The sequence below is a fragment of the Pseudomonas sp. Sample_10 genome (assembly GCF_004321495.1).
Taxonomy (GTDB): domain Bacteria; phylum Pseudomonadota; class Gammaproteobacteria; order Pseudomonadales; family Pseudomonadaceae; genus Aquipseudomonas.
Genome location: NZ_RCOE01000150.1, coordinates 1 through 56,517 on the forward strand (window position 1 = coordinate 1; position 56,517 = coordinate 56,517).

Consider the following 56,517-nt stretch of genomic DNA (forward strand, 5'->3'; position numbering starts at 1 on the left):
CAAGATGGGCACCGACGAGATGGCCGTGGTCGATGGCGAAGGTCGTGTGCACGGCATGCAGAGCCTGCGCGTGGTCGATGCCTCGATCATGCCGATCATCACCACCGGCAACCTCAACGCGCCGACGATCATGATGGCCGAGAAAATCGCCGACAAGATCCGTGGCCGCAAGCCGTTGCCACGCAGCACTGCCACTTACTACGTGGCGGGTGATGCACCGGTGAAGGGCAAGCCGATGCGTGAAGTTACCCAGACCGCTTAAGACGCTCCACCGCACCCTGATCGTTCCCACGCTCTGCGTGGGAACGCAGCCCGGGACGCTCGGCGTCCCAAAGCGTGACGCGGAGCGTCACAAGAGGCGTTTCCACGCAGAGCGTGGGAACGATCATCAATCTGCTCCCTCCTTGATCCCACCCCCCGCACAGGCCTACTCTAGCGCCACGCAATCGCTTCACTCCTCCCCCCTCGCAACACCGCTTCGCCGTCACTCCATACCAAGGAGGTTCCCGAATGTTCGATTTCCAACCCCAGCTCATGCAGCGTTTTGCTGCGTTGCGCACGGGCGCTGAATTCTTTTCCCTGCGTTACGTGCGCGAGTCCGGCCAGTACCTGTCGGTACGCAAGAACGTCGCCGAGCCACCGAGCCTGAGCCGTGACGAAGGGGCGATGCTGACTGCCCGGGTCAATGGCGTCGAAGCCTACGCCGCGACCAATGACCTATCGCAACAAGGCCTGCAAGCCGCGCTCGAACGCGCCGAACAGCAGGCTCGCCGGCTCAAGCCTCATGCCTTGCTGGACCTGCGCGAACAAGGCGTTTCCAGCGACCGAGCCGATTACTTTTCACCGAACCTCGACCAGCCCTTCCCGTCCCTGAGTGACTGCTACGCATTGCTCAGCGCCGAATCCGCTTCCGTGCCCAAGGACGATCGCCTGGTGAACTGGCAGGTGAGCATCGGCATCACCAATGTCGAGCAGATTTACCTCAACAGTGCCGGCGCCGAACTGCGTCAGGCCCAGCGCTTCGTCTACCCCGGTCTTGATGTCACCGCCTACGACGGCAACGACAGCCAGACCCGAACGCTCGGCCGGGAAAACTTCGGCCAACAGGGCGGCTTTGATGTCATCAGCCGCTGCGGACTGATTGGCGCGGGGGTAAAAGTTGCCGATCAAGCCTTGCAGTTGCTGCTGGCGCCGAACACACCGCAAGGTCCGCGCGACCTGCTGCTGATGCCCGACCAGATGATGTTGCAGATCCACGAATCCATCGGCCACCCGCTGGAACTGGACCGTATTCTCGGCGACGAACGCAATTACGCCGGCACCAGTTTCGTCAAGGCTGAAGACTTCGGTCACCTGCAGTACGGCTCGAAGTTACTCAACGTGACCTTCGACCCGGACATCCCCGAGCAGCTCGCCAGCTACGGCCATGACGACGACGGCACGCCGGCCAGCAAACAATTCCTGATCCGCGAAGGCCGGTTGCTGCGCCCATTGGGCGGCGCGCTGTCGCAATTTCGCGCCGGCATGGACGGCGTCGCCAACAGCCGCGCCTGCGGCTGGAACCGTCCGCCGATCGATCGCATGGCCAACCTCAACATCGAACCGGGCGATCAGCCGCTGGAGCAACTGATCGGCGGCATCGAGCACGGCATTCTGATGAGCACCAACCGCTCATGGTCCATCGACGATGCGCGCAACAAATTCCAGTTCGGCTGCGAATGGGGCCAATTGATTGAAAACGGCGAACTCAAAGGCGTGGTGAAGAATCCCAATTACCGGGCGATCTCCGCGCAGTTCTGGAAGAGCCTCAGCGCCGTCGGCGATGCCAACACTGTCAAGGTCCTCGGCACGCCGAATTGCGGCAAGGGTGAACCGAATCAGGTGATCCGCGTCGGTCACGCTTCGCCGGCCTGCGTATTCAGCAACGTTGATGTATTTGGGGGGGACGCCTGATGAGCACTGCGAAATCTCAGGTCGAATCATTCAAGGCCCTGGTCGCCGGATTGCGCGCAGCCCTGCGCGAACCGGAACAGTTCACCCTCAGCTACGCCGCCGAGTCATCGGCCTTTGTGCGTTTCAACCACGCCAAGGTGCGGCAGGCCGGGCAAGTGCAGCAGGCGAGCATCGGTTTGAAGCTGATCAACGATGGCCGTCACGCCGACCTGCAAATCACCCTGGCGGACGATCCGGCAGTCGACCTTCAGCGTCTGACCGAAGGCCTGCAACAGCTGCGTGAAACCTTACCGCTGCTGCCCAAGGATCCGTACCTGCTGCTCAACTACAACGGCTGGCAAAGCAAGAACGTGCAGGAACAACCGTTGCCGGACACCGAGCAGGTGGTCGCCGAAATCACCCAAGCCGCTGAAGGCCTGGATCTGGTCGGTTTCTATGCCGCCGGGCCGATCAGCCGAGGCTTTGCCAGTTCCGCTGGCGCGTTCGGCTGGCATCAGGCCAACAGCTTCAACTTCGATTTCAGCCTGTTCCATGAAAACGGCCAGGCAGTGAAGGCCAGCTATGCCGGGCATCACTGGAGCAGCGAAGGTTTTGCCAAGCGTTTTCAGCTGGCTCGCGAACAACTTGAGTTTCTCGGGCGACCGCTGCGCACATTGGCGCCCGGTCAGTACCGCGCTTATCTCGCCCCCGCCGCGCTGGAAGAAATCATGGGCATGCTGTGCTGGGGCGGTTTTTCCGCGCAGTCGATTGCCAGCAAAAGCAGCCCATTGCAGAAGCTCTATGGCGGCGATCAACACTTCAGCCCGCTGGTCTCGCTGGAGGAAAAGGTCAGCGGTTCGCTGAGCCCGGCGTTCTCGGATGAAGGTTATCCGCGCAGCGATCTCAAATTGATCGTCGAGGGCCAGGCCGGCGCACAACTGGTCGGTTCACGCAGCGCCGCCGAATACGGCTTGACCGCCAACGGCGCCAGCGGCGGCGAATCGCCGAGTGCGTTGGATTTGAAGGCCGGTGATTTACCCGAAGCAGACGTACTCAAGCAGCTCGGTACCGGTTTGTACATCAGCAACCTGTGGTATCTGAACTTCTCGGATCAACCGGCGGCACGCCTGACCGGCATGACCCGCTTCGCGACCTTCTGGGTGGAGAACGGCGAGATACAGGCGCCGGTCAGCACCATGCGTTTCGATGACAGCGCTTTCAGCCTGCTCGGTTCGCAGCTGGAAACGCTGACCCGGGAGCGCGAGTTGCTGTTGTCGGCCAGTACCTACAGCCAGCGCGCGACGGCCTCGGCGTTGTTGCCGGGGGCGCTTGTCAGCCGGTTGACCTTGACCCTCTGAACCTGCTCGTTCCCACGCTCTGCGTGGGAATGCAGCCCGGGACGCTCCGCGTCCCAAAGCGTTACGCAGAGCGTCACAAGAGGCATTCCCACGCGGAGCGTGGGAACGATCATTACCGACAACCAGAGGTCCCATGCCCAACCGCCCGCCTCTCGATCCTGTCACCGCCCGCTGGGTGCCTTGGGTCGTCGCCATCGCGTTTTTCATGCAGTCCCTCGACGGGACGATCCTCAACACCGCCCTGCCAGCCATGGCCCGGGACCTGGCGGAAGATCCGCTGCGCATGCAAGGCGTGATCATTGCCTACATGCTCACCGTCGCATTGCTCATCCCCGCCTCGGGCTGGATCGCCGACCGCTTCGGCACCCGGAAAATCTTCTTCAGCGCGATTCTGCTGTTCAGCCTCGGCTCGCTGCTCTGCGCATTGTCGACCAGCCTGACCCAGTTGATCGGCGCCCGGATCATCCAGGGCCTGGGCGGCGCTCTGATGCTGCCGGTCGGGCGGCTGGTGGTGCTGCGCGCTTACCCGCGTTCGGAACTGGTGCGGATCATGGGCTTCATCACCATTCCCGGCCTGCTCGGCCCGCTGATCGGCCCGACCATGGGCGGCTGGATGGTGCAGTTTTTGACCTGGCACTGGATCTTCCTGATCAACCTGCCGGTGGGCTTGGTTGGTTGCTACGCCGTGTGGAAATTCATCCCTGACCTGCGCGGCTCCGAGCGTACGCGCTTCGATAGCCTGGGGTTCTTGCTGTTCGGTGCGGCGATGATCCTGATCACCATCGCCATGGAAGGCCTGGGCGAACTGCACCTGCCGCACCTGCGGGTGATGTTGCTGTTGTTCGCCGGCATGGCGTGCCTGGCGGCGTATTGGCTGCGCGCCGGGCATATCGAGAATCCACTGTTTGCGCCATCGCTGTTCAAGACCCGGACCTTCGCCGTCGGTATCCTCGGCAACCTGTTCGCTCGCCTGGGTAGTGGCGCGCTGCCGTTCCTGGTGCCTTTGCTGCTGCAAGTGGCGTTGGGGTATTCGCCGTCCCAGGCCGGGATGAGCATGCTGCCGCTGGCAGCGGCGGCAATGATCGCCAAGTGGGTGGCGCGGCCGCTGATTGAACGTCTGGGCTACCGCATCGTGCTGACCGGCAACACCCTGGCACTGGGCATCATGTTGGCGAGCATGGGCCTGGTCAGCGAACAGACGCCGTATTGGCTGCTGCTGTGCCTGCTGGCGATCCTTGGCGCGATCAACTCTTTGCAGTTCACGGCGATGAACACCGTGACGTTGATCGACCTCGACGACGCCAGCGCCAGCAGCGGCAACAGTCTGCTATCGGTGGTCGCGCAATTGTCCCTGAGCCTGGGCGTGGCCTGTGCCGGTGCGTTGCTCGGCGGGTTTAGCGCGCAAATCGGAAAAGATGGCGTGGACACGGTTCTGGGCGCGTTCCAGCTCACATTCGTGACGGTGGGAATCATGGCCATGCTGGCGGCTACGATCTTCTCCCAACTCTCGAGAGAAGACGGACGGCGAGTCAAACGTCCGGAAGAACACATCGAGCCTTAGGGCTAAAGGCCATCGGACTGGTACACTGCGCGACATTTTGTTTTGCAGGCCAGTCCCGTGACCACCATCGCCACCGAATTTAATACTTTGCCGCTGTCCGCCGCCATGCTGGCTAACCTCGACTCCCTCGGTTATGCCCAGATGACGCCGATCCAGGCGCAAAGCTTGCCGGTGATCCTCAAGGGAATGGACCTGATCGCCCAGGCCAAGACCGGCAGCGGCAAAACCGCAGCCTTTGGTATCGGCCTGCTGAACCCGATCAATCCGCGCTACTTCGGCTGCCAGGCACTGATCCTGTGCCCGACCCGCGAGCTGGCCGACCAGGTCGCCAAGGAAATCCGTCGCCTGGCCCGTGCCGAAGACAACATCAAGGTCCTGACCTTGTGCGGCGGCGTATCCCTCGGCCCGCAGATCGCTTCGCTGGAACACGGCGCGCACATCATCGTCGGCACGCCGGGGCGCATCCAGCAGCACCTGCGCAAGGGTTCGCTGGTCCTGCACGGCCTGAACACGCTGATTCTCGACGAAGCCGACCGCATGCTCGACATGGGTTTCTACGACTCCATCGAAGAAATCATCATGCAGGCCCCGGAGCGCCGCCAGACCCTGCTGTTCTCCGCCACGTACCCGGTGGGCATCAAGCAGCTGGCCTCGAAGTTCATGCGCAACCCGCAGCAAGTGAAAGCCGAGGCGTTCCACGACGACACGCAGATCGAGCAGCGCTTCTACGAAATCTCTCCGGAAGAGCGCATGAGCGCCGTGACCAAGGTCCTCGGCCACTTCCGCCCGGCGTCCTGCGTCGCTTTCTGCTTCACCAAACAGCAGGTGCAGGAAACCGTCGACCACCTGACTGCCAAAGGCATTTCCGCGGTCGGCCTGCACGGCGACCTGGAACAGCGTGACCGCGATCAGGTGCTGGCCATGTTCGCCAACCGCAGCACCTCGGTACTGGTGGCCACCGATGTCGCGGCCCGCGGCCTTGATATCGATTCCCTGGACATGGTGATCAACGTCGAGCTGGCCCGCGATTCGGAAATCCACATCCACCGCGTCGGCCGTACCGGTCGTGCCGGTGAGAAAGGCATCGCGATCAGCCTGGTGGCGCCGTCCGAAGCCCAGCGTGCGCAGGCGATCGAACAGTTGCAGAAATCGCCGCTGACCTGGGATCAGGTGGACAACCTGACCAATCAGGGCGGCGGTCCGTTGCTGCCGCAGATGAGCACCCTGTGCATCGGTGCTGGCCGCAAAGACAAGGTTCGGCCAGGCGACATTCTCGGCGCACTGACCGGTGATGCCGGCATCCCGGGCGCGCAGGTCGGCAAGATCGCGATTTTTGACTTCCAGGCTTACGTGGCCGTGGAACGCGGGATCGCCAAGCAGGCCTTGCAGCGCTTGAACGACGGCAAGATCAAAGGCCGCTCGCTGCGCGTGCGTATCCTGTGACCCTGATCATTCCCACGCTCCGCGTGGGAATGCATCCCGTGACGCTGCGCGTCACATGACGGCGGACGCAGAGCGTCCATGGCGGCATTCCCACGCAGAGCGTGGGAATGCTCGAGAACAGTTGAGGACACCGTTTTGCGCTCTACCGAAGTCGTGATCATTGGCGCTGGCGCCGCAGGGTTGATGTGTGCGCTGACCGCCGCCGGGCGCGGGCGCAAGGTGTTGTTGCTTGACCATGCCAACAAGGCCGGCAAGAAAATCCTGATGTCGGGCGGTGGCCGCTGCAATTTCACCAACATGTACACCGAGCCGAGCAATTTCCTGTCGCAGAACGCGCATTTCTGCAAATCGGCGCTCGCCCGCTATACCCAATGGGATTTCATCGGCATGGTTGCCAAGCACGGCGTGCCGTATCACGAGAAAAAACTCGGTCAGTTGTTCTGCGACAACAAGTCCAGCGACATCCTGCAGATGCTGCTCGACGAGTGCGATCAGGTTGGTGTCAGCCTGCACCTGGACACGTCGATCCAGAGCATCGAGAAACTCGAGAAGGGCTATTTGCTCGACACCACCCTCGGTCAGGTGACCTGCGAATCGCTGGTGATCGCCACGGGCGGCCTGTCGATCCCAACCCTGGGCGCCACCGGTTTCGGCTACCAGGTGGCCAGGCAATTCGGCCACGAACTGCTGCCCACCCGCGCCGGCCTGGTCCCGTTCACCATCACCGATCAACTCAAGGAATTGTGCAGCGAACTGTCCGGTACCTCGGTGGATTGCCTGGTGAGCTGCAACGACCAAAGCTTTCGCGAGAACATTCTGTTCACTCACCGCGGCCTCAGTGGTCCGGCGATTTTGCAGATTTCTTCGTTCTGGGAATCCGGCGATACGGTCGAGATCAACCTGATGCCCGACCATGACGCAGCGCACTGGTTGCAACAGCAACAGGCCGAACGTCCCAACAGCGAGCTGAAAACCCTGCTCGGGGAAATCTTCACCAAGAAGATGGCCAACCTGTTGGCGGACAACTGGTTCGTCTCCAAACCGATGAAGCAGTACACCCACGCAGAAATCGCCGCCATCGCCGAAAAACTGGCGAGCTGGAAAGTCGTACCTGCCGGCACCGAAGGCTATCGCACCGCCGAAGTGACGCTCGGTGGCGTGAATACCAACGAAGTGTCGTCCAAGACCATGGAATCGCTGAAAAGCCCGGGCCTGTATTTCATTGGCGAAGTGCTGGACGTGACCGGGCATCTGGGCGGCTTCAACTTCCAGTGGGCGTGGGCTTCCGGCTACGCGGCCGCACAGTACGCCTGACGACCGTCTTTCAAATGTGAAGCACCATCCCTGTGGGAGCTGGCTTGCCAGCGATGAGGCCAGTACATCCGACATCTTTATTGACTGTCAGTCCGCTATCGCTGGCAAGCCAGCTCCCACAGGGTTCCTTGTTGACTTTAAAGAATGCGCTCGGCGGAGGATCTCAAAGGAACAAATTTTGCTGCCCAATGTGATCGGCGCCATTGCGTCGGCGTCATTAGTGGCTCAATTTAGCGTCATTGCCTCGGAAGGCCTTCGCACTTCATGTCATCGACTTCATTCCGTCAGTCTCTGCGTCGCCTTTGGGCGCTGGATAAATTCAGTTACAGCGTGCGGGTGTTCATCGCCCTGACCGGTACCATGGCGCTGTGTTGGTATCAGGATGAAATGGGGCTGCTGATCCCGTTGTTCCTCGGGATTATCGCCAGCGCCCTGGCTGAAACCGATGACAGTTGGCAGGGCCGTCTCAACGCCTTGGCGGTGACGCTGGTATGTTTCGCCGTTGCCGCGCTGTCCGTCGAACTGCTCTTCCCCTACCCCTACCTCTTCATCATCGCCTTTGCGCTCGCCGCGTTCTGCCTGACCATGCTCGGCGCGCTGGGCGAACGCTATGGCGCGATTGCCTCGGCGACGCTGATCCTGTCGGTTTACACCATGATCGGCGTGGATCAGCGCGGTGGCGCGGTCACCGATTTCTGGCACGAGCCACTGCTGTTGGTGGCCGGTGCGGCCTGGTACGGCGTGCTGTCGGTGTTGTGGCAGGCGTTGTTTTCCAACCAGCCAGTACAGCAGAGCCTGGCACGGTTGTTCCGCGAACTGGGCTTCTACCTGAAGCTGAAATCCTCGCTGTTCGAGCCGATCCGGCAGATGGACGTGGAAGCCCGTCGCCTGGAACTGGCGCAACAGAACGGTCGCGTGGTCGCCGCACTCAACGCCGCCAAGGAAATCATCCTGCACCGGGTCGGCAACGGTCGGCCGGGCTCGAAAGTCAGCCGTTACCTGAAGCTGTACTTCCTCGCCCAGGACATCCACGAACGCGCCAGTTCTTCGCACTACCCTTACAACGCCCTGGCCGATGCGTTTTTCCACAGTGACGTGCTGTTTCGCTGTCAGCGCCTGCTGCGCCAGCAAGGCAAGGCCTGCCGGGCTTTGGCCGAATCGATCCAGATGCGTCAGCCGTTCACCTATGACGCCAGTTTCGCCGAAGCGCTGAGCGACCTGCACGCCTCTCTCGAACATTTGCGCATCCAGAGCAACCCGGCGTGGCGCGGGTTGCTGCGCTCATTGCGGGCGTTGGCGGCGAACCTTGGCACCCTCGATCGTTTGTTGAGCGACGCCAGTAACCCCGACGCGCTGGCGGACGCCACGGACAGCAGCCTGCTCGACCGCTCGCCGCGCAACTTGAAGGATGTGTGGGTTCGATTGCGCACGCAGCTGACGCCGACTTCGCTGCTGTTCCGCCATGCCCTGCGCTTGCCCCTGGCCTTGAGCATCGGCTACGCGATGGTGCATTTGATCCATCCGTCCCAGGGCTACTGGATCATCCTGACGACCCTGTTTGTTTGCCAGCCTAACTACGGCGCCACCCGCCGCAAGCTCGGCCAACGGATCATTGGTACCGCCATCGGCCTGACCCTGGCCTGGGCGCTGTTCGACCTGTTCCCGAACCCGCTGATCCAGTCCTGCTTCGCCATCGCCGCCGGGATCGTGTTCTTTACCAACCGCACCACCCGCTACACCCTGGCGACAGCGGCGATCACCTTGATGATCCTGTTCTGCTTCAACCAAGTGGGCGACGGCTACGGACTGTTCCTGCCACGACTGTTCGATACCTTGCTGGGCAGTCTGATCGCCGGGCTGGCGGTGTTCCTGTTCCTGCCGGACTGGCAGGGTCGACGCTTGAACAAAGTGCTGGCCAACACCCTGACCTGCAACAGCATTTACCTGCGCCAGATCATGCAGCAATACGCCGCCGGCAAAAGCGACGACCTGGCTTATCGCCTGGCCCGGCGCAACGCGCACAACGCAGACGCAGCGCTGTCGACCACCCTGGCCAACATGCTGATGGAGCCTGGGCATTTTCGTAAGGAAGCGGATGTGGGTTTCCGTTTTCTGGTGTTGTCGCACACCTTGCTCAGTTATCTGTCTGGTCTGGGTGCGCACCGTGAAACCCAGTTACCGGCGGATGTGCGCGAACAACTGATCGAAGGCGCCGGTGTGAAACTGGCTGCCAGCATCGACGAAATCGCCCAGGGCCTGGCGAGCAAATCCGCCATTGCGATTCAGAGCGACGAGGAAGAGGCGCTGGCCAATGAACTCGAACAGATGCCCGATGAAATCGATGAAGGCCAACGGCTGGTGCAGACGCAACTGGCATTGATCTGCCGGCAACTGGGGCCGCTGCGTACGTTGGCGGCGCATTTGATCAAGGATACGAGCGAAGACTGAGATTTGCGGTGGCTAGTCGGGCCTCATCGCTGGCAAGCCAGCTCCCACAGGGAATTGAGTCAGGCACTGATCTGTGTAAACCATCAAACACTGTGGGAGCTGGCTTGCCAGCGATGAGGCCGTCAGCCCCACCTACATCCCGTGCTGCCTGAGCAATCGCTCGTAACTCCCGTCCGCCTTCATCGCCGCAATCGCCCGATCGAAGCCTGCGACGATCTGTTCATTGCGTGGATTCTTCAGGCTGACCAGGATGTGCAGGCCATTCTCGCTCAGTGGCTTGGGCAGAAACTCCACGGCGTTGCGCACTTTGACGGGCTCACGAGCCAAGTAGTACCGCGCGACGTATTCGTCTTCCAGGGTCAGCTTGACCCTGTCGGCGGCAACCATTCGCACGGCCATCGCGAAACTGTGCACCGGGATCTTTTGCAGGGACTGGTCTTCGTCGAACGCTGGTGAATAGGCATAACCTCGCACCACGGCTATCGGATAGCTGTGCAGTTGCTGCAAATTGCTGTATTCGATGGGCGCATCTTTGCGCTTGAGAAAACGGATGCGATTGACCAGATACTCACCGGAAAACTTGCCCAGTTTCGTCCGCTCATCGGTGTACCAGGCATTGACCAGCACATCGTATCGGCCCTCGCTCACGCCCAGCAATGCGCGCGCCCAAGGCACCTGCTCGAATTCACTGGCATAACCAGCCCGCGCCAGTGCGGTGCTGACAATGTCGGTGGCCAACCCGCCGTTGACCAATGTTGCGTCGGTAAACGGCGGCCACGCATCAGCCACCAGCCGCAGCTTCTCTGCTGCCGCACTTTGCGTCAGCAACAGCAATCCGATCAAAGCAAAGGCTCGATGCAATCGCGGCATGCTAGAAAATCCTTAGCGGGCGGCTACCCGACGTGTTTTCAGCCAAAACCCAAGACCCGGTACCCGCACCAACAGGCACTAAAACGGTAGCTCATTCAAGCCACTGCGCATCGCTTGATCCCAGATTACACAAAGAAGACAACCCCGCGAAAAATGAATGATGGCATTTTGGTCTTTGTCACAGATTTCTCTGCCATAAAGACATCCATCGTCTGGACGCTTAGTATCGGGGGAGACGTTTTCAGGGAATCAGAACATGACAATCGATTGGGTCTGCAAACACCATAGCGATCTGGGCAAAGAACAGCTGTACGCCATTTTGCAGTTGCGCAGCGAAGTGTTCGTCGTTGAACAGAAGTGCATTTATCAGGACATCGATGGCCAGGATCTGGAAGGTGATACCTGCCATGTGATGGCGTGGGACGGGGATCGACTGGTGGCGTACCTGCGCTTGCTCGATCCTGAACTACAGGGCGGCGACGTGGTGATCGGACGCGTGATCATCGCGCCCCAGGCTCGCGGCACCGGGCTCGGCCATGAGCTGATGGCTCAGGCATTGAAACAGACGCAAAAACGCTGGCCGGATATGCCGGTGTATCTCTCGGCGCAGGCGCATTTGCAGGGTTATTACGGGCGGTACGGATTTGTGGTGGCAGGAGAGGAGTATGTCGAGGATGGCATTCCACATATCGGCATGCGTCGCTCCTGAGAGCCCTATCGCTGGCAAGCCAGCTCCCACAGTGATTGCCGGTGCATCGCAAATTTGCAGTCCGCCTCGGAACCTGTGCGAGCGGGTTTGCCCGCGATAGCGTCAGCACTGCAGCGAAAATCTCAGGGATACTCCAATACGTTTTTTATCTGCCGCAAATTTCGCTCGATCCACCCCCGATCAATCGCGCCCCAATCGCGAATCCGGTAACGGCCGGCATGATTGCGTGCGCCTTCTTCCTGCTCGAATTCGCAAACGATATCCAGGTCCGCCAGCGCTGCGATGGTGTCCTGCGCGGTGCGTCGGGGCATACCGGTGATATCGGTCAGCGCCGGAACACTGGTGGCCAGGCCGCTGTCGATCAGGTACGCCACGTACAAGCGGCGGTAAAAGCTGCTCTTGGTCTTGCTAACGTCCGTCACGCTTGCTCCTTTTTGTAGATCTTTCATTGCATGTCGCGCCACGTCAGGTACACCCGCACATCGAACTCCACCTGGTGATACCCCGGTAGCATGTGTTCGCACAGCTTGTAGAACGCCTTGTTGTGATCGGACTCTTTGAAGTGCGCCAACTCGTGAACCACGATCATTTTCAGAAACTCCGAAGGCGCTTCCTTGAATAGCGAGGCGATGCGGATTTCCTTCTTCGCCTTGAGCTTGCCGCCTTGCACCCGGGAGATCGTAGTGTGCAGTCCGAGGGCACGATGCGTCAGGTCCAGCCGATTGTCGAACAACACCTTGTCGATGGCCGGAGCGTTGCGCAGGTATTGCTGCTTGAGATCCAGTGCGTAGGTGTAAAGCGCCTTGTCGCTCTGCACACCGTGCGTGTCCGGATAACGTTTGCTCAGGTACTCGCCCAGGCGACCGTCGGCGATCAGTTGGCGCACCTGGTCCTGCAAGGAAGCGGGATACGCCTGGAGGTATTTCAAAGCAGTCATCGCAACGGCAACACAGATCGTGAACAGGTCGCCAGTGTAGCGAATTCAAATGAGCAACGCGCTCCAGTCGAACGGTTGCGCAAAGTGGCCAGTGTCTTCTGCCATCATCGGACGCGCCACCAGAAAGCCCTGCACATACTCGCAGCCATTGGCTTGCAGCCATTGGAACTGGGCAACGGTTTCAACCCCCTCGGCGATCACCAGCATGCCGTACTGTTTGCACAAGCCGATCACGTTGCGCACCAGCACCGCGTCCCGCGCCGACCCGGGCAGGCGAGCGATCAGATGGCGATCAAGCTTGAGCGTGTCCAGTTCCAGGTCACGTAAGTGGGCCATCGAACAAGGGCCAGAACCGAAATCATCCAGCGCCACCCTGACCCCCAGATTACGCAGCAAGCGTAGCTGTTTGCGGGTTTCCTCCGGGTTGTGCGTCAGGGCTTCTTCCGTCACTTCGACTTCCAGCTGGCGCGGCTGCAAGCCGTGCCGCTCCAACACCTGACGCAACTCAGTCACCAGGTTGGGCATGGCAAACTGCGTTCTGCTCAAACTGATACCCAGTATCAGATCTTCGGCAAACAAGATTTCCCAGGCTTTGCGCTGTTCGGCGCCGCGTTGGTAAATCCAGCTGCCCAGGCGGCTGATCAACCGCGCCTCTTCCAGCAATGGCAGAAACAGCCCCGGCGGTACGTCCCCGACACTCGGATGCTGCCAGCGCAAGAGTGCTTCAAAGCCGCGAATGCGCCCGTCGCAGATGGCCACCTGCGGTTGGTAGACCAGGTTGAAATCACGACTCTCGATAGCGTCACGTACGCTTTCTTCAAGCATCAAGCGCGAACGCGCCCGGCCATTCATCTCATGATCGTAAAAACGATACTGCTGACGACCGGCACGCTTGGCCTCGTACATCGCGATGTCCGAGGCTCGCAGCAAACCGTCCAGGTTGGCACCGCAATCGGGAAACGTGGCAATGCCGATGCTCACGCCCAAAGCGATATCCAGACCGTCGATCTGCTGACAGATCGACACGCGCTCAATCAGCTTTTCGGCGATCTTGGCCGCCTGTTCGGGAAACTCCAGATCGAGCAATGCCGTGAATTCATCGCCGCCCATGCGCGCCAGAATGTCAAAGGAGCGCAAGCAGGCCTTCAACTGCTCGGATACCCAGCGCAACACCCGATCACCGGCATCGTGGCCGAGGGAGTCATTGACGCGTTTGAATCCGTCGAGATCGAGGTACATCAGGACCCAGGCACTGTCGGGTCGCTCGCCACGCAACAGGAGGTTTTCCACGGTCTGGTAAAAACCCCGGCGGTTGAGCAATCCCGTTAGCGGATCGGTCACCGCCTGGTATTCCAGTTGCTGGTGCAGGTGGCGCACCACAGACATGTCCAGCACGGTGACCACCATCGCACGCTGCTCGGCAGGCAAGGGTGCGCAGGACAATGCCACTGGCACCTGCTGCCCCGGCGCGGTCCGCAGCAATGCGTCGTGCAGGCGCAATGTTTCACCGCGTTTGAAGCCGGCCAGCAAGTCCGAGTCGGCCCATACAGGAATGTGTGGCTTTTGCAGGAAATCCAGAAACTCCTTGCCTTGCAACTCTTGCACGGTGGCACTGAGCAGACGCGACATTGCCGGGTTGGCGAAGCGGATCAGACCGTCCTCGTTCACCACCAGAATGCCTTCGGCAGCGTTGTCCAGCACCGAGGCATTGAAGGCGCGAGCGACCTCCAGATCGTGGCTCAGGCGCTGCAAGGCGCGGCGATTGCGCTGGTGCTCCAGCAACGCCTGGACCTTGGGCTTGAGAATCTGCGGGTCGAACGGTTTGAACAGGTAATCCACGGCGCCACTGGCATAACCCTTGATTACGGCGTCCTGGGACTGTTCGTTGGCGGTCAGGAAAATGATCGGCGTCAACCGTGTCCGTTGGCTGCCGCGCATCAGGCGCGCGACTTCGAACCCGTCCATGCCCGGCATCTGCACATCGAGCAGCACCAGGTCGACATCATGCTCAAGCAGCAGGCCGAGAGCCTCGAACCCTGAGGCAGCGGTGATGACCTGCCAGTCCTGGCGTTGCAACAACGCGCGCATGCTGATCAGGTTTTCAGGGTAATCGTCGACGATTAAAAGTGTTGAGTTGCCTTCAGCTGGCGGGGGGTGCACGCATTCCATGCTGCTTCTCTATTTTCTGGACGTCAGGCCGGTTTTTTGTGAAAACCGGACAAATACTGTGCCTTCACTCTAGACCGGGATCAACTAAATCAGAAGCTGTCAGTACGCCATCATCTAACTAAAGGGTTAATTCGCCGACTAACGGTCGTGCGTGAAGGCGGCTAAAACCGGGAAAGATGGCGTTTTGACAGGATTTTGACGTCATCCATCTGTCAGTCCACCATTAACAAACATCTCACCTACGATTATAAAGATCGCCCTCCGAGGCGCGTACTAGAGCTTCTGGCACGCCCGTGCAGCTAAATCTGTGGAAGCATTTTTATGATCGACCTCGCAACCTGGAACCTCAGCGTTCCCGTCGGCAGCCCGCCGTACACTGTTGAAACGTCCAAACTGGTAGACGGCTTCAAGGATCAATACTTCCACTCCGACACCGGCACCCTGTTCTTCTGGTCGCCCGTGACCGGCTCCAAAACCGAAAACGCCATCTACCCGCGCACCGAGCTGCGCGAAACCTACAGCAACGGTACGCTGCGCAATTGGTATTACCCGGATGCCGACAACCTGCTGCGTGCCACCCTGACGGTGCACCAGGTGCCGAGCTCCGGCAAAATCGTCATCGGGCAGATTCACGCGTACAAGAGCCAGAGACCAATGGTCAAACTCGAGTACCAGTACAAGACCAGCAGCGAAACCGGCAACCTCGTCATCAAGGTCAGAATGCACCCCGACGACGCCGAGAGTCGCGTCATCACCCTCGCCACCGGCATCAAGCTTGATCGTGAATTCAACTACCTCATCCACCTGAGCCCCGGCGGCGCGCTGGGCGTCAGTGGCGCAGGTTACCAGTGGGACACCAATATCAGCGCCAGCTGGCGCGACAAACCGCTGTACTTCAAGGCCGGGGTTTATGTGCAGGACAACACCGGGTACACCACTGAAGGCGGGAAAGTGACTTTCAGCAAGCTGGATATCGATCACGACCAATAAACAGCAAAAGATTGCAGCCATAAAAAAACCCGCATGTTCATGCGGGTTTTTCTTGCGACTCGAACGCTGAAGGCTTAGTTGACCTTGGCGTTCAACTCACCTTTGAGGTAACGCTGGTACATCGCTTCCAGAGAGATCGGCTTGATCTTCGAAGCGTTGCCCGCGGTGCCGAAGGCTTCGTAGCGAGCGATGCACACGTCGCGCATTGCGGTCACGGTAGCACCGAAGAATTTACGCGGGTCGAACTCGCTCGGGTTGGTGGCCATCAGGCGACGCATGGCGCCGGTGGATGCCAGACGCAGGTCGGTGTCGATATTGACCTTGCGTACGCCGTGCTTGATGCCTTCGACGATCTCTTCAACCGGTACGCCGTAGGTTTCTTTGATGTCGCCGCCGTACTGGTTGATGATCGCCAGCCACTCTTGCGGAACCGAAGACGAGCCGTGCATCACCAGGTGAGTGTTTGGAATGCGCTTGTGGATCTCTTTGATGCGGTCGATCGCCAATACGTCGCCGGTAGGCGGCTTGGTGAACTTGTAGGCGCCGTGGCTGGTGCCGATGGCGATGGCCAGGGCATCGACCTGGGTACGCTTGACGAAATCAGCGGCTTCTTCCGGGTCGGTCAGCATCTGGCTGTGGTCCAAAACGCCTTCGGCACCGATACCGTCTTCTTCACCCGCCATGCCGGTTTCCAGCGAGCCCAGGCAGCCCAGCTCGCCTTCTACCGATACGCCGCAGGCGTGAGCCATGGCTACGGTTTGCTGGGTAACGCGGACGTTGTAGTCGTAGTCGGTCGGGGTCTTGCCGTCTTCGCCCAGGGAACCGTCCATCATGACCGAGCTGAAGCCCAGCTGAATGGAACGCTGGCAGACGTCAGGGCTGGTGCCGTGGTCCTGGTGCATGCACACCGGGATGTGCGGGAATTCTTCGATGGCCGCCAGGATCAGGTGACGCAGGAACGGCGCGCCGGCGTATTTGCGAGCACCGGCCGAGGCCTGGACGATCACCGGGGAGTCAGTCTTGTCAGCGGCTTCCATGATGGCGCGCATCTGCTCAAGGTTGTTGACGTTGAAGGCTGGAACGCCGTAGCCGAACTCGGCTGCGTGGTCCAGCATCTGGCGCATGCTGATAAGTGCCATTGTGTGTGTCTCTCCCGGTTGAGGGTCGTTAATCGTGCCAGCCTGCCGTAGCGGCGGCGGCTATTCAAGTTATTGCAGATCGGGGGTTGGTCCGGCCTGCCAATTCGGTGTTACCAAAATCTCAAAAACTACAAAGACCCTGTGGCGAGCGAGCTTGCTCGCGCTCGGCTGCGAAGCAGTCGTAATCCGGCTATCTGATCGGGAACGCTTCGCGCTCCAGCGGGAGCAAGCTCCCTCGCCACAAAAGCCCAGCGGGCGGCATTTTCATTGCGCTTTACAGCCACGCCCAATCAAATCATTGGTGGCGACCCAGTAAACCAGGCCTTCCTCACCTTTTATGTGAAACGCCAGCATGTTGTCGCTGTACAGCGAGCCCGAAGCGCCCGGCTCTTGCTTGAGGCGATAGACCTGATCGGCGCCGCCCAGGCGGACATCGACTTGCGTACGACTGTCGTCGGTATAACGCCAGAGCACTTTGGCCTGGCTGTCGCAGGTCCAGGTGGTCCAGTTATCCGCCGGGGCGGACGACTGGAACGGGTTCATGTTGGCGCACCCGGCCAGCAGTGCCAGCGCCGTAATGGCGATAAAACCTTTCATCCGTGTTCCTCGACCGGCAGCGCACGCCACCGGCCCTGAGTAAAGAGTCAGACCCGTCAAGGGCAACCATGTTCCTTGGCGGGGGTCTGTGACTCGTATTTGTCCAGGCCTTCAGGCCCGGAACGCTTGTTGAGCACCGGATTGGTTTCTGCCTGCCAGTCAGCCTGGTAGCAGCCGCTCCGGGGTGCAGACGGCGCAGGCTCCGGAGTTGCCTTGGGGGTGCTCCCACAAGCCACCAGCGAACCCGCGACGATCAACAGCGCTAACGTCCTGACCATAAAAACACTCCCTTGCCTGGCCAAACGGGGCGGCCTCAGGCCTTGGCCCGGGTTTCCAGGACTTCAACGGCTGGCAACACCTTGCCTTCGACGAATTCGAGGAACGCGCCGCCGCCGGTAGAAATGTAGGAGATTTGCTCGGCAACGCCATATTTGTCGATGGCTGCCAGGGTGTCGCCGCCGCCTGCAATGGAGAATGCCGCGCTGTCGGCGATGGCTTGGGCCAGCACTTTGGTGCCGTTACCGAACTGGTCGAATTCGAACACGCCGACCGGGCCGTTCCACAGGATGGTTTTCGACGACTTCAGCAGTTCGGCGAAGTTGGCCGCGGTTTGCGGGCCGATGTCGAGAATCATGTCGTCGGCAGCAACGTCAGCGATCAGCTTGACGGTAGCGGCAGCGCTTTCAGCGAATTCCTTGGCAACCACCACGTCTACCGGCAACGGAACGCTGACTTTGGCGGCGATGGCGCGCGCGGTGTCCAGCAGGTCCGGCTCGTACAGCGATTTGCCAACCGGGTGACCGGCAGCGGCCAGGAAGGTGTTGGCAATGCCGCCGCCGACGATCAGTTGATCGCAGATCTGGCTCAGGCTGTTGAGCACGTCGAGTTTGGTCGAGACCTTGGAGCCGGCAACGATGGCCGCCATCGGTTGGGCCGGGGCGCCAAGGGCCTTGCCCAGTGCGTCCAGTTCAGCGGCCAGCAGCGGGCCGGCAGCGGCGACTTTGGCGAACTTGGCCACGCCGTGGGTCGAACCCTCGGCGCGGTGAGCAGTGCCGAAGGCGTCCATGACAAATACGTCGCACAGTGCGGCGTATTGCCGGGCCAATTCGTCAGCGTTCTTTTTCTCGCCCTTGTTGAAACGTACGTTTTCAAACAGCACGATGTCGCCGGCCTTGACGTCGACGCCACCCAGGTAATCAGCCACCAGCGGCACTTCGCGGCCCAAAGCCTTGCTCAGGTAGTCGGCGACTGGCTTGAGGCTGTTCTCGGCCGAGAACTCGCCTTCGGTCGGACGGCCAAGGTGCGAGCAGACCATCACGGCCGCGCCTTTTTCCAGAGCCAGCTTGATGGTCGGCAGCGAAGCCAGGATTCGCGCATCGCTGGTGACAACACCGTCCTTGACTGGGACGTTGAGGTCTTCGCGAATCAGTACGCGCTTACCTTGCAGATCGAGGTCGGACATCTTCAACACGGTCATGGGTCGCATTCCTGGAGTTTCTGTTTTAGAGAGCAGTTTTTTCGAAGCGGCTGTTTGCAGATAGTGTTCTGCAACGTCCAGCATTCGGTTGGCAAAACCCCATTCGTTGTCGAACCAGGCCAGGATGTTCACCAGCCGGGGGCCGGAAACACGGGTCTGACTGGCATCGACGATCGCCGAATGTGGGTCATGGTTGAAATCACAACTGGCGTGGGGCAACTCGGTGTAAGCCAGAAGGCCTTTGAGCGGGCCGCTGGTGGCAGCCTCGCGCAGGATCCGGTTGACCTCGATGGCGTCCGTGTCGCTTACCGTCTGCATCGTAATGTCGAGGCAAGACACGTTAACCGTCGGCACACGTACGGCTTTGGCCTGAATTCGCCCGGCAAGTTCCGGCAGCAGGCGTTCGATGCCGCGTGCCAGACCAGTGGACACCGGGATCACCGACTGAAACGCCGAACGGGTGCGGCGCAGGTCTTCGTGGTGATAGGCATCGATGACTGGCTGATCGTTCATGGCCGAGTGGATCGTGGTGATCGACACGTACTCCAGACCAAGCGCCTGATCCAGCAGGCGCAACAGCGGCACTCCGCAATTGGTGGTGCAGGACGCGTTGGACACCAGCAGTTCATCGCCGCTCAGGCAATCCTGGTTCACGCCGTAGACGATGGTGGCGTCGACATCGGCCTCGCTGGCCATCGGCTGGGAAAACAGCACCCGTGGCGCACCGGCGTTGAGAAAACGCTGGCCGTCTTCGCGGGTGTGGTACGCGCCGGAGCACTCCAGCACCAGATCGACGCCCAACGACGCCCAATCGATGCCTTCGGGTGTGGCACTGCGCAGGACCTTCACGCAGTCGCCATTGATATGCAGACAATCGCCGTCGACCTTCACCTCACCGGGAAAACGCCCGTGGGTGGAGTCGAAGCGTGTCAGGTATTCGATGCTGGCCATGTCGGCCAGATCGTTGATCGCGACAATTTCAAACCCGGCCTTTTCGCCTCGCTCGAACAACGCACGCAAGACGCAACGACCAATCCGGCCGTAGCCGTTGAGTGCAACTTTGTAGGGACGCGGTTGAGGCATGGGGTTCTCTATTACCGTGGTGAATCCGATAGTGAAGCATCGCCTGAACTATCGCTATCGCGGGCAAGCCCGCTCCCACAGGTTTTTCTGGTGCTCACAAAATCTGTGTTCACTGGAAATTCCTGTGGGAGCTGGCTTGCCAGCGATGGCGTCAGATCAGACGCACATCTTCTGGATCAGTCTTCCAGCAGCTCTTCAGCCTGACCCAGGATGTTTTCCAGGGTGAAGCCGAACTCTTCGAACAAGGCAGGCGCAGGCGCCGACTCGCCGTAGGTGGTCATGCCGATTACGCGACCTTCCAGGCCCACGTACTTGTACCAGTAGTCCGCATGAGCGGCTTCGATGGCGATACGGGCGCTGACCTGCAACGGCAGGACCGATTGCTTGTAGCCGGCATCCTGGGCATCGAACACGCTGGTGCACGGCATGGACACCACACGCACCTTGCGACCTTGCTCGGTCAGCTTGTCGAAAGCCTGAACAGCCAGGCCGACTTCCGAACCGGTGGCGATCAGGATCAGCTCAGGCTCGCCGGCGCAGTCCTTCAAAACATAACCACCACGGCTGATGTCGGCGATCTGCAGCGCGTTGCGGGTTTGGTGCTGCAGGTTCTGACGCGAGAAGATCAGGGCCGAAGGACCGTCCTTGCGTTCCAGTGCGTACTTCCAGCTGACTGCCGATTCAACGGCATCGGCCGGACGCCAGGTATCGAGGTTCGGCGTGCAGCGCAGGCTGGCCAGTTGCTCGATTGGCTGGTGAGTCGGGCCGTCTTCGCCCAGACCGATGGAGTCGTGGGTGTAGACGTGGATCACGCGCTGTTTCATCAAGGCCGACATGCGCACGGCATTGCGGGCGTATTCCATGAACATCAGGAAGGTCGCGCCGTAAGGCACCAGACCGCCGTGCAAGGCAACGCCGTTCATGATCGCGGTCATGCCGAATTCACGCACGCCGTAGTACATGTAGTTGCCGCTGGCGTCTTCGGCGGTGACGCCTTTGCAGCCTTTCCACAGGGTCAGGTTCGAACCGGCCAGGTCAGCCGAACCGCCGAGGAACTCAGGCAGCAGCGGACCGAACGCGTTCAGGGCGTTCTGGCTGGCCTTGCGGCTGGCGATGGTTTCGCCTTTGGCCGCGACTTCGGCGATGTAGGCGTCGGCCTTCTCGGAGAAGTCGGCCGGCAGTTCGCCGCTCAGACGACGCACCAGTTCATTGGCTTCGCTCGGGAATGCGGCGGAGTAGGCAGCGAAACGCTGATCCCAGTCAGCCTCGACCGCGAGGCCGGCTTCCTTGGCATCCCACTCGGCATAAATGTCAGCCGGAATTTCGAACGGACCGTGGTTCCACTTCAGCGCAGCGCGGGTCAGGGCAATTTCCGCGTCACCCAACGGGGCGCCGTGGCAGTCTTCCTTGCCTTGCTTGTTCGGCGAACCGAAGCCGATGGTGGTCTTGCAGCAGATCAGGGTCGGTTGCTCGCTCTTGCGGGCCGTCTCGATCGCGATCTTGATTTCTTCCGGATCATGACCGTCGACGTTGCGGATCACTTGCCAGTTGTAGGACTCGAAGCGCTTCGGCGTGTCATCGGTGAACCAGCCTTCGACTTCACCGTCGATGGAGATGCCGTTGTCATCGTAGAAGGCGATCAGCTTGCCCAGGCCCAGCGTGCCGGCCAGAGAGGCGACTTCGTGGGAAATGCCTTCCATCATGCAGCCATCACCCAGGAACACGTAGGTGTGGTGATCGACGATATTGTGGCCAGGACGGTTGAACTGCGCCGCCAGGACTTTTTCTGCCAGGGCAAAACCCACGGCATTGGCCAGGCCTTGGCCAAGAGGACCGGTAGTGGTTTCAACGCCCGGGGTGTAGCCCAGCTCCGGATGACCCGGGGTGCGGCTGTGCAGCTGACGGAACTGCTTGAGGTCTTCGATCGACAGGTCGTAGCCGGTCAGGTGCAGCAAGGAATAGATCAGCATCGAGCCGTGGCCGTTGGACAGCACGAAGCGGTCACGGTCAGCGAACGATGGGTTGCCTGGGTTGTGCTTGAGGTAGTCGCGCCAAAGCACTTCGGCGATATCTGCCATACCCATCGGGGCACCGGGATGGCCGCTGTTGGCTTTTTGCACGGCATCCATGCTGAGGGCACGAATGGCGTTGGCACGCTCACGACGGCTAGGCATCGCTGTTCTCCTGCGGGTTCTGAAACGAGAGTGATAAAAATGAAACGGAAAAAAGGCGAGCATTTTCCCTCACCCGGACGCCTCGGGGCAATGACAGATAGTCATCTGGGGGCGTTTTTCCAATCGATATCGACGGATTCGGTGGGTGAAACCTTTCCGCCATTCGTTTGTTGACTGACGCTAACGTTAAGAAGTGCCATCTATCGTGCAATATCAAAACTTTTTGATATTGCCCTTGCGGTGCTTCCTGTGCGTGACTAGACTGCCGGCCTTATGAATCTACGCATGCCTTCCATTCGCCACGACGATTGCGATGAACTGGCGGCCCTGTGCAAGGCCGGCGGCGATCCTCTGCGGCTGAATGTTTTACGTGCATTGGCCAACGATTCTTTTGGCGTGCTGGAACTGGCGCAAATCTTCGGCATTGGCCAGTCGGGCATGAGTCACCACCTCAAGGTATTGGCCCAGGCCGACCTGGTGGCAACTCGCCGCGAAGGCAACGCGATCTTCTACCGTCGCGCCCTGCCCCACAGCGACTTGCTGGGCGGCAAATTGCACGCAGCCTTGCTCGAAGAAGTGGATGACTTGAGCTTGCCGGTCGAAGTGCAGGCACGGATCGCCCAGGTCCATGGGCAACGTGCCGCGGCCAGCCAGGATTTTTTCTCGCGGGTCGCGGAGAAATTTCGCGCCCAGCAAGACTTGATCGCCGGCCTGCCGCAATACCGCGATAGCGTGGTGGCGCTGCTCGACAAGCTGGGTTTCAGTGAAGGCAGTACAGCCATCGAAGTCGGCCCGGGCGACGGTTCATTTCTACCGGAGCTGGCGGGGCGCTTCTCTCAGGTCACCGCTGTGGATAACAGCCCGGCGATGCTTGAACTGGCGCGCCAGGTCTGTGAGCGCGAAACGCTGACCAACGTCAGCCTGCAACTGGCCGATGCCTTGAACGGCGTCAGCCTCAAGGCTGATTGCGTTGTATTGAACATGGTGCTGCACCATTTCGCCGCACCGGCCGATGCGCTCAAGCACATGGCCAATCTGCTGCAACCAGGCGGCAGCCTGTTAGTGACCGAGTTATGTAGCCACAACCAGAGTTGGGCCAAGGAGGCCTGCGGTGATCTCTGGCTGGGGTTTGAACAGGATGATCTGGCCCGTTGGGCCACCGCTGCGGGACTCGTTCCCGGGGAAAGCCTGTACATAGGCTTACGTAATGGTTTCCAGATTCAGGTCCGACACTTTCAACGGCCGCCTGGCGACACTCACCATCGGTAAACTCAGGAAAACATCGAGATGAGCGAATACTCCCTTTTCACCTCCGAGTCCGTGTCTGAAGGGCATCCGGACAAAATCGCCGACCAGATTTCTGATGCGGTGCTGGACGCCATCATTGCTGAAGACAAACTCGCCCGCGTGGCTTGCGAGACTCTGGTGAAAACGGGCGTGGCCATCATCGCCGGCGAAGTCACCACCACCGCGTGGGTAGACCTGGAGCAAATCGTTCGTGATGTGATCACCGACATTGGCTACACCAGCTCCGACGTTGGCTTCGATGGCGCGACTTGCGGCGTGATGAACATCATCGGCAAGCAGTCCCCCGACATCAACCAGGGTGTCGACCGTGCCAAGCCTGAAGATCAGGGCGCCGGCGACCAGGGTCTGATGTTCGGTTATGCCAGCAACGAAACCGACGTATTGATGCCGGCGCCGATCACCTTCTCGCACCAACTGGTGCAGCGTCAGGCTGAAGCCCGCAAATCCGGCCTGCTGCCATGGCTGCGTCCGGACGCCAAGTCGCAAGTGACTTGCCGCTACGAAAACGGCAAGGTCGTGGGTATCGACGCCGTTGTTCTGTCGACCCAGCACAACCCGGAAGTCTCGTACAAAGACTTGCGCGAAGGCGTGATGGAGCTGATCGTCAAGCACGTGCTGCCTGCCGAATTGCTGAGCAAGGACACCCAGTTCCACATCAACCCGACCGGCCAGTTCATCATTGGCGGTCCGGTAGGCGACTGCGGCCTGACCGGTCGCAAGATCATCGTCGACAGCTACGGCGGCATGGCTCGTCACGGCGGTGGTGCGTTCTCCGGCAAGGATCCATCGAAGGTTGACCGCTCGGCGGCCTACGCCGGTCGCTACGTGGCCAAGAACATCGTCGCCGCCGGCCTGGCCGAGCGCTGCGAGATCCAGGTTTCCTACGCGATCGGTGTTGCCCAACCGACTTCGATCTCGCTGAATACCTTCGGCACCGGCAAGATCAGCGACGACAAGATCGTCAAACTGGTCCGCGAAGTGTTCGACCTGCGTCCGTACGCCATCACCAAAATGCTCGACTTGCTGCACCCGATGTACCAGGAGACCGCTGCGTACGGCCACTTCGGTCGCACCCCGACCACCAAGACTGTTGGCGAAGACACCTTCACCACATTCACCTGGGAAAAAACCGACCGCGCCGACGACTTGCGTTCCGCTGCCGGCCTGTAAGACTTCCCTGGCTGTACCAAAAGCCCCGCACGGTTCGCCGTGCGGGGCTTTTTATTGCCTTGCGCTTGCGCTGCTTTCGCGGGCAAGCCAACAGAAATACCCGGCAAAACACCTGCCCTTTGTGCCAGTCGATACTGACCTAGCCTTCAAGCATCCCAATGAGCAAGGACGCTCTCGATGCTCCTCAACCTTCGCCTGTTTCTTCCCGGCTTGCTGGCCTGCTGCGTTAACGTCCATGCGTCCCAATGCCCCGACTGGCCAGCCGAACGCGCAACGAACGAAATCAGCGCACTGCAAAAGCAGATCGATACCTGGGATGACAGCTATCATCACGGCGGACAATCGCTGGTCGCCGACGAACTCTATGATCAGTCACTCGCGCGACTGAATGTATGGCGCCAGTGCTTCAACGTGAGCATCACCCCAGATCCACTGCGCACTGCGCGCGGCACTCGGGTGCATCCCGTCGCCCATACCGGCCTGGAGAAATTGCGCGATGCGCAGGCAGTCGACCACTGGCTGCGCGGTCGTACGGACGTCTGGGCTCAGCCCAAAGTTGACGGTGTGGCCGTAACCCTGATTTATCGCCAGGGCTTGCTCGCTCAAGCCATCAGTCGCGGCGATGGGACACAAGGCCAGGACTGGACGGCCTCGGCACGCCAGATCGCTGCGATTCCCCAACAATTGTCCGAGTCGGTGGATCTGCTGGTGCAAGGCGAGCTCTATTGGCACCTGACCGATCACGTACAGTCACGCAACGGCAGCCTCAACGCACGCGCCATGGTCGCCGGTTTGATGGCCCGCAAATCAGTGAGCGTCGCAGAGGCGAGCGCAGTTGGCCTGTTTATCTGGGAATGGCCAGAAGGCCCGGAAAACCTGGCGGATCGCATCACCAAGCTCGCCGGCCTGGGCTTTGCGCAAACCATCCTTTATAGCCAGCCGATCAGCTCGCTCACCGACGCCGGACGCTGGCGCGAGCACTGGTACCGCTCGCCCCTGCCGTTTGCCAGCGACGGGATCGTTTTGCGCCAGGGCAAACGCCCCTCCGCCGAGCGTTGGCAGGCCAAACCGCCCTATTGGAGCGTCGCCTGGAAATACCCTTTCGCCCAGGCTTTGGCCGAGGTACGCAAGGTGAACTTCAACATTGGCCGGACCGGGCGGATCACGCCCGTGCTGGAGCTTTCGCCGGTGATGCTCGATGACCGACAGATCAAGCGAGTCAGCGTGAGCTCTGTGCAACGCTGGCAGGCAATGGACATTCGCCCCGGAGATCAAGTCGCCATCAGCCTTGCCGGCTTGACCATCCCCAGGCTCGACAGCGTGGTGTTACGCAGCAGCGAACGGGCGGAAATCAACGTGCCGCGGGCGCAGGATTTCCATTCATTGAGTTGTTGGCAGCCAACGCCAGGCTGTACTCAGCAGTTTCTTGCCCGCCTGACCTGGCTCAGCAGCAAACAGGGGCTGGGCTTGCCCCACATCGGTCCCGGCACCTGGGAAAAACTTCTCGCCACGGGGCGCCTGAACAGTCTTCTGGATTGGTTGACCCTCGATGTACAAGAGCTTGCTAACATTGATGGTTTCGGCGAGCGCAGCGCTGCTCGTCTGTTGAACAGTTTTCACGCTGCGCGGCAACGTCCTTTCGCCCGCTGGCTGAAAGCCTTGGGCCTACCCCCCACAGGGCAGGCGCATTTGGGCGATTCATGGCAGGCACTGGCACAACGAGACATTGAACAATGGCAGGCCGAACCCGGCATTGGTCCGGGGCGGGCGGCGCAGTTAAGGGCATTTTTCCGCGACCCGCAGGTCCTGGCTCTGAGCGAAATCCTGAGTGAGGCAGGCATTGACGGATTCAAGCCAATGCCGACGTCAGCCGATCCGGGAACCCAATAGTACCGATGGGCTCAAACAAGCCATCGCCGCATCGACAAGACTGCCTTTTCTCCTGGAGTTTTTATGAAATTTCTTCCACCGCTGGCCCTGTTGACCCTGTGCAGCGTAATGGCCGCTCCATTGATCGCTGCCGAAGACGCACCAGGCCTGACCGGTTGCGCTGCCAAGAAGCAAGGCATCATCAACCAGATCGAGCTGGCAAAATCCCACGGCAATGCCGAGCAGCAGGCCGGCCTGGAAACGGCGCTCAGCGAAGTCACCGCCAACTGCACCGACGCTTCGCTGAAAAAGGAACGGGAAAACAAGGTGCTGGAGGCCAAGCACGAAGTCAGCCAGCGTCAGGCCGACCTCGACAAGGCCATGAAAAAAGGCGACCCCGAGAGGATCAACAAGCGTAAAGACAAACTCGCTGAATCCCGCAAGGAATTGCAGGAAGCCGTGGATGAGCTGGATAAATAAAAATTTTCAAGATCAAAGGATCGCAGGCTTCGGCAGCTCCTACGCTGCGATCTTTTGAGCATTCAATGATCCCGAAACTCTTTATGGCACGCACTACAGGTGTCTTCGACCCTCTGCATCGCCGGCCCCAGAAGACTGGCCTTGTAGGGCTGAACCTTGCTGGCAATCACCAACTCACCGGTGGCGGCTTCAAGGGTGCGAGCCAGTTCCTGAAAGCGAGCCTGTTTCTCCCAGACATCGTTCGTGGCGCTGGTATGGTCTTGCTCTCGCACCTGTGGAAAGTGTTTCCACGGTTCGTGGGACAGCGCGTCGAGTTTCACCGCGCCGTCAGCGAATTTTTCCCCATCGAAGGGAATACGGCCACGCAACATGCCACCCAGGTCTTCGCCGGTCTTGAGCATTTGCTTGAAAATGGCCTTGCGCTGGCCAAGTGGCGAATTGGGGTCGACGCCGCCACAAGCGGACAACGTCAGGCAGGCCAGCAATACAATGGAAAGTCTTTTAAAAGTCATGGTGGCTTCAGGTCACGGGAAACGGCGGCCAGTATCCCCGCGTCATCGGCAAACACCAATAGCCCTAATATCAATACGGGTTGCATGAGCGCATGGAGCACTCTGGCAATCGGTAAAGGAATCACTCCATGAACAGCCGTTTCAAGGCATGGCGTCACAGCCTGACCTGGACGTTGCCGATGGTGGCCCTGCTTGCAGGTTGCACCGGTGGCGACAAGCAACAACCGAAAACCCATGCGCTGGCCACTTACTCCAGTGCCACATGGGAAGCTCTGCCTGCGGTAACCGACAGCGACCTGGTGGCCGGTTTCGGTTCCTGGCGCAGCGCCTGCACCCGGCTCAAAGCTGATCCGGTTTGGGGAAGCACCTGCGCGGCGGCGGCCAACGTACCGCAAACCGCGAATGAAATTCGCGGCTTTCTCAAACAGAACCTAGACGTCTACGGCCTGCGCGCTGCCAATGACAATCCCAACGGTTTGATCACCGGTTACTACGAACCGGTCTATCCCGGCAGCCTGACCCAGACCAGCGTTGCCAATGTGCCGGTATATGGCGTACCCGATGACATGATCATCGTCGCGCTGGACAGCCTCTACCCTGAACTCAAAGGCAAGCGCCTGCGTGGTCGCCTCGAAGGGCGAGTGCTCAAGCCTTACGACGATGCAGCGACCATCGAAACCAAAGGCGTCAAGGCACCCGTAGTCGCCTGGCTGACCGATCCGATGAACCTTCAATTCCTGCAAATCCAGGGTTCCGGTCGTATCCAGCTCGACAACGGCCGCCAGCTACGCATTGCCTATGCCGACCAGAACGGGCATCCGTATCGGCCCATCGGCCGCTGGCTGGTGGAGCAAGGCGAGCTGAAAAAAGAAGAGGTGACCATGGGCGCGATCAGCGATTGGGCCAAGGCCAATCCGTCGCGCATCCCCGAACTGCTCGGCAGTAACCCCAGTTACGTATTCTTCACCCGAAACCCGGACAGCAATGAAGGGCCGCGCGGCTCGCTCAATGTTCCGTTGACCGCTGGCTACAGCGCTGCGGTGGATCGCAAAGTGATTCCGTTGGGCAGCCTGTTATGGTTATCCACCACCAAACCGGACGGTACCGCTCTGGTTCGACCGGTCGCAGCACAAGACACTGGCGGCGCGATTACCGGTGAAGTGCGAGCGGACCTGTTCTGGGGCACCGGCGAGGCGGCCGGACAACTGGCGGGGGACATGAAGCAACAGGGACAAATCTGGATGCTCTGGCCCAAAGGTGCGGCGCTGCCGCAAGTGCCACAGGTGGCCGACAAGCTCTAAAAGCAAAGAATCGCAGGCTTCGCCCGGACGATGCACGAGCTGGCGCAGCCTGCGATCTTTTGATCTTGTTATTTAAGCCGACACCACAAAGAAACTCACGATCAACCCCATCCCGACAAACCACATCAACGACCGCAGCATCGCCAGATCCGTCAGATAGAAAATGATGTAAAGCAGACGGCTGGTGATGAACAACACCGACAGCACGTTGATCGTCACCAATTCGGCATTGCCGGCCAGGTGCGCCACGATCACTGCCGCGGCAAATGCCGGCGTCACTTCGAAACTGTTCAACTGCGCCGCGTTCGCCCGCCTGCCCAAGCCTTCCAGAGAATCGAGAAACCCGCGTGGATCACGATTGTGTCTCAACCCGTACCCGCCGCTGACTTTCGCCACAGCCGTACACACATAAGGCAGGAAAATCGCGATCAAAATGCACCATAGAGCAACCGTCATAAAGCAGTCCCTTTTTCACGTTTTCAGAACAGTCAGAATTTCATGACCAATATGCCGATCAGCACCAGCCCACAGGCTAAGAGGCGCGGCCTGCCAAAAGGTTCTTTCAGGTACCGCATGCCGAACAGCACCACCAGTATCACGCTGATCTCGCGCAACGCCGCCGCCTCGGCAATCGACCCCAACTGCATGGCCCACAGCACCAGAGCGTAGCTGAACAGCACACAAAACCCGACGGCCAATCCCAGCCGCCACTGTTCACGCCAGAACAACCTGAACGCTGGTCGCTTGCTTACCCAGGCCAACAGAGGAAACGGCCAGGCGCTGAGCAGCGTCACCCAGACCAGGTAATCCAAGGGGTGTGACCAACGCCGCAGCGCCTGACCGTCAATGAAGGTGTAGCAACCAATGCACAGACCGATCAACCCCACCACCGGGAGCATCGACCACGGCAGACGCGCCCCCCCTCCGCCCTGCCAGAGCAGGCACAGCATGCCGAGTGGGATCAGCAGGATTCCGAAGATTTGCTGGTGGGTCAGTACCTCCCCGGCAAATATCAGCGTCAGTGCCAGCACCACCAGGGGTGACAATCCGCGCATCAGCGGATAGACCAACCCGAGATCGCCAACCCGATACGCCTGGATGAGCAAGTAACGGTAGAGCAACTCGAATGCCGCGGAAGCCAGAATCCACGGCCAGATCTCCAGCGGCGGCAACGCCACGAACGGCAGCATCACCACAACGAACAGCAAAGCCACGCTGTCCATGCAGGCCACGACCAATAGCCGTTCGGCGCTGAATTTGATCAGGGTATTCCACGCCGCGTGCAACAGCGCCGCCACCAACACCAGTGCTGTTGCAAGCACGGCCCACTCCTTCTTGTTTTCACCGAAAGCTCCCGTAGGAGCGAGGCTTGCCCGCGAACCAGTCGCCTCGGTGCAAATCATAAACCGCGTTATCGTTCTTCGCGGGCAAGCCTCGTTCCTACGAAGAGCAGGTAGAGAATTGATTCGCGATATGTCAGTGGCTGTTTATACTGCAGGCGACCACGCCGCACTCAGTTGCGCACAGACTAATTCCAATAAAATCTGCCCTGGCCGCTCTCATCGAGAACGGACCCTGGCATGCGTATGCCTGATCAGAGCGTCAAGACTACCGACAGAGACCTTGCGCATGCCACTCGCTTTGCTTGCCCTCGCTGTTGCCGCATTCGGCATCGGCACCACCGAATTCGTCATCATGGGCCTGCTGCCCGATGTCGCCCGCGACCTTGCCGTGAGCATTCCCCACGCCGGATTGCTGATCACCGGTTATGCCTTGGGCGTGGTGTTCGGTGCGCCAATCCTCGCAATCGGCACCGCCAACATGCCCCGCAAGGCCACGCTGCTGGGCATGACACTGATGTTCATCCTCGGCAACATGCTTTGCGCCCTGGCACCGAATTACGCCACGCTGATGGCCGCTCGGGTGGTAACGGCGCTGTGCCACGGAGCGTTCTTCGGCATCGGCTCGGTTGTAGCCGCCGGACTGGTCGCACCGAACAAGCGCGCCCAGGCGATTGCCATGATGTTCACCGGCCTGACCCTGGCCAACGTGCTGGGCGTGCCGTTAGGCACCGCACTCGGACAATATGCCGGATGGCGCTCGACGTTCTGGGCGGTGTCGGTCATCGGTGTCATTGCCGCCCTTGCCCAATGGTTGTGGCTGCCGAAAAACATCGCAATGGACAAAGCCAACCTTGCCAGTGAGTTCAAGGTGCTGGGCAAGCCCAACGTGCTGTTGGCCCTGGGCATGAGCGTCTTGGCCTCGACCAGCCTGTTCAGCGTGTTCACCTACATCGCGCCGATCCTGCAAGACATCACTGGCGTCAGCCCCCATGGCGTGACGATCATGTTGCTGCTGTTCGGTGTGGGTCTGACTGTGGGCAGCATGCTCGGCGGACGCTTGGCCGACAGTCGCTTGCTGCCTTCGCTGGTCGGCATGGCATTGGCTGTGGTGCTGGTACTGGCCGCCTTCAGCCAGACCAGCCATTCGGTCGTCCCGGCAGCGATCACGCTGGTGCTGTGGGGAATCTTTGCCTTTGCCCTGTGCCCGATCCTGCAACTGCTGATCATCGATCAAGCCCATGAAGCGCCCAACCTTGGCTCGACGCTAAACCAAAGTGCGTTCAATCTCGGCAATGCGGCGGGTGCCTGGATTGGCGGACTGGTCGTCGCCAGCGGAGCCGATCTGGCAGACCTGCCCTGGACCGGCGCACTGGTGAGCGGCTTGACCGTGCTGACCGCGCTGTTTTTCATCTACCTGCAACGACGCCATACCGCCACAGTCAACGTTCCCGGCTGATCACTTCTTGACGTCCTGCGGATCCGAGGTCTGTTTTCGATCCGCAGGCTCCTTGGGCGCTCCGCTTTCACTGCGAATTTGCGCATGGCTGATCAAGGCGAAGATAAAACTGCCACCGACGATGTTCCCCGCCAGTGTCGGTCCGGCAAACACCAGCCAGAAATCACTCCACGGCAATTCGCCGGCAAATACCAGGTAAGAAACCTCCAGCGAACCCACCACGATGTGAGTGAAATCTCCCAAGGCCATGAGATAGGTGATGAGGATGATGATCCACATCTTGGCGCTCTCCATGGACGGAATCATCCAGACCATGGTGGCGATCATCCATCCGGAAACAATGCCTTTGGCGAACATCTTGCTGGGGTCGTTTTCCATGATCTTGCGGCCGATGTCGAGGAAGGCCACATCGGTTTTGCTGTCGAAGATGGGCAGCTCCAGCATGACGTACGCCACCAGCAAGGTGCCGCAGAGATTGCCCACCAGCACCACCCCCCATAACCGCAGCAATCGACCGAAGTTGCCCAGCGTGGGCTTGCTCATGATCGGTAGCACGGCGGTCAGGGTGTTTTCGGTGAACAGTTGCTGACGGGCGAGAATGACCGCCAGGAACCCGGCGCAGTAGCCGAAACTGGCGATCACCTTGAACCCTTCGCCATCTGGCAGGCGTGAATTGAGCAAGCCCATGGCCATGAGCGACAGGCCCATGGTCAGGCCTGCGGCCAGCGCCGACCACCATAGCGCGGCCACGCTGCGTTCGAGTTCCTGATCGCCCTGGGTGCGGATGATTTCGTGAAGTACCGCCGCACGTGGCGGCTGGTTTTTTTCGACCTCGTGCTGCTCTTTTGGCGAGAGGTCGGGGGTCTTGCCGTCTTTTTTAGTGTCCATGGGGCTCCTGAACCGCAGGGGTGCGATGTTGTTACGACCCGCGTGGTTCAGGTTCCGTTCTGCTGGCCCGCCGTTATTCGACGCTGGCGTCATCCTTGAACTGATCCTTGACGTACTTGATCTCGGTTCGGCCATGGGGCGCGGGCAAACCGTCCTCACCCAGGTTGACGAAGACCATCTTCTCGACCGTCAGAATGCTTTTGCGGGTGATCTTGTTGCGCACTTCGCAGGTCAGGGTGATCGAGGTGCGGCCGAATTCGGTCGCCGTGATGCCCAGCTCGATGATGTCGCCCTGGCGCGAGGCACTGACGAAGTTGATTTCTGAAATATATTTGGTGACCACGCGCTGGTTGCCCAACTGGACGATGGCGTAAATGGCCGCCTCTTCGTCGATCCAGCGCAGAAGACTGCCCCCGAACAAGGTGCCGTTGGGGTTGAGGTCTTCGGGTTTAACCCATTTGCGTGTGTGGAAATTCATATTCACTCCCGAGCGTCTTGCCGAATGATGCCCATCATCATGGCAGAGCCCGACCTGGAGCTCTATCAGGCATCGCCTATGGCGTCGATTACCGTTCGGACATTGACCAACAGAAACGCTTTGGAAGATCAGCATAGCCCGCTATAATCGCCCCCGTTTCAAAACGGTAATCTTCACTTGCTACCGTTTCCCGCCACCTGTCCGAGGGGCGCTGCAGCAGGTTCGACCTGTCAGGCTCGGATGGGGCGTTGCCTGGCCTTCAATGGCTGGACACTAAACGCACAACGGCGCCCATTCGCATACATTACGAATGGAGGCTCTTCATGAGCGCTGTTATCACGCCTGCAGATTTTAACGATTACAAAGTCGCCGACATGTCCCTGGCTGCCTGGGGCCGTCGCGAAACCATCATCGCCGAATCCGAAATGCCAGCCCTGATGGGCCTGCGTCGCAAATACTCTGGCGAACAGCCATTGAAAGGCGCAAAAATCCTCGGCTGCATCCACATGACCATCCAGACTGCCGTGCTGATCGAAACCCTGGTTGCCCTGGGTGCCGAAGTACGCTGGTCGTCCTGCAACATTTTCTCCACCCAGGACCAGGCTGCCGCCGCCATCGCCGCTGCCGGCATCCCGGTCTTCGCCTGGAAGGGTGAAACTGAAGAAGAGTACGAGTGGTGCCTGGAGCAAACCATCCTCAAAGATGGCGCGCCATGGGATGCCAACATGATCCTCGACGACGGCGGCGACCTGACCGAGCTGCTGCACAAGAAATACCCGCAGGTGCTGGATCGCGTCCACGGCGTGACCGAAGAAACCACCACCGGCGTGCACCGTCTGCTGGACATGCTGGCCAAGGGCGAGCTGAAGATCCCGGCCATCAACGTCAACGACTCGGTCACCAAGAGCAAGAACGACAACAAGTACGGCTGCCGTCACAGCCTGAACGATGCGATCAAGCGTGGCACCGACCACCTGCTGTCCGGCAAGCAAGCGCTGGTCATCGGCTACGGTGACGTGGGCAAAGGCTCCGCTCAGTCCCTGCGCCAGGAAGGCATGATCGTCAAGGTCTCCGAAGTCGACCCGATCTGCGCCATGCAAGCCTGCATGGACGGTTTCGAGGTGGTATCGCCGTTCATCGACGGTATCAACAACGGCACCGAAGCCAGCATCGACAAAGCGCTGTTGGGCAAGATCGACCTGATCGTGACCACCACCGGCAACGTCAATGTTTGCGATTCGAACATGCTCAAAGCCCTGAAGAAGCGCGCTGTCGTCTGCAACATCGGCCACTTCGACAATGAAATCGACACCGCTTTCATGCGCAAGAACTGGGCATGGGAAGAAGTGAAGCCACAGGTTCACAAAATTCACCGTACCGGCGCCGGCGATTTCGACCCGCAGAACGATGACTACCTGATCCTGCTGGCTGAAGGCCGTCTGGTTAACCTGGGCAACGCTACCGGTCACCCAAGCCGCATCATGGACGGTTCGTTCGCCAACCAGGTTCTGGCGCAGATTTTCCTGTTCGGCCAGAAGTACGCCGACCTGTCGCCAGCCCAGAAAGCCGAGCGTCTGACCGTTGAAGTACTGCCGAAGAAACTCGACGAAGAAGTGGCCCTGGAAATGGTCCGTGGCTTCGGCGGCGTCGTGACTCAACTGACCAAGACCCAGGCCGACTACATCGGCGTGACCGTTGAAGGTCCGTTCAAGCCGCACGCTTACCGCTACTGATTGGTTCCTGCTGTCCGCTTCCTCAAGGGGAGCGGACTCATGCAGGAAACACGCGCGCTCTGTAGGAGCGAAGCTTGCTCGCGAACGCTTCACCACGGGGTTTCTGAAACGCCGTGGCGCCTGCTTCGCGAGCAAGCTTCGCTCCTACAGAGAACGTAGCGTCCTGCAAGGCTTATACGCTTCCAAGGATATGACCATGTCCCAAGACCGTCGCTACAGCTTCGAATTCTTCCCGACGAAGACCGATGCTGGGCATGAAAAGCTGCTCGCCACTGCTCGCCAGCTGGCCACTTACAATCCCGACTTTTTCTCCTGCACCTACGGCGCCGGTGGTTCGACCCGTGATCGCACGCTGAACACCGTTTTGCAGTTGGAAAGCGAAGTCAAGGTACCTGCCGCTCCGCACCTGTCTTGCGTCGGCGACAGCAAGGCCGACCTGCGCGGCCTGCTGAGCCAGTACAAGGCGGCCGGCATCAAGCGTATCGTTGCCCTGCGCGGTGACCTGCCTTCCGGCATGGGTATGGCCAGCGGCGAAATGCGTCACGCCAACGACCTGGTTGATTTCATTCGTGAAGAGACCGGCGACCATTTCCACATCGAAGTCGCGGCTTACCCGGAAATGCATCCGCAAGCGCGCAATTTCGAGGACGATATCGCTAACTTCGTGCGCAAGGCCAACGCTGGCGCCAACAGTGCGATCACCCAATACTTCTTCAACGCCGACAGCTACTTCTATTTTGTCGAGCGTGTGCGGGCGTTGGGCGTGAACATCCCGATCGTCCCGGGAATCATGCCGATCACCAACTACAGCAAACTGGCGCGCTTCTCCGATGCCTGCGGGGCGGAAATCCCGCGCTGGATCCGCAAGCAACTGGAAGCCTACGGTGACGACACGCCAAGCATTCAGCGCTTCGGCGAGCAGGTCATTACCGAAATGTGTGAGCGCCTGTTACAAGGTGGCGCACCGGGCCTGCATTTCTATACCCTGAACCAGGCAGAAGCCAGCCTGGCTGTGTGGAACAACCTGAAGCTGCCTCGCTGACAGGTCCCATGCGCGTACACAGGCCCTCTACGGAGGGCCTTCTACTTTCAAAAGAACCACGGAAACCTGCAGTTCAATGATGACCGCGCCCTCGACTTCACGCCCACAACTCGTCTATCTGGTTTTCGGTTCCGAGACTTACCACCAGGAAGCCGTGTTCAGTATCTCCAGTGCCCTGAGCTGGTTGCGTGAAACACCGGAAGTGGCGCTCGACATCCAGGTCTTCAGTGACAACCCGCAACCTTACGAACACCTGCCGGTGCGCGTTCGTCACCTCGACGCAGAGACACGCAAACGCTGGAGCGAGCCACACGGCTATCACTTCCGCGTCAAGCATGTGGTGTTGCGTACGGTGCTCGAAGAGGCCGAAACTGCGCTGCTGATCGACACCGACACGTTCTTCCACTGCTCGCCGCTCAAGTTGTTCGAGCGCGTGCAACCCGGCACCCTGCTATGTAACGACTACTACACGCACTACGGCAACAACAAGGAAAACGTCCTCTACAGCGCTCTGTCATCCAGACTCATGGAGAAAGGCCTGGCCGACGACCAGATGATGCTGCTCAACTCCGGCGTCATTGGCTTGCACCGCCAGGATGCTCAGGTGCTGGATCGCTCGATCGCGCTGATCGACGAACTGTTTCCATTCGCACAAGGCGCATACACCCTTGAGGAATTCTGCCTTTCAGTGGCGGCCTATCGGACACTGGACATCAAAAAGTGTCCCGACCTGATTCATCACTACTGGAGCCGCAAGCAATTGTTCAGGGCCAAGGTTCAGGCCTGGGTTGCCAAACATGCCGCACAGCCAACCAGCCAGGCCGCTCTCGACGATACCCGCCGCGTATCGGCTCAGCTTCCAAGACCTCCACGATCGCAGCGGATGATTTACAAAGTCATCACACTGGCACTGCCCGCACATTTGCGGCAGTTCATTCGTGAAATCCTCTATGGCTGCTATGAACACCCTAACGAATTCGACAAGGCCTGCGGGCCGGTCTGGTGGGAGAAGGCGCTGCAAAACCAACAGGAACGACTCGGCACTCCGGTTTGTCGACATTTGCTCGAAGATTGGTTCACCAATCGCCTGGTCAAGCTGATTCTTGGGCAGCGGCGCGCTGCAATCCACGAGCATCTGCTCAATTCGCCGAGTAAATAGTGACGTTGCGCCCAATCTATCCAACACGGCGTTAAACATGCACGCCAGAGCTTCTCATTAGGCGGCAGGCGTACTAACCTCAGACCATGCCCGCCATTGCCCAGTTGCTCACCGTTGTGCTTTTCACTTGCCTGAGCTTCGCCGCCCGGGGCGAGAAACTGCGCATTGTCACCGAACCATGGGCGCCTTACGTCTACGAAGAAAATGGCGAGGCCCTTGGGCTGGACTACGAAACCACCGCCATTGTCTTCAAGCGTCTGGGCATCGAAGTGGAATGGCAATTCCTGCCATGGAAGCGCTGCCTGTCGATGCTCGAGACGGGCCAGGCAGATGGTGCGCTGGATATTTTCCACAGCGATGAACGCGATGCTACCTTGCTCTATCCCAGCGAACCGCTGTCGCAAGTGCAGTTCGTGATGTTCTACGCCAACGAGCGACCTCACCCCTTCCGCACCCTCGATGAGCTGCGCGGCCTGACCATCGGCACCTCACCCGGTTACCTGTACAGCCCGGATTTCCGCGAGTCGACGCTGTTCACTCGCGAACCGGCCCCCAGTCATGAAGCGAATTTCGGCAAGTTGGTTCGCGGGCGGATCGACCTGTTGATCACCGACCGCCGCGTCGGCCAGCATCTGCTCGACGAACTGAACATCCGCGACAAGATCACCGAAAATCCGACCATTATCAGCCAGCAAAGCCAGTTTCTGGCGGTGCGTCGCAATGCCGGCATGGACCTTTTGGTGCAGCGTTTTGGCGCCGAGCTCAAGCGCTTCAAGCGTGAGCCCGCCTACGCGGAATTGAGCGCCCGGTATGGCGCGGCACCGCCCAGCGCCTTGAATTCCGCACGGGCCACGGCCACCACCGCAAAAACCGTTGAGCAGCAGGAAAGCGGCGCGCAGTGATTGCTCTGTTATACTCCGGCGTTCCCGCCAGGCTCACGCCCGGACGCTCGGAATCGTAAAGGTATCTCGACCCCGCTACGGCGCAGCTTTTCAGCCCGCGCGAGCGCTCCAGACGAACCTTCGTGACCGAAGCAGGACCGGACGGGATTGCGTTCCTCTAAACGCTATTCGCGCCAGGCAAGACTCCCATTGGGCCAAGCCCTAACTTAGAACAGGATTACTCATGTCCTTTGCTTCCCTCGGTCTCTCCGAGGCTTTAGTCCGCGCCATCGAGGCAGCGGGCTATACCGAGCCTACTCCGGTGCAACAGCGGGCCATTCCCGCCGTGTTGCAAGGTCGCGACCTGATGGTTGCGGCACAGACAGGTACCGGTAAAACCGGCGGTTTCGCCCTTCCGATCCTGGAGCGGTTGTTCCCCAACGGTCACCCGGACAAATCCCAGCGTCACGGCCCGCGCCAACCGCGCGTGCTGGTCCTGACCCCGACCCGCGAACTCGCGGCCCAGGTGCACGAGAGCTTCAAGATCTACGCCCGTGACCTGAAATTCGTCAGCGCCTGCATCTTCGGCGGCGTCGGCATGAACCCACAGGTTCAGGCCATGTCCCGCGGCGTCGACGTACTGGTCGCCTGCCCTGGCCGTTTGCTCGACCTGGCCGGCCAAGGCAGCGTCGACCTGTCCCACGTGGAAATCCTCGTGCTGGACGAAGCCGACCGCATGCTCGACATGGGCTTTGTCCATGACGTGAAGAAAGTCCTTGCCCGTCTGCCGGCCAAACGCCAGAACCTGTTGTTCTCGGCGACGTTCTCCAAGGACATCACCGACCTCGCCGGCAAGCTGCTGCACAACCCGGAACGCATCGAAGTCACGCCGCCGAACACCACGGTCGAGCGTATCGAGCAGCGCGTATTCCGTCTGCCGGCCAGCCACAAGCGTTCGTTGCTGGCGCACCTGATCACCGCCGGAGCCTGGGAACAGGTACTGGTCTTCACGCGCACCAAGCACGGCGCCAACCGTCTGGCCGAGTACCTGGACAAACACGGCCTGAGCGCCGTCGCGATCCACGGTAACAAGAGCCAGAACGCCCGCACCAAAGCCTTGGCCGACTTCAAGGCCGGCACCGTGCGCATCCTGGTTGCAACAGACATCGCCGCTCGCGGCCTGGACATCGACCAGTTGCCACACGTGGTCAACTTCGAACTGCCGAACGTCGATGAAGACTACGTACACCGCATCGGCCGAACCGGCCGTGCCGGTCGCTCGGGCGAGGCGATTTCGCTGGTCGCCCCGGACGAAGAAAAACTGCTGAAAAGCATCGAACGCATGACCAAGCAGAAAATCGCCGACGGCGACCTGATGGGCTTCGACGCCAGCGCCGTGGAAGCCGAGAAGCCTGAAGCACGCGAGCGTCCGGACATGCGCAACCCGCGCAATCCGCGTGGCCCGCGTGGCGACGGTCCGAACGGCGGTGGTGGCGGTCGTAAAGACAAGGGCAAGGACAAGGGCAAGGAAAAACCGGCGTCAGGTGAACGTGGCGAGCGTCCAGCGCGCCAGCAAAAGCCACGCGAAGGCACCCCGGCTCGCGAGCAGCGTCAGCCAAGCCAGCCGCCACGCCCGGCAGCCGACCGTGCTCCGGATGAGTTTCTGGACGACGATATCGATAACTTCGGTAACCGCGTCGACTACGTGCCTCAGCAAAAACCAGCTCAGGGTCGTGGACGTCGTCCGGGGGCTCCGGCACAAGGCACGGCTGCTGGCTCGGGCGCACCCCGTGGCGGCAAGCCACAAGGTCGCCAGAACGGCCCACGCAACAGCGATGGCGCCAGCACCGGCACACCACCTGCCAAGCGCAATGGTCCACGCAATGGTGCGCCGCGTGACGGCCAGGCCCGTCGCGAAGACTCGCGCAACCGCCGTCCGGCCCGTGACGACCAGCCGCGTTCGGAACCTGCCGTACAGAACCCGCGCGGTCCTGCGCCGAAGATCATGCACAAGGAATCGAAGGCTGACCGCTTCCCGACACCTGAGCAGCTGGATCAACTGCCAAGCCGTCCTCGCGGTGAAAAGCCGGCGCTGTTGACCCGTAACAGGTAAGCAACAAGCTCACCCGGGTTAATGATTGTGGCCGAGGACACTGCGAGAGCAAGCGTTGCTCAAGCAATGTCCAGCTAAAAAAAGAGCCCCGACTCACCAGAGTCGGGGCTCTTTTTTTTGCTTACGATTTGTTCCGAATCCCTTCAAAGGTGATGTACAGATCTACGAGGCTCGAACCCGGCGCGAGCTTGCCTGTCTGGCCAAAATCTTCACGCTTGATGGTCGTGCGACCCTCGAAGCCTGCCCGGTACCCACCCCATGGATCAGCGCCCTCGCCTAAAAACACACCTTTGACCACGACCGGCCTGGTGACGCCGCTCAGGGTCAGATCGCCTGTCACGTCAGCCGTTGTCTTGCCCTCGGCGTTCTTTCCGGTTGCCTTGATAACGGTCGACACAAACTTCGCTGCCGGATACTGACGGGCATTGAGGTATTCCTTGTCGAGCAAATGCTTGTCACGCTCGGCATGATTGCTGAACAGACTGGCCGTACGCACATTCACTTCAAGCTTGCTGTCTTCAATGTTTTGCGCGTCGAAACTGAATGTGCCGTCCAGGTCCCTGAAAGTGCCAGTGATGAAGCTGTACCCCAGATGACTGACCTTGAAATCAATAAAGGCATGCTGCCCTTCCTTGTCGATCACATAGTCAGCGGCCGTCGCTTGCCCCATAAAAGACATGAGGGCACCGACCGCCAACCCACAAATCGATTTTCTCAGCATAGTTGCTTCCTTACCCGACAAAACGAGAGCGAATGCTCCTCGACATGGAGGTAAAGACTGAGAACCACGTATTAAGCAGGAATTAATGCGGTCTGTAGGACGCAGCGTAGGAATAATGCCTATTCCGAGTACGACAGCACGCAAAAGCACACCCCGTCGAGACGGCTCTCACCCTTTTCACGGACAAAAAAAACGCCCCGCCGACCAATGATCTGCGAGGCGTTTTTTTGTCAGGCGAAAAGATTACTTCGCTTTGACGCCTTCAAAGCTCACGTACATATCAACTGCATCGGAGCCTGGCCCCAGGTCTTTCTGCTTGCCGAAATCGGAACGCTTGATGCTGAAAGTACCCTCGAAGCCGGCACGGTAGCCGCCCCATGGATCCTTGCCTTCACCCAGGAAAGTGGCCTTGACCACGATTGGCTTGGTGACGCCGAGGATGGTCAGGTCGCCCGCCACGTCAGCAGTATCCTTGCCTGCGGCGTTTTTGCCGGTCGGTTTGACGCTGGTCGAAACAAACGTGGCTTTGCTGCCGTTCAGGAAGTCTTTGCTGGCGATGTGCTTGTCACGCTCAGCGTGGTTGGTGAACACGCTGGCGGTGTTGACGTTGAACTCGATCTTGCTGGCTTCAGGCTTGGCAGCGTCGAAGCTGAACTTGCCGTCGATGTCCTTGAACGTACCGGTGATGAAGCTGTAGCCCAGGTGGCTGATCTTGAAGTCGACGAAGGCGTGCTGGCCTTCTTTGTCGACCACGTAGTCAGCGGCCATTACGTTACCGGCGGACAACAGGGCCGAACCAATTGCCAGAGCGGCCAGAGTCTTTTTCAACATGCTTTGTTTTCCTTTGGAGTCGAGGTTGAACTTCAGGCTTTGCGACCCAGCATTCGCTTGAGGGTCACATCACGGTCGATAAAGTGGTGCTTCAATGCTGCCAACGCATGGAGGCCGGAAAAAATTACCAGCACCCACGCCAGGTAGAGATGAATCACGCCAGCGGTATCTGCCTGGTCCGGCAGTCCGGATACCAATGCAGGCACTTCAAACAAGCCAAACACCGGGATACCGACACCGTCTGCGGTGGAAATCAGGTAACCGGCAATCATCACAGCAAACAGACTGAGATACAGAAAGCCATGGCCGAACTTGGCGCCGAGACGCGTCATGCGGCTGTAGCTGGACAAGGTTGGCGGTGGCGGACTGATGAAACGCCACAGCACCCGCAACACCATCACACCCAGCAACACCAGGCCGATGCTTTTGTGCAGGTCCGGCGCGTCTTTGCGCCAGGTGCTGTAGTAATCGAGCCCGACCATCCACAGCCCGAGCGCGAACAGCGCGAAGACCGCCAGCGCCACGCCCCAGTGCATAAAGATGCTGACCCAGCCGTAGCGGGAAGAAGAGTTACGTAGCTGCATTGCCTAGATCCTGTAAGTGCTGGCCCAAGACTATCGATTTATCTATCGAATTAAAGCCGAAAATTTCGCTATGAAATATCGAGAAATGCGATCAAGAGCCTGGAGCAGCCAAATTAAGAAAAGATTAAAGTCCAAATTGTTAAAACAAGTGAATACAAACCAGAGAACACCTGTATCAAAAGGTTTATTCAATGGCTAGCTGCGATTTTCTCCGGGCAAAAAAAAGCGCGACCCTCTGGGCCGCGCTTTTTTTCACCTGAAGATTACTGAGTCTTGGCCTCAGTGGTCGCCACAGGTTTGGCCGCTGGCTTCTTCGCCGGTTCGGCCTTTTTCACCGGGGCCTTGGCCGGGGCTTTTTTAGCTTCGGTCTTGGCTGCTGGCTTGGCTGGAGTTTTTGCCGGTGCCTTCTTCGCAGGTTCAGCTTTCACCGGCGCCGCAGGCTTGGGTGCTTCGACCGGCGCCGGAGCAGCGACCGGTGCTGGAGCAGGTGCCGGCGCTGGAGCTACCGCGGGCTCTGGTGCCTTGACCGGTTCCGGTTTTTTCTCGTCATCCGAGCCGCCGAACAGGTTCGTGAAGAAGTTGCCCTTCTTCGCGGCTACCGCGCCGGCACCTGCCGCCGCCGCAACGGCCGGAACAACTTTCGCCGGTTCGAAGGACTTGCCTGCCGCCAGATCTTCGACCTGGCTGGCCGCACGTTGACCGGTGCGCAATGCGCCTTCCAGCGTGCCCGGATACAAGGTGTCAGTGTGTTCGCCAGCGAAGGCTACGCGCTGAATCGGACGCTCCCACAAGCGCCAGAACTTGCTGATCTGGCCCGGGCCGAAGGCCAGGTAGGCGCCACCCATTGAAGGGTCGGTGCTGTAGCGACGGATTTCATAACCGGTGAACGAGCCACGCGCCTGTGGATAAAACGCGTGCAGGCGAATCAGTACCTGATCGACCATCTGCTTGTCGCCAAACGCTTGCATCACCCGGGCATTGTCGCCGGACAGGTTGATTACCACGTTGGCACCGCCCTTCAGCGCTGGCTCGATCCACAACATGCCCAGACCGGCGTTGCTGTATATTTCGCCGGACATGCGCGATTTGGATTCCCAAACCGGGGTCTTGAACTTCAGCATGATCTGGTCGCGCCAACCGTAGTTGGTGCCCTTGATCGCCGCCAGGTGCTGGGCGTCCAGCGCTGGGGTCATCTGAATCTTGTTCAGGGCGCGCAACGGTACAGCCAGGACTACGTAGTCCGCCTGATAGCCGACGCTGCCGACTTTGACAGTCACGCCGTCCTTGTCCTGGATGATCGCCGAGACCGGGGAGCTGGTCTTGATGGTTTTCAGCTGTTTGACAAAGGCCTGGGCCAGCACCGGGCTGCCGCCTACCAGACGCGACGCACGCAGGTCGCGGTCGGAAACACCACGGTAGACGCGGCTTTGCTGAGCAAAGTAAAGCAGCGAGATGCGCGAAGGCTCGTCATAACGGGTACGAATCTGCTGGTTCACCAGTTGGCGGGCCGTGGCTGGCAGGTTCAGGCGATCGAGCCAATTGGACACGTTGATCTGGTCCAGGGCGTGCAGCGTACTGTTGGCCGCCGGATTTTGCGGGTCGTCGATCGAACGCGCCAAGTCATCCAGGGTTTTCTCGTAGCGCTTGAGCGCTTCAGCGGTGGCCGGTTGCTTGGTCGTCAGGTCGGCGGCGGAGACATACTCGCCATCGATCAGGTAGCCCGGCGTGCGCACGAACTCGGGGGCCGGCGTGGTGCTCAGTTTGAAGGTCGACACGTATTTGTTCAGGACCGGCTGAGTCTTGTCGTTGCCGATCCATTCGCTGGTGGCCATGCCGGAACGACCGCCCAGACTGGATTTGGCTTCCAGCAGCGTGACCTGCCAGCCTTTGTTCTGCAGCTCATAAGCCGCCGTAAGGCCCGAGACCCCGCCGCCGATCACGATCGCGGTTTTATCCTTGGCCAGCGCAGACACGCTGAACAGCCCCAACATCACCAGCGCACAGGCGCGCAGCCAACCGACAGACATTCAGCGAACTCCGGAAATACACGAAAAATAGCGGTTTTGCGAGCCAGACGACTCAAGAGCCGAGAAGGATACGTCAGGCTTCAGAAGCCCGCCAGCAACGTCTATCGGCCTGTGCAAAGTAGCTCAATCGACACAATGGGTTGTCCCGGTGGCGTGCATTGCATAGGCTTGCGCGATTGTTTGTTCGCGCCTGCCGCGGACCGCCTCGAGGAGAGAGAAAATGGGCCTGAATGATCAGTGGATGCAACGCGACCTCGCGGTGTTGTGGCATCCCTGCACCCAGATGAAAGATCACGAACAACTGCCGCTGATCCCGATCAAGCGCGGTGAAGGCGTCTGGCTGGAAGATTTCGAAGGCAAGCGCTACCTCGATGCGGTCAGTTCCTGGTGGGTCAACGTGTTCGGCCACGCCAATCCGCGAATCAACCAGCGGATCAAGGATCAGGTGGATCAGCTGGAGCACGTGATCCTCGCCGGTTTCAGTCATCAGCCGGTGATCGAACTGTCCGAACGCCTGGTAAAGATGACGCCGCAAGGCCTGACCCGGTGCTTCTACGCCGATAACGGGTCATCCTGTATCGAAGTCGCGCTGAAAATGAGCTTTCACTACTGGCTCAACCGTGGTCAGTCGAACAAAAAACGCTTTGTCACGCTGACCAACAGCTACCACGGCGAAACCATGGCAGCGATGTCGGTCGGCGACGTGCCGCTGTTCACTGAAACCTACAAGGCCTTGCTGCTGGACACCATCAAGGTGCCGAGCCCGGATTGCTACCTGCGTCCCGACGGCATGAGTTGGGAGGAACATTCGCGCAACATGTTCGCCGCGATGGAGCAGACCCTGGCCGAGAACCATGACAGCGTCGCAGCCGTGATTGTCGAGCCGCTGATCCAGGGTGCCGGCGGCATGCGCATGTACCACCCGGTGTACCTCAAGCTGCTGCGAGAAGCCTGCGACCGTTATGGCGTGCACCTGATCCACGATGAAATCGCCGTGGGCTTCGGCCGCACCGGAACCATGTTCGCCTGCGAACAGGCCGGCATCCGCCCCGATTTCCTCTGCCTGTCCAAAGCCCTGACCGGCGGCTACCTGCCGCTGGCGGCATGCATCACCACCGACGAGGTCTACAGCGCCTTTTACGACGATTACCCGACCCTGCGGGCCTTCCTGCACTCGCACAGTTACACGGGTAATCCACTGGCCTGCGCGGCGGCGTTGGCGACGCTGGATATCTTCGAAGAAGACAACGTCATCGAGAACAACCAGGCCCTGGCCCAGCGCATGGCCTCCTCCACCGCGCATCTGGCCGATCACCCGAACGTCTCGGAAGTGCGCCAGACCGGCATGGTGCTGGCGATCGAGATGGTCAAAGACAAGGCGAGCAAAGAAGCCTATCCGTGGCAGGAACGCCGGGGCTTGAAAGTATTCCAGCATGCGCTGGAGCGCGGGGCTTTGCTGCGGCCGTTGGGCAGCGTGGTGTATTTCCTGCCGCCGTACGTGATTACTCCGGATCAGATCGACTTCCTGGCCGAAGTGGCGAGCGAAGGCATCGACATCGCCACTCGCGACAGCGTCAGTGTGGCGGTGCCGGAGAACTTCCACCCTGGCTTCCGTGATCCGGGCTGATTGGCAACGCTCGTTCCCACGCTCTGCGTGGGAATGCAGCCCGGGACGCTCCGCGTCCCAAAAGCGGACGCAGAGCGTCCGGTGAGGCATTCCCACGCAGAGCGTGGGAACGATCAAATTAAAGAGAATCCGCATGAGACTGTCCCGCTTCTTTATCGACGCCCCCCTGAGCATCGGCGAGCACGAACTGCCCGAGGCCCAGGCCCATTACATCAGCCGTGTGCTGCGCATGGCCGAGGGTGATGCGGTGCAATTGTTCGACGGCTCGGGCCATGAGTTTCGCGGCACGCTGACGGAAGTCGGCAAGAAGCGTGTGGTGGTGAGCATCGATGAGAGCTTCACCGGCCAGGTCGAATCGCCATTGCAGATCCACCTCGGCCAGGGCTTGTCCCGGGGCGAGCGCATGGACTGGGCGATTCAGAAAGCCACGGAATTGGGCGTCAGCGAAATCACGCCGATTTTCAGCGATCGCTGCGAAGTCCGGCTCAAGGACGAGCGCGCCGACAAGCGCTTGCAGCACTGGCGCCAGGTGGCGATCAGCGCTTGCGAGCAATGCGGCCGTTCAAGGGTACCGGTGATTCATCCACCGCTGTTACTGGCCGATTGGTTGAAGCACACGGACGCTGAATTGAAGCTGGTACTGCATCCGGTGGCCGAGCCGCTGGTGAGTCATGCCAAACCTTCAAGCCTGGCATTCCTGATCGGCCCGGAGGGTGGGTTGTCCGATGCCGAAGTCGATCAGGCCAAGGCCGGCGGCTTCCATGCCGCCCGCCTCGGCCCACGGGTGCTGCGTACTGAAACCGCGCCGGTAGTTGCGCTGGCAGTAGCCCAGCAACTGTGGGGTGATTTCTAAGCTATTGCACCGGATCACTCACCGGTTTGGCAATGATCGCCTTGAGTTCGCTGGTCATCGGGAATTCAAGGTTCAACCCCTTCGGCGGGATCGGCTGTTCAAACCAGCGTTTATAGATGCCATTGATCTCGCCTGAACTGTACAGATCCGCCAACACACCGTTGACCAGCGCCAGGAACTGCGGATCGTCCTTACGCACCATGCAGCTGTAGATCTCCCGTGACTGCTCTTCCCCGACGACCACCCACTTGTGTGGGTCATGGGCCTTCGCGCGTTCGCCGTAGAGCAGCGCGTCGTCCATGTAGAAGGCCGCCGCCCGTCCCGATTGCAGCATCTGGAAGGCTTCGCCGTGGTCCTTGGCGCTGATCACAAACATGTCGATCTTGTGATCGACGTTGTAGCTTTTCAAGAAGCGCTCATTGGTAGTGCCGGCGGTCGTCACCACGTTCTTGCCGCGCAGGTCGGCGAAGCTCTTGATTCCGCTGTCCCTGGCCGTCAGCAACTGGCCTTTGACGTAGATGAAGCCGTAGGAGAACGCCACTTGTTTCTGCCGCTCGGCGGTCACGCCGGTGGAACCGCACTCCAGATCAACCGTGCCGTTCTGCACCAATGGAATGCGGGTTTGCGAGGTCACCAGGTTGTACTTCACCTTCAAGTCCGGCAGGGCCAGTTGCTGCTGGATGCGCTCGACGATCTTGCCTGCCAGATCCACCGAGTACCCCATCGGCTTGCCGCTATGATCACCCACATAAGAGAAAGGCACCGAAGCATCGCGATAGCCCAGAGTGATGCTGTTCGCGCTGGCGACCTTGCTCAGGGTGCCGGTCAAAGGCATTTCATTGGCCTGAACCTGACTGCCGAGCAACAGGCCAAGCGTACAAGTGAGCAACGTGATTTTTTGCATTGTTATTCTCCGTTGTGGGTATTGGTTTATCGGACGCGTGCCGCGATGACGGTGATTTCCACCAGCACCTGCGGTCGGGCCAGTTCGGCCTGCACGGTGGTGCGACTCGGCGCTTGACCCGGTGACAGCCAGGCCGACCAGACCTCGTTCATCGCGGCGAAATCTTCGTTGATGTTCTTCAGGTAAATGGTCGCGCTGAGCAGATGGTCCTTGCCGCTCCCCGCCTCGGCCAGCAGCGAGTCGATTTTCGCCAGCACCTCGCGGGTCTGGCTGGCTGCATCCGTGGCATCGCCGGGCACCTGCCCGGAAAGAAACACCAGATCGCCAAAGGTCACGGCGCCGGACAGGCGCGGGTTGCTGTGCAGTCGGGTAATGCTCATAACAGTGTCCTCTTCAGAAGTCAGTATTCAGGCGGCGCGGTGGTTGAAACCCTGCAGGTCGATGGAAGTCCGACGCTCGCCAATCAGTTCACTGAGCAGGCGCCCGCTGCCGCATGCCAGGGTGAAACCCAGCGCGCCGTGGCCAAGGTTGAGCCACAGGTTGCGATACGCGGTCGCACCCAGCAGCGGCACTCCGTTAGGTGTAGCCGGGCGCATGCCGGCCCATTCGACAGCCGCGTCGTAGGCACCGGCATCGGGAAAGGTCTCACGGGCCTGACGCTTGATCAGCGCCAGTCGCTTGGGGTCGAGCGCAGGGTCGAAACCGACGATGTCGACCATCGCCGCCACCCGCAATTGCTCGCCGATACGCGCGTAGACGATCTTGCGGTCGTAGTCAGTGATGCTCACGTCCGGCGCCCGATGACCGACGCCAATTGGCACGGTCAGGCTGTAGCCCTTAAGTGGATACAACGGCAGTTGCAGCCCGGGCAGAGCCAACAATGGGCTGCGGTGGCCGGCGGCGATAACCAGGTGCTCGACCGGCAGCACTTGCTCGCCGAGTTCGATGGCGTTGACGCTGCCGTTGTTGTGGCGAATGCCGGTCACTGTTTGCCCGAGACGGAACTCGCAACGGCCGGAGGCCTGCAACCGGGCAGCCAGTTGCTGGCAGAAACCATGGCAATCGCCGACCTCTTCGTCCGGGGTGTAAATCGCGCCGACGAAGGGGGCATCGGCCAATGCCGGCTCCAGCCGCGTACATTCGGCAGGCGACAACACCTGCTGTTGCAGCGGGTCGGCCAGACCTCGGCACGCATGCTCGAAGCTGCTGTTCTGGCGGAAGGTCACCAGTTTGCCGTTGCGCCGCCACTGAAATCCCGTCAGTCCATCGTCCTCGCGCCAGGACTTCAAAGTGTCCTGGCTGAGCAGCGCCAGGCGCAGCAAGTGTGCGGCGTTCTCACGGTTGACCGAGCGACGGCAGGCGCCGAGGAAAGACGCCATCCAACGCCACTGGGCCGGGTCGAAGCGCGGGCGCAACTTCAGCGGTGAATCGCCGCGCAACATCCAGCCGATGGCCTGCAAAGGCACACCCGCGTCGGCCAGCGGCGCGACATAGCGATAGGAGAGCTGGCCGCCATTGGCGAAGCTGGTTTCACTGCCCAGCGAATCCCGGGCTTCGATCACTGTCACCTCGACGCCGTCGCGCACCAGCGCATAGGCCGTTGCCAGGCCGATCACGCCGCCTCCGATGATGCACACACGCTGAGCCATGTCCGTCCTTAAAGCCGTTGAGAAGACGATGCCAAGGTTAGAGCCAGGTGACAGACGTTGAACAATGCATAAAGATGGCAACCCCATAAACAAAGGTTATGGACTTGCCATGCGCCTGCGCCACATCGAGATTTTCCAGGCAATTCGACAAACCGGCTCGATCAGCGCTGCCGCGCAATTGCTGCACGTTTCGCAGCCGGCGGTGAGCAAAGTGTTGCAGCATGCCGAGCAACAACTGGGCTTCGCGCTGTTCCTGCGCGTACGCGGCAAACTGCAGCCGACGCCGGAAGCATTGGAGTTGGAGCGCGAGGTCGACAAGGTCAGCGAAAGCCTGCAAGGCGTGCGACGTCTGGCCCAGAGCCTGCGCCGCGAGCCTGGTCACAGTCTGCGGATCGGCGCCACGCCGGCGCTGGCCCTTTCATTGTTACCGCCGGCCATTCACGAGTGGACCAGACGCTACCCGGACATTGCCTGCGAACTGTCCAGCGCCCACAGTCGCGAACTGGTGCAGAACCTGTTGATGCGCGAAGTGGATGTCGCCCTGACCCTGCAACGCCCGGATCACCCAGGGCTCAAGGCACAGGCGCTGGCTTCGGGAGTGTTGGTGGCGCTGGCACCGGCAAGTTACTGGCCGGCGACGGAGGCAGGAACGCCGCTGCCGCTGATGGCGCTTGCCGATGCACCCTTGATCGGCCTGTCCAGCGCCGACCCATTGGCTGCCCGGCTCGATAGTTACCTGGAAGCGGTTGATCCACCGCCGCGGATACGCATCGCCGTGCAGACCTATTCACTGGCTCGGGCCATGGTGGAATCAGGTGCCGGTCTGGCGGTGATCGACCCCTTCACCGCCCTCGGCGCCTCACCGGGCACCACGACCCTCCGCCCACTGGCCCCGCCATTGCCGATTACCCTGTATGCCGTGACTCGCGCCAGCGAACCGCCGCCGCACACGCTTGATGAACTGCTGCAGATCTTCAGTCGCCGTGCCCGGGAGCAATTGGACAACCTGATGCCTGGGCAACCCTGAAGTCTGATCAAGCCCCCTTGGCGCGTTACAGGACGTAGAACAAAATCGCCACAAAGTGCAGCAGACTTCCGGCGATCACGAACAGATGCCAGATCCCGTGGGCATGTCGCAATCGGTGATCGAGGGCGAAAAAGATAATCCCGACGGTGTACAACACGCCGCCCGACGCCAGCCAGGCAAACCCTGCGCTACCCAGTGCAGCCAGCAATGGCTTGACCGCCACCAGCACGATCCAGCCCATCACCGCGTAAATCACGATCGACAGGATCCGCGCTTCGGAACGCGGCTTGATCTCTTGCAGGATGCCGATCAGCGCCAACCCCCAGACAATCCCGAACAGCGTCCAGCCCCACGGTCCACGCAGCGTCACCAGACAGAACGGTGTATAGCTGCCGGCGATCAACAGGTAGATCGAGAAGTGATCGACTTTCTGCATGATCGCTTTCTTGCGCCCGCGCACGCTGTGGTACACGGTCGATGCGCTGTAGAGCGACATCAAGGTAAAGCCGTAGATCGCCACGCTGACGATTTTCCATGGGCTGCCGTCCATGCTGGCAATCACCAGCATCCACACCACACCAACCGTTGCCGCCACTGCCCCGACCAAATGCGTCCAGGCGTTCAATCTTTCCCCGTGATACATCGTTTACCCACCTCATCAATCATTGCCGCAACACACAAGGCTCAGGCCTGCAGTCTGAAAGCGCAATATTTCAGAACATAACACCCCCCTGTAGGAGCCGGCTTGCTGGCGATAGGATCTCAAGTTTCACGTTGATCTTCAGGGCCTCATCGCTGGCAAGCCAGCTCCCACAAAGGTCTGCGTGCCCGAACGTAATTAGGCACAATCGAGCGATTCCAAAAAGAGTCCGCCCCATGCTGATCGATGAAGAGTTGACCCTGAAAAAACTCGAGGTGTTCCTGGCCTTCATGCGCACCGGCAACCTCGCCCGGGCCGCCGCCGAGTTGCAGACCAGCAACGTCAGCGTTCACCGCGCGATCCACTCTCTGGAAAGCGCCCTGCGCTGCCCGTTGTTCAAACACGAAGGCCGCAACCTGACACCGCTGGAGAGCGCCTATGTGCTGGAAGAGCGCGCGCAAAAGCTGATTCAGGACGTCGTCGAGAGCGTGCGCCTGACCCGTGAGGCCGCCGGATTTTCCGCCGAGCGCTTCAAGTTGGGTTCGCTGTATTCGTTGACGGTGAAGACCGTGCCGCAACTGATCATGGGCCTTAAGATCCGCCGCAGCGAGCTGAATATCGATCTGATTCTCGGCTCGAATTTCGACCTGTTGTACAAGCTCAAGAACATGGAAGTCGACGCGATCCTGGTATCACTGGACGACAGCATCATCGACCCGGACCTGGAACATATCCCACTGTTCTCTGACGACATCTTCCTGGCCACGCCGGCCGACTCGAAGTTCGCCCAACGGACCGAAGTCGACCTGGCCGAGGTCCGCGACGAAACTTTCATCACACTGACCCAAGGCTTCGCCACCCATCAGGATGGCAAGCGGGTATTCGAGCAGGCGGGGTTCGAGCCAAAGGTGGCGATGCAGGTCAACGACATCTTCACGCTGCTGAGCATGGTCAGCTCAGGCGTGGGTTATGCGTTGCTGCCGGGGAGGATTGCCGCGGTGTACGAGAACCGGGTGAAGCTGATTCCGTTGCAGGAACAATATCGCTTGCAGCAGCACATCGGCGTGGTGTTCCTCAAGGCCAAGGAGCGCGATCCGAATCTGCTGGCGTTGCTGGCGGAGTGTCGGATGTATGCCAATCGCCAGGCTTGAGTGTGGCGAGGGAGCTTGATGATCGTTCCCACGCTCTGCGTGGGAATGCTTCAAGGGACGCTCCGCGTTCCAGCTTTCGAATGGGACGCGGAGCGTCCCGGGCTGCATTCCCACGCAGAGTGCGGGAACGATCAGTTAGCCCACAATCCCGCGAACAATGAAGTACAACAACGAAGGCCCGAGCAGGCAGCCCAGCCCAGTGTGAAAGGTCGCCGTCAACGCCCCATAAGGCACCAACCGCCGATCCGTCGCCGCCAGCCCCGCCGTCACCCCGCTCACAGTGCCGGCCAACCCGCCAAACACCATCGCCGAACGCGGGTTATCCAGGCCCATCCAGCGCGCCGCCACCGGCGTGCCGACCATCACCAGAATCGCCTTGATCAACCCCGTGGCAATCGACAGCGCCATCACATCCGAGGTCGCGCCGATGGCTGCACCGGTCACCGGACCGACGATGTAAGTCACCGCGCCGGCGCCAATGGTGGTCATGCTCACCGCATCGCGATAGCCGAACACCCAGGCCATGCACGCACCGACAATGAACGGCAGCACCGTGCCGAGCAGCAGCGCGATCACCCCGATCAACCCGGCCTTCTTCGCTTCGGTCGCCTGCACTTCGAACGCCGTGGCAACGATGGCGAAATCGCGCAGCATGGCGCCGCCCATCAAGCCGATGCCGGAGAACAGCGTCAGGTCCGCCAGGCCTTTTTGCCCGCCGGTCATGGTGCCACCGACCCAGGCCAGCACCAGGCCGATGACGATGGCAATCGCCGAGCCATGAATGCGCCCGAAAGTCAGGCGTTTGGAGAGAATCACCGATACCCACATGATCACGCCGACGAAGGCGAAGGCAGTGACCAGACCGTTGTGTTCCAGACCTTTCTCGATGAGATCCCACATGTCAGCGACCTCCTGCCGGTGCGCCGACCGAGGTTACATCCGCCGGTTCATCGGGCAACGGTTCGCCTTTGTGGGTCCGGCTGATCAAGGCAATGGTGCAACCGCAGACCAGCACCGAACCGATCGCCGCCAGCACCGCCACCGGGCCGCCATGCAATGCCGTGACCACGTTCTGTTGCGCGGCCATCGCCACCACCACCGGAATGTACATCGCGCCCCAGAAGCCGACGCCCATCTCGCAGTCCTTGGTCATGCCGCCACGTTTTTGCATCCACAACCGCGCGCAGATCAGCAGGATCATCGCGATCCCGACCCCGCCGACGTTGGATTTGACGCCCAGCAATACGCCGAGCATGTCACCCATGATCACTCCTGCCAGCGTACAGATCGCGAGCAGCGCCACACCGTAAATAATCATTGTTGTTGTCCTCAAAGTGCATCGTCGGATGTTGTTTTTGTTGTTCGAAGCCTGACTCGCGGATCTAAGGGTGGCGGCTTCCCTCCTCTCGCATCAGCGCCTGCAAGGTATCGAGCCGTGCACCGTCGAATGCAATCACGGTGCCTTGCTCGAATACCCGGCGCGCCAGCCCGGTCAACACCGCACCGGGCGGCAGTTCGATCTGTAGACGCACGCCACGCTCGTAGGCGCTTTGCACAGTGCCGCGCCAATCCACCACGCGGCACATGTTGAAAGCGAGGTCGTCGCGCAGCGCATCAACCTTGAACACCGGCCGCGCGCGACTGCCGCTCAGGTAACCGATCTTCGGGGTTTGCAGTTGCACCTTGGCGAAGGCTTCGGCGAGGGTTTTTGCAGGCATGTCCAACAGCGGGCAATGCGAAGGCACGCTCACCGCCAGACGCTTGGCCAGCCCTGCCCCGCGACTTCTTGCCAGCTCAGCCACTGCCTTCATCGCAGCGTCACTGCCGGCGATTACCACCTGGTTATCGGCGTTGATGTTGGCCAGGTAAACCGGCGTGTCGACGTTGTGCACCTGCGCCAGCAAACCTTCCACGGTGGCCAGGTCCAGACCGATGATCGCGGTCATGCCATAGCCCTGTGGATACGCCCGTTGCATCAGCTCACCGCGCAGGCTGACCAGATGCAACGCATCGCTGAACGCCAGGGCTCCGGCCACCACCGCTGCCGGATAGGCACCGATGGAAAGCCCCGCGACATGATCCGGGTCCATCGCCAACTGCCGTGAAGCTGCCACACCGGCGATCAGCAGGCAAAGCTGCACGGCCCTTGTCGACTGCAATGCTTGCGCAGAATCCAGCAGCAAAACATCTTCACCAAGAATGTCGCTCGCCTCGCTCAAGGTTTGCCGAGGCAACCGCTGGAGCATGCCCGGCTGTTGCGCGCCTTGTCCCGGGAACACCAGCAAGCTGCTCATGCTGCTTGCTCCTGCGGGTTCCATGGGTCAATCACCAAGCAGGCTTCGCGGGTGTTTTTCAGTAGCACACGATTCGAAGTGCCGGCCCATTCGCGCAAGGCAACACCACCCGACGGCGTCTGCAATTGCATGTCCACGACACATGGCGCCGTATCGAGCAACGCCAGCAACTCCCGAGCCTGCTCACGCGCCAGAGGTTGTGGCGTACGCAAAATCAGATCCAGATCACTGCCCTGATGCAGCGCTGCAAAGCCGCTGGCCAATTCGAAGCCGGCACTGCCGCTGACGCCCCAGACCCAGCCGCACGCATCAAGCGCAGGGCGCAATTGCGCCAAGGCTTCAAGTGCCGGCAAGTCACGGGCGATATCGACACGGCAGAGTTCCTCGGGCGCTACGCGACGGGTAATAGAAGCCATCGCCATCGACGTCGCATAACGCTGCTCACGCAAACGCCCGCGCACGCCGACCGCAATCCGCTGCGCTGCCGACAGCGCGCGGCGCACCACCACCGGTTGCCCCGAGTTGAGCGACTCGACTGCCCACGCAGGCGCATTCGCAGGCAACTGCGCCGGGGTCATGCCCCAGAGCAGGTCGTGGGCCAGGGGCGCGTTCACCACTGCTCACTCAGCAATTGGCGGACCTTGCTCGAAGCGGCACGATTGGTCGCGCCGAGACGACCGCTGAGGTCGGCGCCCTTGTGCGCAACATCGTCAATCGCTTGCGTCAGGCATTCAGTCACCCGCGCCAGATCCGCCGCCGTCGGCTGTTCGATCTGTTCCACCGCCAAGGTTTCCCACAGCAGGCCAAGGCTGGCATAGCTGTCGATGTCATAGGCCATCGGCGGCACGCTGGCGGCCAGGGCTTCCAGCTCTTCGACACTGCGCATGGTCACCCGCGCCGCCGACGCCTTGCCCATGGCATGCACCATCACCCCCGGATCACGCAGGGCGATCAGTCGATTGGCCTGATACCCGTGGGCCAGGAACGCCCCGGACATCGCCTTGCCCACCAGCAAACCGATCACGGCATGACCGGCGAGGCGTGCACGAGCATAACTGTCCGCTGCAGCTGCCAGCGCCTGATGAATGCCCAGCGCTTCTTCGCGTCGACCATAAGCCTGGCTCGGCACATCGACGATGGCGATCAAGGCACGTTTCTGCGCTTTGTCCTGATCCGCCGTAATCACTTCATCCACAGCCTTGGCCAGGCCCCAGCCTTCGAGCAATCCGACCTCGCCATGACGGGCGCGGACAAAACGGTTTGCCGGGTCGGCCACCACGGCGATAAATCGCACCGGTTGCCCGGCGAAAAAACCATCGGCGACTTTCAGCGAGGCCGGCAATCCGTCGACGGGTTTCGCATCGGCGCTCAAGGCCTCGAACCAGTTCAAGCCTCTGAGGGAATACGCACTCATGAACGCTCTCCTTGATACAGGTCGCGAACCACGCAGGGCTCGATTTGCGGCTCGGCATTCAGACGCGCCAGGCGTTGCAGGTACAGATCGGCTTGTTGACTGCGTTGCCGTGTCGGCAGGCCCAATTTGAACAAATCACCGATTTGCTGGCGGATCTGCGCCGCATCGTCAGCGACATAACGATCCACCAGGCCGCTGGCGAAGCGTTGCTCGCCACCGGTCAGGCTCCAGATGAACGGACGGTCCCGCGAATCGTATTCCTCCAGCCCGGCTTCTTGCTCGATCACCTGTGGACCGTTCAAGCCAAGTCGTGCTTCCTGCGTCACCAGCAAATAGCTGCACAACCCGGCAGCGATCGACATGCCGCCAAAGCAACCCACGCTGCCCGCCACCACGCCCACGACCGGTTGGTATTGGCGAAGATCGACTATCGCCGCATGAATATCGGCAATCGCCGCCAGGCCGAGGTTGGCTTCCTGCAACCGCACGCCACCGGTTTCCAGCAGCAGCACGGCACGGGTCGGGATGCCTTTGCGGTTATCTTCGGCGGCCAGTTCCAGTGCGCCGGCAATCTTTGCCCCGCCGACTTCGCCAAGGCTGCCACCCTGGAAAGCGCCTTCGATGGCGGCGATCACCACCGGCAAGCCATCGAGGCTGCCTTTGGCGATGACTACGCCGTCATCGGCTTGCGGCACCACGCCCTGACGCGCCAGCCAGGGCGACATGACGCGCTGGAACGGGTCGAGCAATTCACGGAAAGTACCGGCATCGAGCAAGGCTTTCGCCCGTTGCCGGGCACCCAGTTCGACGAAGCTGTGCTTGTTGAGCAACGAGGCGCTGTCAGTCATGGCCGATCTCCTC

53 protein-coding genes, 1 pseudogene and 1 riboswitch (1 of these 55 only partly in view) are annotated in these 56,517 nt (G+C 60.3%); of the genes and pseudogenes, 24 read left to right on the forward strand and 30 right to left on the reverse strand.

Features of this window, described 5'->3' with window-relative positions; all coding sequences use genetic code 11:
• The 7 genes from D8U18_RS14060 to yccS form a co-directional block, all read left to right on the forward strand.
• On the forward strand, positions 1-262 hold a 262-nt coding region (locus D8U18_RS14060), incomplete at its 5' end, for a GMC oxidoreductase (RefSeq protein WP_241664329.1).
• A 248-nt stretch (positions 263-510) separates the two neighbouring features.
• Entirely contained in the window at positions 511-1,953 is a 1,443-nt protein-coding gene (locus D8U18_RS14065; RefSeq protein ID WP_056853910.1) for a TldD/PmbA family protein, read from the forward strand.
• Positions 1,953-3,290, forward strand: a complete 1,338-nt coding sequence (locus tag D8U18_RS14070) for a TldD/PmbA family protein (RefSeq protein ID WP_130931350.1) — start codon at positions 1,953-1,955, stop codon at positions 3,288-3,290. Before D8U18_RS14065 ends, D8U18_RS14070 begins: the two co-directional genes overlap by 1 nt.
• A gap of 133 nt (positions 3,291-3,423) precedes the next feature.
• The gene (gene mdtD / locus D8U18_RS14080; RefSeq protein WP_131107833.1) at positions 3,424-4,851 is read left to right on the forward strand and encodes a multidrug transporter subunit MdtD; all 1,428 of its coding nucleotides are present in this window, start codon (positions 3,424-3,426) and stop codon (positions 4,849-4,851) included.
• Between the two features lie 57 nt (positions 4,852-4,908).
• Entirely contained in the window at positions 4,909-6,294 is a 1,386-nt protein-coding gene (gene dbpA, locus D8U18_RS14085; RefSeq protein WP_056853913.1) for an ATP-dependent RNA helicase DbpA, read from the forward strand.
• A 135-nt stretch (positions 6,295-6,429) separates the two neighbouring features.
• Positions 6,430-7,608, forward strand: a complete 1,179-nt coding sequence (locus tag D8U18_RS14090) for an NAD(P)/FAD-dependent oxidoreductase (protein WP_130930449.1) — start codon at positions 6,430-6,432, stop codon at positions 7,606-7,608.
• A 264-nt stretch (positions 7,609-7,872) separates the two neighbouring features.
• Positions 7,873-10,056 carry a YccS family putative transporter gene (gene yccS / locus D8U18_RS14095; RefSeq protein WP_056853915.1) on the forward strand — a complete coding sequence of 728 codons (2,184 nt, stop codon included), beginning with the start codon at positions 7,873-7,875 and terminating at the stop codon, positions 10,054-10,056.
• A gap of 132 nt (positions 10,057-10,188) precedes the next feature.
• On the opposite strand, the gene D8U18_RS14100 is transcribed toward yccS, so the two are convergent.
• A complete protein-coding gene (locus D8U18_RS14100) occupies positions 10,189-10,926 on the reverse strand; it encodes a transporter substrate-binding domain-containing protein (protein WP_056853916.1) in 738 nt (245 codons plus the stop codon).
• A gap of 256 nt (positions 10,927-11,182) precedes the next feature.
• On the opposite strand from D8U18_RS14100, the gene D8U18_RS14105 reads away from it, so the two are divergent.
• A complete protein-coding gene (locus tag D8U18_RS14105) occupies positions 11,183-11,635 on the forward strand; it encodes a GNAT family N-acetyltransferase (protein ID WP_130906015.1) in 453 nt (150 codons plus the stop codon).
• Between the two features lie 122 nt (positions 11,636-11,757).
• Here the strand turns inward: D8U18_RS14105 and D8U18_RS14110 are convergent, their stop codons facing one another.
• Genes D8U18_RS14110 through D8U18_RS14120 form a run of 3 tightly spaced genes read right to left on the reverse strand, consistent with a single transcriptional unit; the run spans position 11,758 to position 14,741 of the window.
• A complete protein-coding gene (locus D8U18_RS14110) occupies positions 11,758-12,084 on the reverse strand; it encodes a winged helix-turn-helix domain-containing protein (RefSeq protein ID WP_131107834.1) in 327 nt (108 codons plus the stop codon).
• Positions 12,081-12,572, reverse strand: coding sequence for a M48 family metallopeptidase (locus tag D8U18_RS14115; protein ID WP_056853919.1), 492 nt, complete (start codon positions 12,570-12,572; stop codon positions 12,081-12,083). Before D8U18_RS14115 ends, D8U18_RS14110 begins: the two co-directional genes overlap by 4 nt.
• A gap of 45 nt (positions 12,573-12,617) precedes the next feature.
• On the reverse strand, positions 12,618-14,741 hold the full coding sequence (locus tag D8U18_RS14120) for an EAL domain-containing protein (protein WP_131107835.1): 2,124 nt from the start codon (positions 14,739-14,741) through the stop codon (positions 12,618-12,620).
• Positions 14,742-15,062: 321 nt separating this feature from the next.
• Between D8U18_RS14120 and D8U18_RS14125 the strand changes: the two genes are divergently transcribed.
• Entirely contained in the window at positions 15,063-15,731 is a 669-nt protein-coding gene (locus D8U18_RS14125) for a polysaccharide lyase family 7 protein (protein WP_056853921.1), read from the forward strand.
• Between the two features lie 74 nt (positions 15,732-15,805).
• Here D8U18_RS14125 and fba read toward each other — a convergent pair whose 3' ends face one another.
• The 6 genes and pseudogenes from fba to tkt form a co-directional block, all read right to left on the reverse strand.
• Positions 15,806-16,870: a class II fructose-bisphosphate aldolase gene (gene fba, locus D8U18_RS14130; protein ID WP_008081027.1), complete on the reverse strand. Its 1,065-nt coding sequence runs from the start codon at positions 16,868-16,870 to the stop codon at positions 15,806-15,808.
• 264 nt (positions 16,871-17,134) lie between these two features.
• Positions 17,135-17,467, reverse strand: a complete 333-nt coding sequence (locus D8U18_RS14135; RefSeq protein WP_056853922.1) for an MliC family protein — start codon at positions 17,465-17,467, stop codon at positions 17,135-17,137.
• Between the two features lie 56 nt (positions 17,468-17,523).
• The gene (locus D8U18_RS14140; RefSeq protein WP_130907688.1) at positions 17,524-17,745 is read right to left on the reverse strand and encodes a hypothetical protein; all 222 of its coding nucleotides are present in this window, start codon (positions 17,743-17,745) and stop codon (positions 17,524-17,526) included.
• Between the two features lie 35 nt (positions 17,746-17,780).
• A complete protein-coding gene (locus D8U18_RS14145; protein ID WP_056853924.1) occupies positions 17,781-18,944 on the reverse strand; it encodes a phosphoglycerate kinase in 1,164 nt (387 codons plus the stop codon).
• 54 nt (positions 18,945-18,998) lie between these two features.
• Positions 18,999-20,027, reverse strand: a pseudogene (gene epd / locus D8U18_RS14150) (erythrose-4-phosphate dehydrogenase); the annotation flags it as partial.
• A gap of 176 nt (positions 20,028-20,203) precedes the next feature.
• Positions 20,204-22,201: a transketolase gene (gene tkt, locus D8U18_RS14155; protein WP_056853926.1), complete on the reverse strand. Its 1,998-nt coding sequence runs from the start codon at positions 22,199-22,201 to the stop codon at positions 20,204-20,206.
• Between the two features lie 273 nt (positions 22,202-22,474).
• Between tkt and D8U18_RS14160 the strand changes: the two genes are divergently transcribed.
• The 4 genes from D8U18_RS14160 to D8U18_RS14175 all read left to right on the forward strand — a co-directional run bounded on the left by D8U18_RS14160 (position 22,475) and on the right by D8U18_RS14175 (position 27,028).
• Positions 22,475-23,470: a metalloregulator ArsR/SmtB family transcription factor gene (locus D8U18_RS14160; protein WP_056853927.1), complete on the forward strand. Its 996-nt coding sequence runs from the start codon at positions 22,475-22,477 to the stop codon at positions 23,468-23,470.
• An 18-nt stretch (positions 23,471-23,488) separates the two neighbouring features.
• The gene (gene metK, locus D8U18_RS14165; RefSeq protein WP_131107836.1) at positions 23,489-24,679 is read left to right on the forward strand and encodes a methionine adenosyltransferase; all 1,191 of its coding nucleotides are present in this window, start codon (positions 23,489-23,491) and stop codon (positions 24,677-24,679) included.
• Between the two features lie 177 nt (positions 24,680-24,856).
• Complete coding sequence (ligB, locus tag D8U18_RS14170) at positions 24,857-26,569, forward strand: NAD-dependent DNA ligase LigB (protein WP_131107837.1); 1,713 nt, start codon at positions 24,857-24,859, stop codon at positions 26,567-26,569.
• A 63-nt stretch (positions 26,570-26,632) separates the two neighbouring features.
• Positions 26,633-27,028, forward strand: a complete 396-nt coding sequence (locus D8U18_RS14175) for a DUF1090 domain-containing protein (protein ID WP_056853930.1) — start codon at positions 26,633-26,635, stop codon at positions 27,026-27,028.
• Positions 27,029-27,090: 62 nt separating this feature from the next.
• On the opposite strand, the gene D8U18_RS14180 is transcribed toward D8U18_RS14175, so the two are convergent.
• Positions 27,091-27,540: a cytochrome c gene (locus D8U18_RS14180; protein ID WP_056853931.1), complete on the reverse strand. Its 450-nt coding sequence runs from the start codon at positions 27,538-27,540 to the stop codon at positions 27,091-27,093.
• 128 nt (positions 27,541-27,668) lie between these two features.
• On the opposite strand from D8U18_RS14180, the gene D8U18_RS14185 reads away from it, so the two are divergent.
• Positions 27,669-28,841 (forward strand): MltA domain-containing protein, encoded by a 1,173-nt coding sequence (locus D8U18_RS14185; RefSeq protein ID WP_056853932.1) that lies wholly within the window; start codon positions 27,669-27,671, stop codon positions 28,839-28,841.
• Positions 28,842-28,913: 72 nt separating this feature from the next.
• Here D8U18_RS14185 and D8U18_RS14190 read toward each other — a convergent pair whose 3' ends face one another.
• Positions 28,914-29,297, reverse strand: a complete 384-nt coding sequence (locus tag D8U18_RS14190; RefSeq protein ID WP_056853933.1) for an MAPEG family protein — start codon at positions 29,295-29,297, stop codon at positions 28,914-28,916.
• A 32-nt stretch (positions 29,298-29,329) separates the two neighbouring features.
• The gene (locus tag D8U18_RS14195; protein WP_056853934.1) at positions 29,330-30,163 is read right to left on the reverse strand and encodes an EamA family transporter; all 834 of its coding nucleotides are present in this window, start codon (positions 30,161-30,163) and stop codon (positions 29,330-29,332) included.
• A gap of 307 nt (positions 30,164-30,470) precedes the next feature.
• Here D8U18_RS14195 and D8U18_RS14200 point away from each other — a divergent pair, with 307 nt between their 5' ends.
• Complete coding sequence (locus D8U18_RS14200) at positions 30,471-31,640, forward strand: MFS transporter (RefSeq protein WP_056853935.1); 1,170 nt, start codon at positions 30,471-30,473, stop codon at positions 31,638-31,640.
• Here the strand turns inward: D8U18_RS14200 and D8U18_RS14205 are convergent, their stop codons facing one another.
• Positions 31,641-32,528: a formate/nitrite transporter family protein gene (locus tag D8U18_RS14205; RefSeq protein WP_056853936.1), complete on the reverse strand. Its 888-nt coding sequence runs from the start codon at positions 32,526-32,528 to the stop codon at positions 31,641-31,643.
• 73 nt (positions 32,529-32,601) lie between these two features.
• Complete coding sequence (locus D8U18_RS14210; RefSeq protein ID WP_056853937.1) at positions 32,602-33,006, reverse strand: hotdog domain-containing protein; 405 nt, start codon at positions 33,004-33,006, stop codon at positions 32,602-32,604.
• A gap of 197 nt (positions 33,007-33,203) precedes the next feature.
• Positions 33,204-33,306: riboswitch (S-adenosyl-L-homocysteine riboswitch) on the forward strand.
• A 23-nt stretch (positions 33,307-33,329) separates the two neighbouring features.
• Between D8U18_RS14210 and ahcY the strand changes: the two genes are divergently transcribed.
• The 5 genes from ahcY to D8U18_RS14235 all read left to right on the forward strand — a co-directional run bounded on the left by ahcY (position 33,330) and on the right by D8U18_RS14235 (position 39,934).
• The gene (ahcY, locus tag D8U18_RS14215) at positions 33,330-34,739 is read left to right on the forward strand and encodes an adenosylhomocysteinase (protein WP_131107838.1); all 1,410 of its coding nucleotides are present in this window, start codon (positions 33,330-33,332) and stop codon (positions 34,737-34,739) included.
• Positions 34,740-34,935: 196 nt separating this feature from the next.
• Entirely contained in the window at positions 34,936-35,781 is an 846-nt protein-coding gene (metF, locus tag D8U18_RS14220) for a methylenetetrahydrofolate reductase [NAD(P)H] (RefSeq protein ID WP_056853939.1), read from the forward strand.
• Positions 35,782-35,857: 76 nt separating this feature from the next.
• Complete coding sequence (locus tag D8U18_RS14225; protein WP_130906023.1) at positions 35,858-36,940, forward strand: hypothetical protein; 1,083 nt, start codon at positions 35,858-35,860, stop codon at positions 36,938-36,940.
• A gap of 86 nt (positions 36,941-37,026) precedes the next feature.
• Positions 37,027-37,842: a transporter substrate-binding domain-containing protein gene (locus tag D8U18_RS14230; protein WP_056853941.1), complete on the forward strand. Its 816-nt coding sequence runs from the start codon at positions 37,027-37,029 to the stop codon at positions 37,840-37,842.
• A 223-nt stretch (positions 37,843-38,065) separates the two neighbouring features.
• Positions 38,066-39,934: a DEAD/DEAH box helicase gene (locus D8U18_RS14235; RefSeq protein WP_131107839.1), complete on the forward strand. Its 1,869-nt coding sequence runs from the start codon at positions 38,066-38,068 to the stop codon at positions 39,932-39,934.
• Between the two features lie 121 nt (positions 39,935-40,055).
• Here the strand turns inward: D8U18_RS14235 and D8U18_RS14240 are convergent, their stop codons facing one another.
• The 4 genes from D8U18_RS14240 to D8U18_RS14255 form a co-directional block, all read right to left on the reverse strand.
• A complete protein-coding gene (locus D8U18_RS14240; protein WP_131107859.1) occupies positions 40,056-40,655 on the reverse strand; it encodes a YceI family protein in 600 nt (199 codons plus the stop codon).
• A 243-nt stretch (positions 40,656-40,898) separates the two neighbouring features.
• Positions 40,899-41,486 carry a YceI family protein gene (locus tag D8U18_RS14245; RefSeq protein WP_130906025.1) on the reverse strand — a complete coding sequence of 196 codons (588 nt, stop codon included), beginning with the start codon at positions 41,484-41,486 and terminating at the stop codon, positions 40,899-40,901.
• Positions 41,487-41,518: 32 nt separating this feature from the next.
• Positions 41,519-42,070, reverse strand: coding sequence for a cytochrome b (locus tag D8U18_RS14250; RefSeq protein ID WP_056853945.1), 552 nt, complete (start codon positions 42,068-42,070; stop codon positions 41,519-41,521).
• Between the two features lie 263 nt (positions 42,071-42,333).
• A complete protein-coding gene (locus D8U18_RS14255) occupies positions 42,334-44,097 on the reverse strand; it encodes an FAD-dependent oxidoreductase (RefSeq protein WP_056853946.1) in 1,764 nt (587 codons plus the stop codon).
• 220 nt (positions 44,098-44,317) lie between these two features.
• On the opposite strand from D8U18_RS14255, the gene D8U18_RS14260 reads away from it, so the two are divergent.
• Positions 44,318-45,724, forward strand: a complete 1,407-nt coding sequence (locus D8U18_RS14260) for an adenosylmethionine--8-amino-7-oxononanoate transaminase (RefSeq protein WP_131107840.1) — start codon at positions 44,318-44,320, stop codon at positions 45,722-45,724.
• A gap of 133 nt (positions 45,725-45,857) precedes the next feature.
• Positions 45,858-46,577 carry a 16S rRNA (uracil(1498)-N(3))-methyltransferase gene (locus tag D8U18_RS14265; RefSeq protein ID WP_056853948.1) on the forward strand — a complete coding sequence of 240 codons (720 nt, stop codon included), beginning with the start codon at positions 45,858-45,860 and terminating at the stop codon, positions 46,575-46,577.
• Between the two features lies 1 nt (position 46,578).
• On the opposite strand, the gene D8U18_RS14270 is transcribed toward D8U18_RS14265, so the two are convergent.
• Genes D8U18_RS14270 through D8U18_RS14280 form a run of 3 tightly spaced genes read right to left on the reverse strand, consistent with a single transcriptional unit; the run spans position 46,579 to position 49,130 of the window.
• Positions 46,579-47,481, reverse strand: coding sequence for a transporter substrate-binding domain-containing protein (locus D8U18_RS14270; protein ID WP_131107841.1), 903 nt, complete (start codon positions 47,479-47,481; stop codon positions 46,579-46,581).
• Between the two features lie 26 nt (positions 47,482-47,507).
• A complete protein-coding gene (locus D8U18_RS14275; RefSeq protein ID WP_130906029.1) occupies positions 47,508-47,861 on the reverse strand; it encodes a RidA family protein in 354 nt (117 codons plus the stop codon).
• A 27-nt stretch (positions 47,862-47,888) separates the two neighbouring features.
• Positions 47,889-49,130, reverse strand: a complete 1,242-nt coding sequence (locus tag D8U18_RS14280; protein ID WP_130906030.1) for a D-amino acid dehydrogenase — start codon at positions 49,128-49,130, stop codon at positions 47,889-47,891.
• Between the two features lie 109 nt (positions 49,131-49,239).
• Here D8U18_RS14280 and D8U18_RS14285 point away from each other — a divergent pair, with 109 nt between their 5' ends.
• Positions 49,240-50,157 (forward strand): LysR family transcriptional regulator, encoded by a 918-nt coding sequence (locus D8U18_RS14285; protein WP_130907678.1) that lies wholly within the window; start codon positions 49,240-49,242, stop codon positions 50,155-50,157.
• A gap of 25 nt (positions 50,158-50,182) precedes the next feature.
• Here D8U18_RS14285 and D8U18_RS14290 read toward each other — a convergent pair whose 3' ends face one another.
• Complete coding sequence (locus D8U18_RS14290; protein ID WP_056853953.1) at positions 50,183-50,800, reverse strand: hemolysin III family protein; 618 nt, start codon at positions 50,798-50,800, stop codon at positions 50,183-50,185.
• Positions 50,801-51,033: 233 nt separating this feature from the next.
• On the opposite strand from D8U18_RS14290, the gene D8U18_RS14295 reads away from it, so the two are divergent.
• Complete coding sequence (locus tag D8U18_RS14295; RefSeq protein WP_056853954.1) at positions 51,034-51,948, forward strand: LysR substrate-binding domain-containing protein; 915 nt, start codon at positions 51,034-51,036, stop codon at positions 51,946-51,948.
• Between the two features lie 135 nt (positions 51,949-52,083).
• Here D8U18_RS14295 and madM read toward each other — a convergent pair whose 3' ends face one another.
• From madM to D8U18_RS14330, 7 genes are all read right to left on the reverse strand, one after another.
• Positions 52,084-52,848, reverse strand: a complete 765-nt coding sequence (gene madM / locus D8U18_RS14300) for a malonate transporter subunit MadM (RefSeq protein WP_056853955.1) — start codon at positions 52,846-52,848, stop codon at positions 52,084-52,086.
• A gap of 1 nt (position 52,849) precedes the next feature.
• Entirely contained in the window at positions 52,850-53,266 is a 417-nt protein-coding gene (gene madL / locus D8U18_RS14305) for a malonate transporter subunit MadL (protein ID WP_130906032.1), read from the reverse strand.
• Between the two features lie 64 nt (positions 53,267-53,330).
• Positions 53,331-54,242, reverse strand: coding sequence for a malonate decarboxylase subunit epsilon (gene mdcH / locus D8U18_RS14310; protein WP_130906033.1), 912 nt, complete (start codon positions 54,240-54,242; stop codon positions 53,331-53,333).
• Positions 54,239-54,859, reverse strand: a complete 621-nt coding sequence (locus D8U18_RS14315; RefSeq protein WP_056853958.1) for a malonate decarboxylase holo-ACP synthase — start codon at positions 54,857-54,859, stop codon at positions 54,239-54,241. Before D8U18_RS14315 ends, mdcH begins: the two co-directional genes overlap by 4 nt.
• Positions 54,853-55,656, reverse strand: a complete 804-nt coding sequence (mdcE, locus tag D8U18_RS14320; RefSeq protein WP_130906034.1) for a biotin-independent malonate decarboxylase subunit gamma — start codon at positions 55,654-55,656, stop codon at positions 54,853-54,855. Before mdcE ends, D8U18_RS14315 begins: the two co-directional genes overlap by 7 nt.
• Positions 55,653-56,504: a biotin-independent malonate decarboxylase subunit beta gene (locus tag D8U18_RS14325; protein ID WP_056853960.1), complete on the reverse strand. Its 852-nt coding sequence runs from the start codon at positions 56,502-56,504 to the stop codon at positions 55,653-55,655. The genes mdcE and D8U18_RS14325 overlap by 4 nt, the downstream gene beginning before the upstream one ends.
• Positions 56,497-56,517 carry the end of a malonate decarboxylase subunit delta gene (locus D8U18_RS14330; protein WP_056853961.1) on the reverse strand. Its footprint extends 279 nt past the window's final position, so the window shows 21 of its 300 coding nt (coding positions 280-300); its start codon lies beyond the right edge, outside the window; it ends in the stop codon at positions 56,497-56,499. The genes D8U18_RS14325 and D8U18_RS14330 overlap by 8 nt, the downstream gene beginning before the upstream one ends.

What these genes read in the sequence shown, in the direction of transcription:
- D8U18_RS14225 (WP_130906023.1), top strand. Translation starts at nt 35,858, where the DNA reads ATGATGACCGCGCCCTCGACTTCACGCCCACAACTCGTCTATCTGGTT.
- fba (WP_008081027.1), bottom strand. Translation starts at nt 16,870, where the DNA reads ATGGCACTTATCAGCATGCGCCAGATGCTGGACCACGCAGCCGAGTTC.
- D8U18_RS14065 (WP_056853910.1), top strand. Translation starts at nt 511, where the DNA reads ATGTTCGATTTCCAACCCCAGCTCATGCAGCGTTTTGCTGCGTTGCGC.
- D8U18_RS14295 (WP_056853954.1), top strand. Translation starts at nt 51,034, where the DNA reads ATGCTGATCGATGAAGAGTTGACCCTGAAAAAACTCGAGGTGTTCCTG.
- D8U18_RS14125 (WP_056853921.1), top strand. Translation starts at nt 15,063, where the DNA reads ATGATCGACCTCGCAACCTGGAACCTCAGCGTTCCCGTCGGCAGCCCG.
- metF (WP_056853939.1), top strand. Translation starts at nt 34,936, where the DNA reads ATGTCCCAAGACCGTCGCTACAGCTTCGAATTCTTCCCGACGAAGACC.
- D8U18_RS14230 (WP_056853941.1), top strand. Translation starts at nt 37,027, where the DNA reads ATGCCCGCCATTGCCCAGTTGCTCACCGTTGTGCTTTTCACTTGCCTG.
- D8U18_RS14120 (WP_131107835.1), bottom strand. Translation starts at nt 14,741, where the DNA reads ATGGAATGCGTGCACCCCCCGCCAGCTGAAGGCAACTCAACACTTTTA.
- D8U18_RS14115 (WP_056853919.1), bottom strand. Translation starts at nt 12,572, where the DNA reads ATGACTGCTTTGAAATACCTCCAGGCGTATCCCGCTTCCTTGCAGGAC.
- D8U18_RS14160 (WP_056853927.1), top strand. Translation starts at nt 22,475, where the DNA reads ATGAATCTACGCATGCCTTCCATTCGCCACGACGATTGCGATGAACTG.
- mdcE (WP_130906034.1), bottom strand. Translation starts at nt 55,656, where the DNA reads ATGAGTGCGTATTCCCTCAGAGGCTTGAACTGGTTCGAGGCCTTGAGC.
- D8U18_RS14260 (WP_131107840.1), top strand. Translation starts at nt 44,318, where the DNA reads ATGGGCCTGAATGATCAGTGGATGCAACGCGACCTCGCGGTGTTGTGG.
- D8U18_RS14290 (WP_056853953.1), bottom strand. Translation starts at nt 50,800, where the DNA reads ATGTATCACGGGGAAAGATTGAACGCCTGGACGCATTTGGTCGGGGCA.
- tkt (WP_056853926.1), bottom strand. Translation starts at nt 22,201, where the DNA reads ATGCCTAGCCGTCGTGAGCGTGCCAACGCCATTCGTGCCCTCAGCATG.
- mdtD (WP_131107833.1), top strand. Translation starts at nt 3,424, where the DNA reads ATGCCCAACCGCCCGCCTCTCGATCCTGTCACCGCCCGCTGGGTGCCT.
- D8U18_RS14135 (WP_056853922.1), bottom strand. Translation starts at nt 17,467, where the DNA reads ATGAAAGGTTTTATCGCCATTACGGCGCTGGCACTGCTGGCCGGGTGC.
- D8U18_RS14245 (WP_130906025.1), bottom strand. Translation starts at nt 41,486, where the DNA reads ATGTTGAAAAAGACTCTGGCCGCTCTGGCAATTGGTTCGGCCCTGTTG.
- D8U18_RS14270 (WP_131107841.1), bottom strand. Translation starts at nt 47,481, where the DNA reads ATGCAAAAAATCACGTTGCTCACTTGTACGCTTGGCCTGTTGCTCGGC.
- mdcH (WP_130906033.1), bottom strand. Translation starts at nt 54,242, where the DNA reads ATGAGCAGCTTGCTGGTGTTCCCGGGACAAGGCGCGCAACAGCCGGGC.
- D8U18_RS14280 (WP_130906030.1), bottom strand. Translation starts at nt 49,130, where the DNA reads ATGGCTCAGCGTGTGTGCATCATCGGAGGCGGCGTGATCGGCCTGGCA.
- D8U18_RS14255 (WP_056853946.1), bottom strand. Translation starts at nt 44,097, where the DNA reads ATGTCTGTCGGTTGGCTGCGCGCCTGTGCGCTGGTGATGTTGGGGCTG.
- metK (WP_131107836.1), top strand. Translation starts at nt 23,489, where the DNA reads ATGAGCGAATACTCCCTTTTCACCTCCGAGTCCGTGTCTGAAGGGCAT.
- D8U18_RS14275 (WP_130906029.1), bottom strand. Translation starts at nt 47,861, where the DNA reads ATGAGCATTACCCGACTGCACAGCAACCCGCGCCTGTCCGGCGCCGTG.
- D8U18_RS14175 (WP_056853930.1), top strand. Translation starts at nt 26,633, where the DNA reads ATGAAATTTCTTCCACCGCTGGCCCTGTTGACCCTGTGCAGCGTAATG.
- D8U18_RS14110 (WP_131107834.1), bottom strand. Translation starts at nt 12,084, where the DNA reads ATGAAAGATCTACAAAAAGGAGCAAGCGTGACGGACGTTAGCAAGACC.
- D8U18_RS14180 (WP_056853931.1), bottom strand. Translation starts at nt 27,540, where the DNA reads ATGACTTTTAAAAGACTTTCCATTGTATTGCTGGCCTGCCTGACGTTG.
- D8U18_RS14325 (WP_056853960.1), bottom strand. Translation starts at nt 56,504, where the DNA reads ATGACTGACAGCGCCTCGTTGCTCAACAAGCACAGCTTCGTCGAACTG.
- D8U18_RS14210 (WP_056853937.1), bottom strand. Translation starts at nt 33,006, where the DNA reads ATGAATTTCCACACACGCAAATGGGTTAAACCCGAAGACCTCAACCCC.
- ligB (WP_131107837.1), top strand. Translation starts at nt 24,857, where the DNA reads ATGCTCCTCAACCTTCGCCTGTTTCTTCCCGGCTTGCTGGCCTGCTGC.
- D8U18_RS14235 (WP_131107839.1), top strand. Translation starts at nt 38,066, where the DNA reads ATGTCCTTTGCTTCCCTCGGTCTCTCCGAGGCTTTAGTCCGCGCCATC.
- D8U18_RS14240 (WP_131107859.1), bottom strand. Translation starts at nt 40,655, where the DNA reads ATGCTGAGAAAATCGATTTGTGGGTTGGCGGTCGGTGCCCTCATGTCT.
- D8U18_RS14190 (WP_056853933.1), bottom strand. Translation starts at nt 29,297, where the DNA reads ATGACGGTTGCTCTATGGTGCATTTTGATCGCGATTTTCCTGCCTTAT.
- D8U18_RS14070 (WP_130931350.1), top strand. Translation starts at nt 1,953, where the DNA reads ATGAGCACTGCGAAATCTCAGGTCGAATCATTCAAGGCCCTGGTCGCC.
- D8U18_RS14100 (WP_056853916.1), bottom strand. Translation starts at nt 10,926, where the DNA reads ATGCCGCGATTGCATCGAGCCTTTGCTTTGATCGGATTGCTGTTGCTG.
- D8U18_RS14185 (WP_056853932.1), top strand. Translation starts at nt 27,669, where the DNA reads ATGAACAGCCGTTTCAAGGCATGGCGTCACAGCCTGACCTGGACGTTG.
- D8U18_RS14265 (WP_056853948.1), top strand. Translation starts at nt 45,858, where the DNA reads ATGAGACTGTCCCGCTTCTTTATCGACGCCCCCCTGAGCATCGGCGAG.
- D8U18_RS14140 (WP_130907688.1), bottom strand. Translation starts at nt 17,745, where the DNA reads ATGGTCAGGACGTTAGCGCTGTTGATCGTCGCGGGTTCGCTGGTGGCT.
- D8U18_RS14285 (WP_130907678.1), top strand. Translation starts at nt 49,240, where the DNA reads ATGCGCCTGCGCCACATCGAGATTTTCCAGGCAATTCGACAAACCGGC.
- madM (WP_056853955.1), bottom strand. Translation starts at nt 52,848, where the DNA reads ATGTGGGATCTCATCGAGAAAGGTCTGGAACACAACGGTCTGGTCACT.
- D8U18_RS14205 (WP_056853936.1), bottom strand. Translation starts at nt 32,528, where the DNA reads ATGGACACTAAAAAAGACGGCAAGACCCCCGACCTCTCGCCAAAAGAG.
- ahcY (WP_131107838.1), top strand. Translation starts at nt 33,330, where the DNA reads ATGAGCGCTGTTATCACGCCTGCAGATTTTAACGATTACAAAGTCGCC.
- yccS (WP_056853915.1), top strand. Translation starts at nt 7,873, where the DNA reads ATGTCATCGACTTCATTCCGTCAGTCTCTGCGTCGCCTTTGGGCGCTG.
- D8U18_RS14250 (WP_056853945.1), bottom strand. Translation starts at nt 42,070, where the DNA reads ATGCAGCTACGTAACTCTTCTTCCCGCTACGGCTGGGTCAGCATCTTT.
- D8U18_RS14105 (WP_130906015.1), top strand. Translation starts at nt 11,183, where the DNA reads ATGACAATCGATTGGGTCTGCAAACACCATAGCGATCTGGGCAAAGAA.
- D8U18_RS14145 (WP_056853924.1), bottom strand. Translation starts at nt 18,944, where the DNA reads ATGACCGTGTTGAAGATGTCCGACCTCGATCTGCAAGGTAAGCGCGTA.
- D8U18_RS14200 (WP_056853935.1), top strand. Translation starts at nt 30,471, where the DNA reads ATGCCACTCGCTTTGCTTGCCCTCGCTGTTGCCGCATTCGGCATCGGC.
- madL (WP_130906032.1), bottom strand. Translation starts at nt 53,266, where the DNA reads ATGATTATTTACGGTGTGGCGCTGCTCGCGATCTGTACGCTGGCAGGA.